Below are 57671 nucleotides of genomic sequence, written 5' to 3'. Positions count from 1 at the left end.
ACTCATGATGGTATGATAGTGATCAACTTCGACACAAATATTGTTTTGTTTAACAGAAGTGCTGAACGAATTGTTGGCTTGAGTAAAGAAGATGTGATAGGGAAGCCGATTGAGGAAATCATACCTGCAAGTCAACTGACTAGAGTGATGAAAACAAGACAAACTGAAATTAATCAAGAGCTTATATTAAATAATGGTAAGAAAATTATTACGACAAGAATACCTATTGTTAATGAAGCAGGTGTCCTATATGGGGCGGTTGCTGTATTTAAGGATATAACTGATGCAGTAAAACTAGCTGAAGAAATAACTAATCTGAAAGAAATACAAACAATGCTAGGAGCAATTATTCAATCATCTGAAGAAGCAATATCAGTAGTGAATGAGAATGGTATTGGCTTACTAATTAATCGTGCGTATACAAAGATTACGGGGTTAACAGAAGATGAGGTGATCGGAAAACCTGCTACAGCAGATATTTCAGAAGGAGATAGTGTTCACATGAAAGTGCTGAATACGCGAAGACCTGTTAGAGGGGTCAGGATGAAGGTTGGCCCTAATAAGAGAGATGTCTTAGTAAATGTTGCACCTATTATTGTCGATGGAAAATTAAAAGGGAGCGTTGGTGTCATCCACGATGTTTCTGAAATTCAGCAATTAACAACTGAATTAAATAGAGCGAGGCAAATTATTCGTACGTTAGAAGCAAAGTATTCATTTGATGATATCATTGGGCATTCTGAAGAGATGGAATTTGCTATTCAACAAGCGAAACTTGGAGCAATCACCCCTGCTACAGTACTATTACGCGGTGAGTCAGGAACAGGAAAAGAACTATTTGCACATGCGATTCATAACGCAAGCAATCGAAAATTTAATAAATTTATACGTGTCAATTGTGCTGCTTTATCTGAAACACTTCTTGAGAGTGAATTGTTTGGTTATGTAGAAGGAGCTTTTTCAGGAGCAAAACGTGGTGGAAAAAGAGGTCTGTTTGAAGAAGCTAATAATGGTAGTATTTTCTTAGATGAGATTGGTGAGCTATCGCCTAATACACAGGCAAAGTTATTAAGAGTGCTACAGGAAAATGAAATTATTAGAGTTGGAGGAACGCAGCCCATTCCAATTAACGTACGAATAATAGCTGCAACAAATGTGAATCTTGAAATGGCTATAGCTGATGGGTCTTTTCGGGAAGATTTATTTTATCGCTTAAATAAGTTGCCTATACAAATTCCGCCTTTACGAAATAGGAAACAAGACTTACCAGCATTATGCGAACACCTTCTTCGTAAAATAAACCAAGAATATGGAAGAAATGTAGAAGGTTTAGACTTGGAAGTGCTTGATTACTTTCATACATATAATTGGCCTGGGAATGTTAGAGAGTTGGAGAATATTATTGGACGAGCAATGATCTTTATGAAATTTAATGAAGTTCATATAGGTCTTAAACATGTCCCTACGCTTGAATCTGGAATAGCCAACAAAGCTGACACGTCTCTCATCACTATACCTACGCAAAATGATCAAACATTATCAGAAATGTTAGAGAATTATGAAGGGGCTATTATTGAACAAGTTTTAACGAGCAACAACGGGAATAAAACTGCCACGGCAAAATCTCTCGGTATTTCATTACGGAATTTATATTATAAAATTGAAAAATATAATATTGCAATAAATAGCATGCAATAAATTTCAAGTTTTGAATTTTTTTGCGCAGTGTATGTTGTGAAACATAACTTAATTACACAAATACTTATCATTCTTTTTTGTGGCATGCTTCTTGCAAATATAAAAATCTGAGAACGATATACTCAGAAAGTAGGATTAGCTCAAGTAATTCTTACGAAAGGGTTGAAGTAGATTACATGAAATTGGACCTATTAATTGAGCAAGCAACAACGTCTCCCAAAAAAACTGTAGCAGTTGCAGTTGCTGAGGACAAAGAAATCATTGAAGCAGTAGTAGGAGCACTTCGAAGAAACTTAGCCAATTTTCGACTATTTGGTGATGAAGTGAAGGTGAACAAATTGCTTCAGGAGTTAGCTCCTGACTGTGTTAACAGTGAAGCAATCTCGCTGATTGCTGCAGATTCACCTGAAGACGCAGCTGAACTAGCCGTTAAATCCGTTTCTTCAGGTGAAGCGGATGTATTAATGAAAGGAAATCTTTCAACTTCGTTGATTTTATCTGCAGTTCTTCATAAAGAGTGGGGACTTAGAACAGGTAATGTATTATCTCATAATGCCGTGTTTGAGGTTGAGGGTTTTGATCGACTTATTTTCGTAACTGACGCAGCAATGAATATTGCACCAAACCTTGACCAAAAGGCACAAATAATAGGAAATGCAGTTCAGCTTGCCCGGTCGATTGGCATTAATCAGCCTAAGGTAGCTCCAATATGTGCTGTAGAGGTAGTTAATCCAGTGATGCAAGCTACGCTTGACGCTGCAGCCTTAACGCAAATGAATAGAAGAGGTCAAATTAAAGATTGTATTGTTGATGGTCCATTGGCACTTGATAATGCTATTTCAGTTCATGCTACTAAACAAAAAGGTATAGTAAGTGAAGTAGCAGGAATGTCAGATATATTACTTGTTCCTAATATTGAAACGGGAAATGCCCTTTATAAATCTCTTATTTACTTTGCTAAAGCAAAAGTGGGGGCTGTTATATCCGGTGCCAAAGCTCCAATTGTTTTAACTTCAAGAGCAGATTCATCAGAAAGCAAGCTTTACTCACTAGCTTTAGCTATTCGTTCCGTTCATAAAATAATATAGAATTATAGGAGGATTTTAATATGCAGATTTTTTCTTATATGGAAGAGTATGATTATGAGCAATTAGTGTTTTGTCAAGATAAACAATCAGGACTAAAAGCTATAATTGCGATTCATGATACAACTTTAGGACCAGCTCTCGGTGGGACTCGAATGTGGACATATGCTTCTGAGGAATTAGCAATTGAAGATGCATTACGTTTAGCCAAAGGAATGACATATAAAAACGCTGCTGCAGGCTTAAATTTAGGCGGTGGTAAGACAGTTATCATTGGTGATCCACGTACTGACAAAAATGAAGAAATGTTTAGAGCATTTGGTCGCTATATACAAGGACTAAATGGTCGCTACATTACTGCAGAGGATGTCGGTACTACAGTAGCTGACATGGATTTGATTCATGAAGAAACAGATTTTGTTACAGGTATTTCACCAGCATTTGGTTCATCAGGTAATCCATCACCTGTGACTGCATACGGTGTGTATCGTGGAATGAAAGCAGCTGCAAAGGAAGCATTTGGAACAGATTCGTTAGAAGGAAAAGTCATCGCTGTTCAAGGTGTTGGTAATGTTGCTTTTAACTTGTGCAAACACCTTCATGAAGAAGGAGCACAATTAATCGTTACTGACATTAATAAAGAGGCAGTACAAGCAGCAGTTGAACAATTCGGTGCACAGGCTGTAGACCCTGATGATATCTACAGTGTAGACTGCGATATTTATGCACCGTGTGCTCTTGGTGCTACTATTAACGATGATACTATTCCTAAGCTGAAAGCAAAAGTAATTGCAGGTGCAGCGAATAATCAATTAAGAGAGTCACGTCATGGAGATACTATTCATGACTTAGGAATTGTATATGCACCTGATTACGTTATTAATGCTGGTGGAGTAATGAATGTGGCAGATGAATTAAATGGTTATAACCGTGACCGTGCTATGAAAAAAGTAGAAACGATCTATAATAACATAGAAAAAGTCATTGAAATAGCAAATCGTGATCGTATTCCAACTTATGTAGCTGCTGATCGTTTAGCTGAAGAGCGCATTGAACGTATGAGAAATTCACGTAGCCAGTTCTTACGAAATGAACATCATATTCTAAGTAGACGAAATCGCTAAAATAGGAAGATTGTGATGAGGGTAAATGTGGATTATTTTTAGCAATTATCAATAGAGTAATCATTGCTAAAGATTAATTGGAAAATGAGGTGGCAAAATGACGCCACCTCATTCCTCCATACATATGCTGTGGAGTTATCACGAAGCCCAAATGACATCACAAAATGGAGGTATTGATTTTGCAAGAGAGAGAATATCGTATTCTTGTTATCAACCCAGGGTCAACATCGACGAAAATAGGAGTCTTTGATAATGAACTCTCGATATTTGAGAAAACGATTCGGCATGATAGTAAGATCATTAACTCGTATGAAGCGATTATTGACCAATACGAATTTCGAAAAAACACAATCCTTGAAACATTGCATCATGAGGGCATTAATATTTCTAAATTAGATGCTGTTTGTGGACGTGGTGGGTTATTACGTCCTATTGAAGGTGGTACCTATCGCGTAAATGAAGCAATGCTTGCTGATTTACGTATTGGTTACGCTGGCCAACATGCTTCAAACCTTGGTGGCATCATAGCACATGAAATTGCTGGAGGATTAAATATACCTGCCTTTATCGTTGACCCAGTTGTAGTTGATGAAATGGATTCAATTGCAAAGATTTCTGGATTCCCACTTATCGAACGAAAAAGTATCTTTCATGCGCTGAACCAAAAGGCCGTTGCAAGGAGAGTTGCAAAAGATTTAGGTAAGAGATATGAGGAATGTAATTTAATTGTCACCCATATGGGTGGTGGTATAACGGTTGGTGCCCACAAACAAGGTCGTGTTGTAGATGTAAACAATGGGTTACATGGAGACGGACCATTTAGCCCAGAACGCGCTGGGACTGTACCTGCTGGTGACTTAGTTACGCTTTGCTATTCTGGTGATTATTACCGTGATGAAGTGATGAAAAAGCTAGTAGGTAACGGAGGACTAGTAGGTTATCTAGGAACAAATGATGCAGTAGCGGTTGAAAAAATGATAACCAAGGGAGATGAAAATGCCCAACTTGTGTATGAAGCGATGGCTTATCAAATTGCGAAAGAAATTGGTGCTGCAAGTGCAGTTCTGTCAGGTAAAATCGATGCAATAATTTTAACTGGGGGATTAGCTTACGGCAAAGAGTTTGTTAAGCACATATCTACACGCGTTAACTGGATTGCTGATGTAATCGTTCTTCCTGGGGAAAATGAATTACAAGCGTTAACTGAAGGTGCGTTACGTGTTTTGCGTAATGATGAAGATGAAAAAATATATCCTGCTAACTAACATATAAGATCGTGTAATGAGGAAGGGGATAGTAACAATGTCAAAAGAATATGATCTCGTGATACTCGGCGGTGGTACAGGTGGTTATGTAACAGCGATCCGTGCATCACAATTAGGTTTGAAAACAGCTGTGGTTGAAAAGGGTAAATTAGGTGGTACATGCTTGCACTCAGGGTGTATCCCTAGTAAAGCACTGCTTAGAAGCGCTGAAGTCTATTCAACAACGAAAAAAAGTGAAGAATTTGGGGTTCTAACAACAGATGTTTCCTTAGATTTTTCAAAGGTTCAAGGTCGAAAAGATCAGATCATTTCCCAATTGTATAAGAGTGTTCAATATTTAATGAAAAAAGGTAAGATTGATGTTTTTGAGGGAGTTGGAAGGATTTTAGGTCCATCAATTTTTTCTCCGATGCCTGGAACAATTTCAGTTGAAATGAATAACGGTGACGAAAATGAAATGCTCATTCCGAAAAATGTCATTATCGCAACAGGGTCACGTCCAAGGTCATTACCTGGCTTAGAAATTGACGGTGAATTTGTGATGACTTCTGATGAAGCTCTTGAAATGAAGGAACTACCATCATCTATGATCATTGTCGGTGGAGGAGTTATTGGAATTGAGTGGGCTTCTATGTTAGCAGATTTTGGTGTTGAAATTACTGTTCTTGAATATGCAGATCACATTCTACCAACTGAGGATATTGAAATTTCCAAAGAGATGCGGCGTCTTATGAAGAAAAAAGGAATTAACATTGTTACTGGCGCAAAAGTACTTCCCGAAACGTTATCAACAAGTCAAGAAGTGACGATTAAGGCGGAACATAAAGGGGAAGAAAAAACTTTCCAAGCAGAAAAAATACTCGTGTCTGTAGGTCGTCAAGCAAACGTTGAAGGAATTGGTATTGAAAATACTGATATTGTAATTGATAAAGGGTTCATACAAACAAATGAATTTTATCAGACGAAAGAATCTCATATTTATGCGATTGGAGATTGCATAGGAGGCCTTCAACTTGCACATGTCGCGTCACACGAAGGAATTGTTGCTGTAGAGCATATTAAGGGAGAAAACCCTTCTCCAATTGATTATTCACTTATATCAAAATGCGTATACAGTAATCCAGAGGTTGCAAGTGTTGGTTATACTGAACATGAGGCAAAAGAGCAAGGGTTTACTGTAAAAACAGGCAAATTCTCATTCAAGGCGATAGGAAAAGCGCTTGTGTTTGGTGAATCAGATGGTTTCGTTAAAATTGTTGCTGACACAGAAACCGATGATATATTAGGCGTACATATGATTGGCCCACACGTAACTGATATGATATCAGAAGCTGGGTTAGCACGTGTATTAGATGCTACTCCATGGGAGGTAGCACATACTATTCACCCGCATCCTACTTTGTCAGAAGCTATTGGTGAAGCTGCGCTAGCTGTAGATGGTAAACCAATTCATGGCTAAAAGTTAATATAAATAATGGTTTTTATCGTAAACATTGTTGCTATTGCTACTAAAGTATGGACAGTACGATGAGTTTTATGAGGACTCAATAATTTTATAAGTAGAAAAGATGCTACGAATAAATGCTTAGATTTAAGAATGAAAAGCAACAATCAATGCGATAACAGCCTAAAAAATAAAGGAGGTATATGTATGACTGAAAATCGTCATCAAGAGCTCGGTTTAAATGATGAAAGAGTACTTGAAATGTATGAAACGATGCTACTTGCACGAAAAATTGATGAACGTATGTGGTTATTAAATAGAGCTGGTAAAATACCGTTCGTAATATCTTGTCAAGGGCAAGAAGCAGCACAGGTAGGTGCCGCATTTGCGTTAGATCGCAGTAAAGATTATGTCCTACCATATTATCGAGATATGGGTGTCGTATTAACGTTTGGTATGACTGCAAAAGATTTAATGTTATCAGGATTTGCAAAAGCAGAAGACCCAAATTCAGGTGGACGTCAAATGCCAGGACATTTCGGTCAGAAGAGCAACAATATTGTTACAGGATCATCACCAGTTACAACTCAAGTTCCACATGCTGTTGGAGTAGCTCTAGCTGGTAAAATGGAAGGAAAAGACCTTGTGACATTTGTTACTTTTGGTGAAGGATCTTCTAATCAAGGAGATTTCCATGAAGGTGCGAATTTTGCAGGTGTTCACAAGCTCCCTGTTATTTTTATGTGTGAGAACAATAAATATGCTATTTCGGTACCAATTGAAAAACAATTAGCATGTGAGAAAGTTTCTGACAGAGCCATTGGATATGGAATGCCTGGTTATACAGTAAATGGTAATGATCCGTTGGAAGTGTACAAGGCTGTAAAAGAGGCTACTGAGCGAGCACGTAACGGTGAAGGCCCTACATTAGTTGAAACAATCTCCTATCGCCTAACACCGCATTCTAGTGACGATGACGACCGTAGTTATCGGGAAAGTAATGAGGTAACTGAAGCGAAGAAAAATGATCCTATCATCACTTTTGCATCTTATTTAAGGAATATTGGATTATTAAGTGAAGAGTTGGAAAAAGAAATTGATAGTCGAGTGATGAGTCAGGTTAACGAAGCAACAGAATATGCGGAAAATGCTGCTTATGCTGAAGCAGAATCAGCAATGAAGTATGTTTATGCAGAGTGATAGAGGGGGGAAATTATATGCCTGTAATTTCATATATTGACGCTGTTACAATGGCAATACGCGAAGAGATGGAAAATGATTCAAAAGTATTTGTACTTGGAGAAGATGTAGGAAAAAAAGGTGGCGTGTTTAAAGCTACGGTTGGCTTACATGAACAATTTGGGGAAGAGCGAGTCATAGATACACCTCTTGCTGAATCAGCGATTGCTGGGGTAGGTATTGGTGCTGCCATGTATGGTATGAGACCGATCGCAGAAATGCAGTTCGCTGATTTTATCATGCCAGCTGTAAACCAAATTATATCAGAAGCAGCTAAGATTAGATATCGTTCCAACAATGACTGGTCGTGTCCACTAACGATTCGTGCTCCATACGGAGGAGGAGTACACGGCGCGTTATATCATTCCCAGTCTGTAGAAGCTGTTTTTGCAAATCAACCTGGTTTAAAAATTGTCATGCCTTCAACACCATATGATGTGAAGGGGTTATTAAAAGCAGCTATTCGTGATAATGATCCGGTCTTGTTTTTCGAGCATAAGCGCGCCTATCGGCTAATTAAAGGTGAAGTACCAGAAGATGACTATGTGTTGCCAATTGGCAAAGCTGACGTTAAGCGTGAAGGTGAAGATATTACTGTTATTACATACGGATTATGTGTTCATTTTGCACTCCAAGCGGCTGAAAAACTTGCTCAAGATGGAATCTCTGCACATATTCTTGATCTTCGTACCGTGTATCCATTAGATAAAGAAGCAATTATAGAAGCAGCTTCGAAAACTGGCAAAGTATTACTTGTAACAGAAGATAATAAAGAAGGAAGTATTATAAGCGAAGTTGCAGCTATTATATCTGAACATTGCTTATTTGATTTAGACGCTCCAATAAAACGTCTAGCTGGCCCCGATATACCTGCTATGCCATATGCACCAACTATGGAAAAATTCTTTATGGTGAATCCTGACAAAGTGGAGAAGGCCATGAGAGAGCTTGCAGAATTTTAGTATTGATGAAGGAGGGTTTATCCATTGGCACTTGAAAAAATTACAATGCCGCAGCTTGGTGAAAGTGTAACAGAGGGTACGATCAGTACCTGGCTCGTTTCTGTTGGTGATAAAGTAAATAAATATGATCCACTTGCTGAGGTAAATACAGATAAAGTAAACGCTGAAGTACCATCATCATTTACTGGTGTGATAAAAGAATTAGTTGCTGAAGAGGGTGAAACGATTCCTGTTGATGGCCTCATATGTACAATAGAGGTAGAAGGTGAACAACCTACTCAAGAGGCAAAGAAACAGGATACACCTACGGCTAATGAACAACCTAAAGTGGAAGAGGTACGTGAACATAAAGTACGCTATTCACCGGCTGTATTAAAATTAGCTCAAGAACACAATATAGACCTTGAACTTGTTTCAGGTACAGGCAAAGATGGCCGTATAACGAGAAAAGACTTGAAGAAGTTAATAAGTTCTGGTGATATTCCAGTGGCAGGCGCAAATAAGAAGAAGGAAACGGTTATTGTTGAAACAGTTGAAGGTTCAAAGGTGCAAAACACGGTCCCAGAAAGAGTCCAATATAAAGAAACTAGTCCAGCTCCTAACATTCCTGTCCAAACGGGAGACATTGAAATCCCTGTATCAGGTGTTCGAAAAGCGATTGCAACAAATATGTTACGTAGTAAGCATGAAGCTCCACATGCTTGGATGATGGTTGAAGTTGATGTAACAAATCTAGTTGAGTATCGAAATGGAATTAAGAGCGAATTTAAACAAAAAGAAGGATTTAGTCTAACTTTCTTTGCATTCTTCGTCAAAGCTGTTGCTCAAGCTTTGAAAGAGTTCCCACAAATTAATTCAATGTGGGCAGGTGACAAAATTATTCAAAAGAAAGATATAAATATTTCAATCGCCGTAGCTACAGATGATGCATTGTTTGTACCTGTGATTAAGCACGCTGATGAGAAAACGATCAAAGGAATTGCACGTGAAATAACGGAACTGGCTACAAAGGTTCGCTCAGGTAAGCTATCGGCTGATGAGATGCAAGGCGGAACTTTTACTGTAAATAATACAGGGTCATTCGGGTCAGTACAATCAATGGGAATTATTAATTATCCACAAGCAGGAATCGTCCAGGTCGAATCGATTGTGAAACGACCAGTTGTTATGAATAATGGGATGATCGCTGTTCGGGATATGGTGAATCTATGTATGTCTTTAGACCATCGTGTTCTTGATGGACTTGTATGTGGACGTTTCCTTGCACGTGTGAAGGATATTTTAGAAAAGACATCAAAAGATAATACATCTATATATTAGTAACGAAAAACACTGCTGCAAATTTGTAGCAGTGTTTTTTGAAGTATTGCTTTTTCAATTTTCTTTTAAAGGTCAAAATGTATTAAACGTATATGGAATTAAAGTCATTTTTTTAATATACTAATGTTAGAAGTACTTTTGAAAATATTTAGACAATTATATTGAAAGCGGTTTCTTTGTTGATGCATGTTTATATGAGAACAAGAATAAGTGAACGAATGATTTTTAGACGTCATATGACTCGATATTGGGTGAGGTGGTTTAAGAGTAATGCCAATGCTACCGTGACTGATGACATCACTTATTTGTAGACTGGCAACATGAACAGAATAGAGAGATACGAAGAACTTACAATGTATTTCTTGTAAGGGAATCTTCTAGAGTTAAAAAAATTCTATAATAATAAACTCACCTTAAGGAGAGAAGGAACGGTTATGAAGAACATAAATGAGGTTAAGAATTCACAATTTGCTGTTCCGTCATTCGATGACTGGAAAGGCAAAGCGACACAATCTCTAAAGGGAAAATCAATTGAACAGCTTTACACTAATACATATGAGGGCATTGAACTAAAACCATTGTATACAGAGGAGGATGTAGAGGGTTTACCTTTTTTGAATGAATTACCTGGGCAAGGATCACATCTTCGTGGGACAAAGCTTCTAAGAACGAGCGGGGAGGCTTGGGACGTTAGTCAAGAAATAGATGTGCCTTGTCCCCATCAGTGTAATCAAGTGTTGAAAGATGACATAGATCGTGGTTTAACAATGATTCATCTATTATTAAATGATAAAACTAAACGAGGGTATAGTTTGCCTAATAGTAATGGTAAAGGTCTTTTAGTAGAGACGATTCATGATATTGAGAAAGCTCTAAATGATATTTCTCTACAACATAAATCACTTATGATTGACACCCATTATTGTTCATTGCCAATGCTATCAATGTTGACAGCTTATTTTGAAAAGAACAATATTCCTTTGGAAACAATTAAGGGAACGATTGGCATGGATCCGTTGGCTGCTCTAGTGGAAGATGGAGAATTACCTATGAATACATCGCAGCTCTATGATGTAATGGCACAATTAACATTGTGGGGAAAGAAACATAGCCCAAATATAAATACCATCCTAGTGAAAGGACATCCATATCATAATGGAGGGGCAAGCGCTGTTCAAGAATTAGCCTTTTCATTAGCAACTGCTGTCGAGTATGTAGCGGAAGCGCTGAAAAGAGGCTTGACCATTGATGATGTTGCTCAAAAAATAACATTTTCATTCTCAATCGGAGCAAATATGTTTATGGAAATCGCGAAATTACGAGCTGCTAGAACACTTTGGACATCGATTGTTAAATCATTCGGTGGAAATGAAACATCACAAAGAATGAACAATCATGGTCGTACATCTGCATTTACGAAAACTGTCTATGACCCGTACGTAAACATGTTAAGGGTGACAACTGAAGCGTTTGCAGCAGGAGTGGGTGGAGTTGATAGCTTAGATGTTTCGTCTTTTAATGAAGCAATAGATCGATCGACTAACTTTTCAAGAAGAATTGCAAGAAATACTCAAATTATTCTTCAAGAAGAAGCTTTTATATCTAAGGTTATTGATCCAGCTGGTGGTTCTTGGTACATTGAAAAGCTCACGAATGATGTTGCAAAGAGTTCATGGGAATTATTCCAAAAGGTCGAACAATTAGGTGGTATGGAGCAAGCATTGAAAGTGAACTTTGTTCAACAAGAAATAAATGATGTTGCAACAAAACGGCAAGAGCATGTTCATAATAGAAAACACAAAATTGTTGGAACTAATTTTTATGCAGATTTGCATGAAGAACCTATGACGATGAGTAGTTTGAAAAAAGATGAACATGTTGACATTAATGATCAACTATCAATTGAGAAGTTAGCGCGATTAAAAGAAGTATTTGAAATGGATATTGATAATGTCATGGATGTAGCTGTTCATTTCATGCGTGAAGGACTCACTATATCACAATTTATTAATTTGATGAAAGATAAAGAAGCTACTGTAAAAATAAACAGTATAGAAAAAATTAGGCTTACGCAATCTTTTGAGGAACTAAGACAAACATCTGACCAATATTTTGAAAAGTATGGTTTTCGTCCTAAAGTTGGCTTAATTAATTTAGGTTCAATACCGGAGCATAAGCCTCGTGCAGATTTCATTATGGGATTTTTTGAAGCAGGTGGGTTTGAAATTGTATCATCTCATGGTTATTTGTCAGTAGAAGATGCTATTGAAGGAACAAAAGCTATGAAGCTAGCAACATATGTAATCTGTGGTAGTAATGAAAAATATAAAGAAATGGCTGTTGCTATTAGTAAAAAACTTCTTGATGGCAAAAAAAATATTAAGATATATCTAGCTGGTAAGCAAGAAGATACCCTTAGAACAGAGCTGGTTGAAGCTGGAGTAAGCCATATAATAGATGCAACAACAAATTGCTATGAGTTTTTAACTTCATTACATCAGGAACAGGAGATGTAAAAAATGAAACGACCGGATTTTACAAAAATAAATTATACTAGCTCACAAAATCATACGTCACAGCCTGATAATGGAGAAGCCATTCATCAGTACATAGACGCTACGATTGAAGATTTATTATTTGAAACGAATGAACACATTGCTTTAAAACATGTGTATACAAAAGATGATTTGAAAGATATAGATCACCAACATTATATGCCAGGCATAGAACCTTATTTACGAGGGCCATATCCGACAATGTATGTCAATCGACCTTGGACTGTTAGGCAATATGCAGGTTTTTCTACAGCTGAAGAAAGTAATGGTTTTTACCGTCGGAATTTAGCAATGGGTCAAAAGGGGTTATCTGTTGCATTTGATTTAGCCACACATCGCGGCTATGATTCAGATCATCCCCGTGTTATTGGTGATGTTGGAAAAGCAGGTGTAGCAATAGATTCTATTTTGGATATGAAAGTTTTATTTGATAGGATCCCACTTGATAAAATGTCCGTGTCAATGACGATGAATGGAGCAGTATTACCAATAATGGCATTTTACATCGTCACAGCTGAAGAACAAGGAGTAAGTCCTGAAAAGCTAGCAGGGACAATTCAAAATGATATTCTAAAAGAGTATATGGTTCGCAATACGTATATTTATCCCCCTGACACATCAATGCGGATTATCGCAGATATTTTTGAGTATACATCAACATTTATGCCGAAATTCAATAGCATTAGTATATCTGGATACCATATGCAAGAAGCAGGAGCGCCAGCAGATTTAGAGTTAGCATATACACTTGCAGATGGTCTAGAATATGTCCGAACAGGGATAAAAGCTGGAATTGATATTGATTCATTCGCTCCGAGGTTGTCGTTTTTTTGGGCGATAGGTATGAATTATTTTATGGAAGTTGCAAAAATGCGGGCAGCTAGGCTTATGTGGGCACAATTAATGAAACAGTTTAATCCTAAAAATCCTAAATCTTTAGCTCTGCGAACACATTCACAAACATCAGGATGGAGTTTAACTGAACAAGATCCATTTAACAATGTCACAAGGACATGTATTGAAGCATTGGCAGCCTCGCTCGGTCATACGCAATCACTGCATACGAATGCACTTGATGAAGCAATTGCCCTACCAACAGATTTTTCTGCGAGAATTGCAAGGAATACTCAGTTATACTTACAAGATGAAACGGGTATTTGTGATGTTATTGACCCATGGGCTGGGTCATACTATGTTGAATATTTAACGGACGAATTGATGAAACGTGCATGGGAACATATAGAGGAAATTGACAGCTTAGGGGGCATGGCTAAGGCGATAGAAACGGGATTGCCTAAAATGCGTATTGAGGAAGCAGCTGCTCGCAGACAGGCCAAAATAGATTCCGGTAAAGAAGCGATTATTGGTGTAAATAAATATAAATTGATTGAAGAAGAACCGATCGATATTTTGGATATTGATAATACTGCTGTGAGGAAAAAGCAAATTGAACGCTTAGAAAAGCTTAGAGCGACTAGAGATGAATCTACAGTACAGCAAACTTTACTAGACATAACAAAAGCGACAGAAAGTGGCGAAGGGAATTTACTTGACCTTGCAGTGAAAGCTGCAAGGGCTCGTGCAACATTAGGAGAAATCTCTGATGCGGTTGAAAAGGTAGCTAAACGTCACAAAGCGATTATCCGTTCTATTAGCGGCGTGTACAGTTCGGAGTTTTCAAGTGAGGAGGAAATTGAGCTGATCAAACGTAGTACAGATGAATTTCTTGAACTAGAAGGAAGAAGACCACGTATTTTGGTTGCAAAAATGGGGCAGGATGGACATGATAGAGGAGCTAAGGTGATTGCAACTGCATTTGCGGATTTAGGTTTTGACGTAGACGTTGGTCCTCTCTTTCAAACACCTGAAGAAACGGCGATACAAGCAGTAGAAAATGATGTTCATGTAGTTGGCATAAGTTCTCTCGCTGCTGGTCACAAAACGTTGCTCCCTCAATTAGTCTCAGAATTAAAGAATCTAGGTCGTGACGACATTGTTGTCGTAATTGGTGGAGTCATTCCAGCTCAAGACTATGATTATCTTAAAGAAAATGGAGCTTCCGCTATTTTTGGCCCTGGTACGATCATTCCGGTAGCTGCCCAGAAGGTCATTGAAGAAATTTATCATAGACTCGGCTATGAGGAAGTGGATGTTAGTGACGAATATAAATGAAAGACCTGATTGGGTACCTTCAAAAGAAAATGACAGCTTTACATCATATATTAAAAAAGGTGTAACTGGTAGTCATGATGGGATGAGTAGTCAGCATTGTGAAAACAAGAAGTTTATTAGAAAAACGGAGAAGCATGTAAAAGACTATGTTGATGGAGTATTAAATAAAGATCGAACAATGTTGGCTCAAGCGATTACGTTAATCGAGAGCAACGCACAGAGACATGTAGATAAAGCTCAGGCTGTTTTAAATGAATTACTTCCACATGTTGGTTCCTCTATTCGAATAGGCATTACTGGGGTTCCTGGTGCAGGCAAAAGTACATTCATTGAATCTTTTGGTACATATCTTTGTGACAAAGGGTATCATGTTGCTGTACTAGCTGTTGACCCTAGTAGTTCAATTACTGGAGGAAGTATTCTTGGAGATAAGACTAGAATGGAGAACCTTTCTCGACACCCCCGTGCATTTGTGCGACCATCACCTTCAGGAGGGACACTTGGGGGAGTACACCGGAAAACGAGGGAAACGATGCTGCTCTGTGAAGCGGCAGGCTTTGATGTTATCCTTGTTGAAACAGTTGGTGTTGGGCAAAGTGAAATTGTTGTTAGAACGATGGTTGATTTCTTTTTATTGCTTGTTCTTACTGGAGCAGGCGATGAGTTGCAAGGAATGAAAAAGGGTGTACTTGAACTAGCTGACGCGTTAATTATCAATAAAGCTGATGGCGATAATAAGCGTCATGCTGAGATTGCACAACGAGATTATAATCGATTTCTACATTATTTACGACCAGCTACTGAAGGGTGGGAAACGAAAGCGTATACGTGTTCAGCGCTCTTTGGAAAAGGAATTGATAATGTATGGAAAATTATTAATGAATTTGTAGATCAGACAAAGGCAGCTGGTACTTTTGAAAGCCGTAGAAAAGCACAAATGAAAGAATGGATATATGCGACAATTAAAGATCAGTTAGAAACAAGGTTTTTTACTCATCCACAAATAAAAGAAAGATTACCTCAAGTAGAGAGCAATGTAATATCAGGGAATGTACCAGTAACGTTAGCTGTTCAACAGTTACTTGCATTGTATTTTAATGAAAACTAGTTATGTTTTATACGTTTATATAGTGAAATCATTGCAAATAAGATTGATTACTTGCTATCATAGTAATAGGTTGATAATTAAGGGAGTGATATTGTAAATGAATATTGATTTTAACTTGTTTATGAATGATATTGTTCGCCAAGCTCGTCAAGAAATGGATGCAGCGGGTTACGAGCAATTGACTACGATAGATGATGTAGAAGGAGCTTTCCAGCGTTCTGGAACAACATTAGTTATGGTTAATTCTGTTTGTGGTTGTGCAGGGGGGATTGCTAGACCAGCTGCTACCCATGCAGTCCACTACGATAAACGCCCTGATCATTTAGTGACAGTTTTTGCTGGGCAGGATAAAGAAGCGACTGCTCAAGCTAGACAATATTTTGAAGGCTATCCACCATCTTCGCCTAGCTTTGCTTTATTAAAGGACGGCAAAATTTGCACGATGGTAGAACGTCATGAAATAGAAGGTCATGAACCAACGGCGGTTATTAATAAGCTCCAAGCATCATTTGAAAAGTATTGTGAAGAAATATAAACACGTTTATCCTCTAGAGAATAAAGCCTTAATGAATTGTGTCTAAACATTTCTATAAGGCTTTTCTTTGGAAAGTTATAATTGAAAACGCTTACTTTATTATTTACTTAAATAAAATGAGGTCAAGTGCATAAAATTATTATTGCTGATCTATATTAGTTTTATTAATGACAAGTTATTTGATAAGAGCTTGTATACAAGGATAATGAATCTCTATCAATGTGCCATATACATATAACTAAACCTTGAATACATAGTAGATTTCATTTTTAGAAGTTAAACATGTATCCAATAAGTGGTAGTGGGATATCTACCCTTCTGTAAAGATGAAAGACGCATAAAGCCTTATCTCTGTTCTAATTTAGTAACAAGGTTTACGAAAAGAGCCACCCAAAAAGAGGTGATACATTCTAGTAAACATAATAATTATTTTTGTTGCATAATTATAGATTTATGTTAAAATACAATTACTTGCATAAAAATACAATGTTTTAGGGGGATAAATGTGAAAAAGAATATTTTATTAGGTTTAATTAGTATATTAGTAATTGGTTTGTTGGCAGCATGTGGGACGAAGGATGAGAGTGCAGATAACGGACAAGCAGCTGAGGGAGGAACTGACAAAAAAGTATTAAAAGTTGGTACTTCAGCAGATTACCCGCCTTTTGAATATATTGATACAGCAAAAGGTGATGAGATTATTGGTTTGGATATAGACATAGCGACTACGATAGCTGACAAATTAGGCTATGAGCTCGAGTTCACTGATACAACTTTTGAAGGGATCATTGCAGCGTTACAAACAGGAAAATTTGACTTAGTTATTTCAGCAGTAACACCTGATGATGACCGTAGAGAAAATGCAGATTTTACTGATATATATTATGTAGCGAATAATATGATAATTTCAAAGAAGGATAGTGGAATTACTTCAGTAGAAGACTTAGAAGGAAAAGTTGTTGGTGCACAGCTAGGTTCAGTTCAAGAGGATGAGGCAAATAGTATTGCTGAAACAGTTGATATTACTGTTGAAAGCAGAAGTAGGGTTCCAGAGCTTATCCAAGAAATTTTAATTGGAAATTTTGATGCAGTAATTATCGAAGATTCTGTAGCACAAGGATACTTTAAAAGCAATGATAAGTTGTCGGGCTTTAAACTTGAAGGTGACGAAGAAGGCTATGCCATAGCATTTCAGAAAGGTAGCGATCTGACGGAAGAATTTAATAATGCTTTAAATGAAATAAAGGAAAATGGTGAGCTCGAAAAATTAATTATTAAATGGTTTGGTGGAGAAGAATAATACAGTGAATGAATAAGGTGAGGAATGATTCTCACCTTTTTAAATGTCTTTTGGAAAGGAATGAAAAGAATTTGGATCTAGATTTTGGACAAATCGTCCCATCAATGCCATTTATATTAAAAGGTATTATTGTTACGTTACAAATTGTAATTAGTTCTGCTGTAATTGGCTTTATATTAGGTATAATCATATCACTCATGAAGATTGGTCGGTTGAAGGTTCTTGTTTTTATCGCAGATTTTTATACATCAATATTTCGAGGAACACCTCTTATATTACAAATAATTATCATCTATTATGGACTACCGCAGTTTATTGGAGGAGAGATTGAACCCATGCCTGCTGCCATAATTGCATTTAGCTTAAACTCATCAGCATATATTTCTGAAATCATAAGAGCAGGAATTTTAGCAGTAGATAAGGGGCAAAAAGAGGCAGCACAAGCACTAGGAGTGCCCTATAATAAAATGATGCTTGACATCGTATTACCACAAGCACTTAAAAATATTTTTCCAGCCTTAATGAATGAGTTTATTACGTTAACAAAAGAATCAGCTTTAGTAATGACCATCGGTATTATGGACATTATGCGATCAGCATATGTAGTTGGAGGAAATTTATTTAGATTCTTTGAACCGTTGTTATTTGCGGCCTTAATTTATTATGTCATGGTTATGATCTTAACACTCCTTGGCAAAGTGATTGAAAGGAGAATGAGAACAAGTGATTAAAGTAGAAAATTTGTATAAATCATTTGGTAAACTTGAAGTGTTAAAGGATGTCTCGACAACGATTGATTATGGCGAGGTAGTAGCAGTTATCGGACCTTCAGGGTCTGGTAAGTCAACATTTCTAAGATGTCTTAACTTATTAGAAGAGCCTTCGGAAGGTAAAGTGTGGATAGGTCAAGATGAAGTGACAAACCCTAAAACTGATATTATGAGAGTACGTCATCATGTCGGTATGGTATTTCAGCATTTTCATTTGTTTCCTCATAAAACTGTCTTAGAAAACATTATGTATGCACCTGTTAAAGTAAAGGGTGTTAGTAAACTTGACGCAGAAGAAAAGGCTAGAGATTTGTTAGAGAAGGTCGGTCTTTCAGAAAAAGCGAATGAGTATCCTAAACGACTGTCAGGTGGACAAAAACAACGTGTTGCAATTGCACGTGCACTAGCCATGTCACCTGACGTAATGCTGTTTGACGAGCCTACGTCTGCCTTAGATCCAGAGATGGTGAAGGAAGTGTTAGAGGTTATGAAATCACTAGCGCATACAGGTATGACAATGGTAATTGTAACGCATGAAATGGGCTTTGCAAAAGAAGTAGCTGATAGAATTTTGTTCTTAGATGACGGTCAATTGATTGAGGATGCGGTACCAGAACAATTTTTCTCCTCACCAAAAAGTCAACGGGCACAAGATTTTTTAGCCAAGGTGTTATAAATTAAACTAAATTAACAACCCTAAGTGAAGTTATAATTTACACTTAGGGTTTTTCGATTGGGTGTTTTCTCAAGGGTTGTTTGTAATTCGTACCATTTAGTTTTTGAATCATTCACACTTAAACCTTCTATTTATTTACAGTTTCCTCCTGCCATTCAACAGAAAAACGTGCACATATTTCTATAAACGCGTCTAAAGCAGGCGAGAGCCATTTGTTCTTATGAAAGGCTAATAATGTTGAGACATTTTCACCATCAATTTTCCAATCAAGTGATGTGATCTTTCCTTCCTTTAGCTCAGTTTGTACTGCTATCGAAGGAAGATAAGAGATTCCTAATCCACACATGACACACTGTTTAATTGCTTCGATACTCCAAAATTCAAGCGACGTATCAGGGACATAGCCGTGCTTAATTAAGTGATTTTCAAATGTCGCTCGGTAATCACACCCTTTCTCTGTATAAATAAATGTTTCATCGAGTGGGATTGAAATTGGTTCATCTTGTTTTTTAGCTAAAGGGTGTTCAATTGGTGCTATAACATTCATTGGTTCATCGATTAGTTTTGTGATTTGTAAATCTGAGTCTTCGTGTTCTGGTTGTAGTAGCAAGGCAATGTCTATTTCACCTCTACGTAGCAACTCTTTTAATCTCCAACACTCAAATGTTTTAATAATAATTTGTACATTTGGATATAGCTTTTTATATGCTGAGATAATTGCGGGTAGTCGATAAACTGTTAACGATTCAGGTGCACCAATTTTAATTGTTCCAGCAGGGTTTTCTTCCTCTTTTGCAATATGTCTTGCACGATCATATAAATCTAACATTTGAATAGCATATGGTAATAGTTTTTTACCAGCATCTGTAATAACAACTTTCTTACCGATCCTATCAAATATAGGCGAGCCTATTTCATCTTCAAGGGTTTGAATATGTGCAGTAACAGAAGATTGAGCATAGCCAAGCATATCTGCGGCTTTAGTAAATCCTCCAACATCTGTAATAACCTTAAATGTCTTTAAATGTTTAAGTTCCAATTACATATCTCCCTTCATGAGGAATCAATCGGTTTATTCGATTGTTTTGTTCGAAACTATCTATTTTACTGAAGTGAAAAACGAAGATATAATCAAACCAAACAAACATAATACGATTTATCATTATTTTACATTGGGGTGAAGCAAAATGAAATCAAAACTTATTGGCCCACTACTTTTAAGTGGTTTAATTATCGGCCCGATACTAGGGTCAGGAATCATTCTATTGCCTCCAATCATTAAGGAGCAAGCTGGAAGTTCCGCTATTATTGCTTGGCTGATCATTACGTTCTTAAGCTTTCCATTTGCTTATGTGTTCGGCAAGCTTAGTATTTTATTTCCTGGTGATTCAGGTGTGACGAATGCAGTGAAACATACTTTTGGTGACTCTATTAAGCAATTAACAGCTATTTTTATGATACTGGCAGTTTGTGTAGGACCGGTAGCGGTGTTAATGACAGCGAGTGAATATATTTCATTGTTATTTCAATTGTCTAGCATAAAAGTTGAAATATATGGAATTGTACTGTTAATCATATGTCAGATGATATTGATGAGAAACATTTCATCTTTAGGAAAAATTTCATTAGTATTAACATCTATTTCAGCACTCGTGTTATTTATTGGAGGTCTTTCAACACTACTATTTTTTAGGTCAGGAGTATCAATAGTAGGGACACTTAACATTCAATCGTTAGGAAATAGTGTGTTACTTCTTTTTTGGGCAATGATGGGATGGGAGATTATTGGAAACTACTCAATGGAAGTGAGAGATCGTGAAAAAACGATTAAAAAGAGTGTTTTCTATAGTGCAATTATCATTGCGATCATTTATATAACCGTTGCTGCAGCTTATCAGTGGATTGACACAGCCGCCTTAAACAGTGGGCACGCCTCTTCTCAGCTCAAATTGGCGTTAATCATAGCACCTCTTTTTGGCTCGTATGCAATACCTGTACTGACATTAATCACTTCAGCTCTATGTGTTACTACATATATTATGATCGTAGGGGGGATAGCAAGGTTAATTTCTGCTCAAGCTGAAGATAGCAAGTTACCTAAGATTTTGGGATATAAGTCAAAATCAAATATCCCGATTGTAAGTTTATTATTACTAGCAAGTATCCATTTAGTCGTTTTAGTTATTCTGTATACTGATTTAGTTAACCTTGAACGACTCGTCGAAATAGCAAATGCATTTTTTATTAGTAATGCAATTATTGGATTATTAGCAGCAATGCGCATTATCAATCATTGGGTAGTTACCTTTAGTTGTATGGTTTTAATTGGATCCTTATTATGGATGCTGACATTTTCACCAATCTGGGTATTGTTGTTAATAGGTATACTAACTTTTTACGCGATTATAGCTGAAATGAAAAAACGATCTACACGAATAAAGCTAATACAAATGAAAGAAGAAGTGTAACATAACTTTTCATGTCACACTTCTTTTTTAGTAGTATAATATAATGTAATGAAGCGGAAAGAAAGGAAAAGATATTATGGCCACTACGCATACATTTACGAAAAAAGAAGAGATTGCCAACGCCATAACACATGGAATTGGGGCTCTACTTAGTGTAGCCGCACTCGTTATACTCATTGTTACGGCTGCAACAGAGGGAACAGTATGGCATGTCGTTAGCTTTACGATATATGGTGTGACGATGCTTTTACTATTTTTATCTTCAACTTTAGTTCATAGTTTCCCTGATGGAAGGGTTAAGGATTTATTTCAGATTTTTGATCATTCAGCCATTTACTTGTTTATTGCCGGAACGTATACACCCATTTTATTTACAGTTATTAAAGGTGCGTTAGGCTGGACGTTATTTGGAATAGTGTGGGGTCTTGCCATCGCGGGAGTTATTTTTAAAGTATTTTTTGTTAAGAAATTTCTTTATACTTCGACTTTCATGTATGTATTAATGGGTTGGATCATCGTGTTTGCTTGGAAGCCACTTACTGTAAGCATACCTGTTATAGGAATGTACCTACTCGTTCTTGGGGGAGTTCTTTATACAGTAGGAACGATTTTTTATATGTGGCGCAGCTTTCCATACCACCATGCAGTTTGGCATTTATTCGTTCTTGCTGGCTCAGCTGCACACTTTTTTGCAGTCCTAAATTTTTAGGTTCTTTTCATACATTTCATTATTATGCTACGAAAAGAATAAACGTAAATTTACTGATTGTCATTGTTATTGAGAAGACAATATGGTAAAAACTAATTATTTCTGATCCTAAGAACAACAAACAATACGAATACGGATACCGATTTATATTTAAGCTGTAGGGGATATAACGATCTCTTACTGCTTTTTTATTTTACCCTTTGTTCTTTTCGTTTGAATCTAATATGAAAAAGAACTAATTTGTTAATTTGCAATTTAGCTTGGCTGTTCTGGTATACAATCACGCTATAACGAATAGAATAAGGGTGGTAAATCTATTTCTAGGGGTGGAGAGCAAATGTTAGATTATGAGTTAATGAGTATTGACATGATTAGGAATAAAATACTAGCAAGTGTTGAAGAATTAACAGATTCTCAAATAAATAAACGCAGTTCAGAGGATAAATGGAGTATTGCACAGCTATTGCGCCATTTGTACGATAGTGAAACTGGACTTACACAAATGATAAAATTTTCATTAGAACAATCTAATACTGGAAATCTAGAAAGAAAACCGCTGTTCATGATTCTCGATAGAACTCAAAAAGGTAAAGTTCCAGAAGGGAGGGCACCTTCTGAAAATTTTACTACGAAGGATGAATTACTTTCACTGTTAGCTCAATCAAGACAAACATTGTTACGATTAATTGATGAGATTAAAGGTGAAGATGAAGTAGAAAAGTTAGCGATCAGTTTTCCTAAGTTTGGTTTATTAAGTTTAGCACAGTGTCTAGAGTTTATCGGCCTTCATGAGTTAAGGCACTTTGAACAACTTAATGAGATTAAACTAGAAACTCTTTACGTACCTGTTTCACCATAATTTTCGTAAGATATTATAGTCAAAGCCTTTTTCATAGATCGTTGTTTTTCTACAAAGGGATTACAAAGTCATCAATGTGGTGCGAGCTGTTTTAATTAATTCGGCTAAAAAATAGAAAAACTACATTCCAAGGTGGATCATATTTTTTGAAACAACGCAGAGTTTTTTTTTTACAACTCTGCGTTGTTGGTTTATTCAACATGACTACCGCTTTAACTAATGAGGTATAATGAAGGGCTTTACTTAATTCACCGCTAGGCAAATTATTTGTACGAGTCACTTTTACTCTTCCACTTTTACAACAATACTTCCATAAAGTTTATCGCCTATATAAGCATTTAATCGCCATAAGCCAGCCGTTGGAAGTGAAAACACAGTATGTTGAGAAGATTGAGCTCCTAGTACTCCTTTCATTCCTGTTTCTTTATAATTTTGACTTACTACTTCCCATCCCTTTGAATCAATCAATGTTTTTTCTTCGCCCGTGTTTTTATGAATCCCAATCAATTTAAAATGTTCCTCATTAACTTCTTCTAATTCTTCACCCCAAAAAAACCATCTTGTTTTACCAGCTTTATCGACTAAAAAAACCATTGTATCCAACAAAGCCACTTCACCTTTATATCCTCTTAGCTCTCTCTCTCGGTCTCCACTTTTAATAGTAAATGTAGAGGAAACTTCCCAATTTTCCTCATTAACTATTTGTTCTGAACAACCTACTAGTATTCCAATTAAAAATATACATATAATATTCTTTTTCATCGTAACCTCCTCTCCTATATTAGATGAATAATTTAGCACATCTTTTCAGAAAATTCTAATTATCTTTTGTGACAGCACGTTAAACAGATAACGGTTTATATAAATGATAAGAAATTCTACCAAGTATTTTTAATTATATAACAAACATAGAATGCCCTTTTATCCAAACTGTTTGAGCAGGTATTTAAGACAAAATTTCTTCATTTGCTATAAAGATAAAGGTGTAGACATAACAAACGTTAATAAGTTTTGTAATTGCTGTTTCCATAGCCAAATAAGTGCAAGTAATTTCATAGAAAACAGTTTGCAGTACTTTTTACCTGTACATGAAAATTTATTTGCTGATTCAAATGATATATTTACTGAATTTTCTGCATATTAAATAACTCGTTAGATTAAGAATATATTAGAAATTAATATTTTCACGTTCTAAAACTATTAAAGGGGGAAATTTAGAATTGTACAGTACATTAAAAAAAATGATGGCCGTCATTATTGTCGCAGTCTTTTTACTCTCATACTTACCAGTAGTAAAAACTGAAAGCGCTACCAATACTGGTAATTTTGATTATTATGTAGGTGCTGGTATGTATGATATAACAGGCCCAGCTGCCGAAGTAGTGATGATGGGGTATGCTGATTCTGCTCATAAAACAGAAGGTTTGCATTTTCGTCTACGATCTAGAGCTTTTATAATGAAAGAAAAAGATGCAAATAATAATGTTGTATTTGTAAGTGCTGATGTAGGAACAATCTTTCATTCTGTAACACAAGGGGTAATAAATAAGTTAGAGCAAAATGGCTACGGTCATCTTTATAATTACAGCAACGTAATACTTAGTGCAACACACAGTCACAGTGGACCAGGTGGATACTCTCATGAAGGACTATATAATGTTTCTACATTTGGGTTTCATGAAGAAAATTATCAAGCAATCGTAGATGGGATTTATGAATCAATTATTAGAGCACATCATAATCTTGAGCCAGGATACATTGAAATAACAGAAGGGTATTTAGATGGAACAAGTGCAAACAGGTCTATTGAAGCATATAACAATAACCCTGAAAGTGAGCGAAGTAAATTTCAAGACAGTGTTGATAAAACGGTAACACATCTTAATTTTCGCAATCAACAAGGTGAGTTGCTAGGAATTATAAATTGGTTTGCTGTACACCCTGTCTCAATGAGTCAAGAAAATCATTTGATTTCCGGAGATAATAAAGGGTACGCATCTTATTTATATGAAAAAGAGATGGGGACTGATTATACTGATAATAAAACATTTGTTGCTGCTTTTGCACAAGCAAATGAGGGAGACGTAACCCCTAACATATTTGGAGATGGTAAAGGCTATGGTGATGATGACTTTGATAGTACTAAAAGATCTGGAGAAATTCAATTTGAGAAAGCAAAAGCATTAAGCAACTTAGCTGAAACACGGTTAACAGGACCGATAAGTTCTCGGCATGAATTTGTAGATTTTTCAAATTTAGTAGTTGATCCACAATATACGGATGGTGAAGAAAGAAGAACGTATCCATCGACGATGGGATATTCTTTTGCAGCTGGTACAGAGGATGGTCGAACCAATTTGCCGGTTTTTGTTGAAGGAATGACACAACCTGAATATTCAATTGACAGTTATGATAACCTAGTAACTTATGCACAAGGACTATTGACTCTCGTTCCACAAATAGGTGAAATGAGTGGGGTGTTATATCCGGAGCTATGGGAGCAACACTATCCTAAGCCAATATTATTTGCACCGTCAGAAGTATCACCTGACCCATGGACTCCACAAATTATCCCATTACAAATGGTACAAATTGGTCAGCTTTCAATTCTTGCCGTTCCTGCAGAATTTACGTCAATGGCAGGTAGAAGGTTGAAAGAGAGTGTAAATGAGAAGATGGCTCCACAATTTAATGGTGAAAATTACGTAGTTGTTGCAGGGTTATCAAATTCGTACAGCAGTTATGTTACGACGCCTGAAGAATATGATGTCCAGCATTATGAAGGAGCATCAACTCAATTCGGGAAATGGACGTTAAGCGGGTACTTGCAAGAATTTGATAAATTATCAAATGCGATTATTAATAATGAAGGAATAGCTTCTGGTCCACTTCCAAAAGATTTAAGTAATGAACAAGTGTATTTTGATATTGGTATCGTTTTTGATGCACCACCAATTTTTAAGGACTTTGGTGATGTAAAAGATGATGTGCAATTGTCTTATCAAAAAGGGGATATAGTTAGTGTTAGTTTTTGGTCAGGACATCCAAATAATAATTTTAGGACACAGTCCACATACTTAGAAGTTCAAAAGTTTGAGAATGGTGAGTGGATAACTGTTGCTAATGATGGGGATTGGGAAACGAAGTATAGATGGATTAGAGAATCAACAATACTGGGGACATCCTCCTCTTTAATTGAATGGGAAATTCCTTTTGACGCAGATGCTGGGAATTACAGAATTGTTCATTATGGAGCATATCAGACTATAACTGGAAAGGTATATGAGTATGATGGAATCTCTTCAGAGTTTACAGTAGAATAAGTGATAAATAGAAGCTCTCCTTTAAGAGGAGCGCTTCTATTATTTGTAGAGCAATTTCTTATGTAAACGTAACAAATTCTCTTACTGGTTTTCTGTATCCTCTAGGAGAGCGACTAGAGAGTTTTTCTTTGCCAATAGTAATTAATAATACAGGTTCATAACGATCCTCTAACTGTAATACCTTTTTTACTTGATTAGGATTAAAACCAATCATTGGGCAAGTATCCCAGCCCTGTTCTTTTGCCGCAATCATAAACAACATTGCTGATAAGCTAGCGTTTCTAATTGCTTCTTCTGTTAAGAATTGAGAACCGCGAGATTCATATAGTTGATTAATACTTTGAATCGTATGATCAAATTCTTGCTTACTGAGTATATTTAAGTTTACAAGTCCCTCGTATATATTAGCAGCTTGTTGATAAGCTAATCGATCACCTAAAACAACGATTGTTGCAGAAGCTGTACCAACTTTGTGTTGGCCAAAAGCTGCTTCTTTGAGCTCAAGCTTCGTTGAAGCATTTTGTACGACAACATAGTGTGTATGCTGCAAATTAAATGCTGATGGAGCATACTTAACTAGCTCAAATATTTGTTCAAAATCATGTTCGGTCATTTTAATGTCTTCTTCAAAATTACTTGCGGACCGTCTTTCTTTAATTAATTGCGCTGCGTTCATTTGTTAATACCTCACTTCCATAATCTATTGATTAGCTAAAACTGAATAATTATCTCATATTAAAATATCTTCAATTAAAGATAATTAAACCATCTTTTTTTTTACTTGTCAATTAAAAAGCTGCGCATATCTCCTTATAATAGTGGAACTTTCAATTCTTTAGCTTGCGGTTTATAATAATGATTGCAATGAAAGTGTAACTACATATATGGGAATTCACAACCTAGGAGAAGATTATGTTTAAAATTGGTTATCGAACGTTGAAAACTGCACTTGGAATAACGACTTCAATGGCTCTTGCGAATTTCTTGCAATTGGAGAATTACATTTCAGCAGGAATTATTACTGTATTATGTATTCAATCGACAAAGAAAGAATCGGTGTTAAGCTCTATTGACAGGTTTCTAGCTTGTGTTGTAGGCATTGTTTTTGCATTTGTATTTTTCGAGGGTATTGGATATACACCAGTTTCAGTTGGTCTATTAGTTTTATTTTTTATTCCTACAACTGTTATGTTACGGATTCAGGAAGGAATAATAACAAGTATTGTAATTATTCTTCATTTTTATGCTGCGCAGCAATTTACTGTTCAATTTGTTATAAATGAATTAATTATTATTTTAATCGGTATATTAATTGCATTACTCGTAAATATATACATGCCAAGTGTTGAAAAAAGACTACGAAGTTATCAGCAAGAAGTTGAAGGTAATTTTAAAAAAATATTCGAACATATTGTTGTTTATTTACGAACAAATGATATGAGCTGGAAAGGGGAAGAGATAACAGTAACAGATACGCTAATACAAGAGGCTAAAGATGTGGCACTTAAGGACATTGAAAATCGCTTTCTTCAGAAAAAAGACGGTTACTACCATTACTTTGCTATGCGAGAAAAGCAGTTTGAAATTATTGAGAGAGTGTTACCGACAGTAACATCAATTACTATAACTGTGGAACAGGGTGAAATTATAGCTGATTTCGTAGAGGAATTAATTACAGGTATTCATCCTGGTAATACAGCTAAAACATACTTAATAAAGTTAGCAAATATGAAAAAACAGTTTGAGGACATGCCTTTACCAATTAGTCGTGAAGAATTTGAGGAAAGAGCTTCTTTACTTCATTTTATAAAAGAGATGGAGCTCTACCTAATTATTAAAGACTCATTTATACCAATGAACTAGTTTAAATCTTGAATAAAACCCCTCGTTCTAATAACACTAAAGATGAAGTGGATTAAATGGGGGTGGTTAAGTTTTGAATTGGTCTTTGTTGCTGTTGTTTACGATTTCTTTATCTCCAATATGGCCATTAGGGCAAAATCCAATAATTGGTGACCCTTTTGTTATTATTAATAAACATGACAATAAATTAGCATATATTAATGATGGGGAAATACAGGGGGTTTTTCCTATCGCCACAGGTGTTACTAACAACGATACACCACAAGGAGAATTCACGATTATCGTTAAAGCAATTAATCCATACTATCGAAAAAAAGATATTCAAGGTGGCTCTCCAAAAAATCCATTAGGGAGCAGATGGCTTGGGCTTGATGTAAAAGGTACGCAAGGTAGAATATACGGCATCCATGGTACGAATAACCCTTCATCTATTGGAACATATGTAACACAAGGGTGTGTTAGGATGCAAAATAAAGATGTTGAACAGCTTTTTGACCAACTGCCTATCGGGACAAGAGTTTTAATTGTTCGTAGTGAGGACAGCTTTGAAGCGTTAGCGGTACATTATGGCGCAATGGAACGTTGAAAGATATTCAGCAAGCTCAGTTCAAATAACAAGATGAAGTATAAAAAAGCATCGGAATTTATTTATTCCGATGCTTTAATAATTATATTTTATAGCCACGTACTAGCACCAGCTAATAACGTAGTAAGTAACATTGTACCGAGCATGACATAAATGATAACCTTTTGTGTCTTTTTACGGGACATTCTTTTTCCCCTCCTAAACAAAACTTTCTTTATATCATTTTAACCGCAAATGATAACTTGGACAAGAAGTTATTCTATGAAGTTGTAGTTGATTTTGGAAATTAGAATAATTGAAGGAAAATGTCGTTTTTTGCAGAATAAGTTAATAAGGAAAGCGAAGCCAACTCAATTCCATTCCATTAAATTAGCCCACCTCCTGTAGGCAATAGTAGGGTATCGTCATCCATGACTTCCTCGACAAGCGTTGAAGACTATACACTAGAAGTCGTTTTTTGCCTTCAGTTGTATAGATGCAGCAACTCGATAGGCAAGGAGGCGTAACTGGATAATTGGAAAGTGCAACATATGTAATTCCACCTAGAATAAGTAAGCTTACGCTCAGTGGACATCAATGTAATGTCATCACCAGTGACTCTCTAGACTAGAATAGAAACCTATGGTCTAGTATGAGGTAATATGTTATGGAAACTACAGTTTTATTTCTGATAAGAGTAGCTATCTAATCACTATTGTGTGAAGATATTTTACTAGAAAGGGTGTTATTGCGATATGGTAAAGAAAATTGATCATATTGGTATTGCAGTACGTTCAATAAAGGAAGCGCTACCATTTTATCAAGATGTACTTCAGCTACATTTAGAAGGAATCGAAGAGGTAGAGTCTGAAAAAGTTCGCGTAGCCTTTTTAAAAATAGGTGAATCTAAGCTAGAACTATTAGAACCAATACACACAGATAGTCCTATAGCAATTTTTATTGAAAAACGCGGAGAAGGTATCCATCATATAGCATTAGCTGTAGACTCTATAGAACAACGACTAGAAGATATGAAGGTGAACGGGATTCGGATGATTAACGAGAAAGCAAAAACGGGTGCAGGAGGTTCGCAAATAGCTTTTATTCATCCTAAATCGACAAAAGGTGTATTATTTGAGCTTTGTGAAAAAAGAATGCAGGAGGATTAGCATGGAAGACATCTATGAAAAAATTAATGACTTATACGATCGACGTAGAAAAGTTGAGATGGGTGGTGGGGATAATAAAATAGCTAAACAGCATGAAAAAGGTAAATTAACAGCTCGAGAGCGTATTGAGCTGTTAGTAGATGAAGGAACATTTGTTGAATTAAACCCATTTATTGAACATCGTTGCAACGACTTTGGTCTAGGTAATAAGGAAGGTCCTGGAGATGGAGTTGTAACAGGATATGGAAAAGTCAACGGGAAACCGATATATTTATTTTCGCAAGATTTCACTGTTTTTGGTGGCGCACTAGGCGAAATGCATGCTAAAAAAATAGCAAATGTAATGGATTTAGCAGTTCAAAATGGAGCTCCATTTGTCGGACTAAATGACTCTGGTGGTGCCAGAATCCAAGAAGGGGTTTTGTCTTTAGATGGCTATGGTCATGTCTTTTATAGAAACTCAATCTATTCAGGTGTGATTCCACAAATTTCGGTAATTATGGGACCTTGTGCGGGAGGAGCTGTTTATTCTCCTGCAATTACTGATTTTGTTTTCATGGTAGAAAAGACGAGTCAAATGTTCATCACTGGTCCAAAAGTAATTGAGACTGTAACTGGTGAACAAATTAGTTCAGAGGATTTAGGTGGAGCAAATGTACATAATTCTATAAGTGGTAACGCCCATTTTTCTGGTCAGACGGAAGAGGAAGTACTTGCTCAAGTTCGAAAATTATTAAGTTATTTACCTCAAAACAATGAGGAGAAGGCTGCTATTTATGAGGTTTCATCAGATGATGATTATCGAGCAGATTTAACAGATGTGATCCCTTTTGATCCTGTTCGTCCATATGATGTCCGTAAAGTCATTGAACAAGTTGTAGATGAAGGCTCTTTTTTAGAAATCCATGAGCACTTCGCTCGCAATATAGTTGTAGGCTTTGCGCGAATAAGAGGCGAAGTAGTTGGACTCGTATGTAACCAACCAAAGTTTATGGCGGGAGGATTAGATATCGATTCTTCAGATAAGGCTGCACGATTTATTCGTTTTTGCGATTCGTTTAACATTCCACTTATCACGTTTGAAGATGTGACGGGTTTTTTCCCAGGTGTTAAACAAGAACATGGTGGAATTATTCGTCACGGTGCAAAAATTTTATATGCCTATTCTGAAGCTACTGTTCCAAAATTAACAGTAATACTTCGTAAGGCATATGGTGGAGCATATGTTGCGCTAAATAGTAAATCAATCGGAGCAGATATTGTATTTGCATGGCCAAATGCTGAAATAGCTGTAATGGGGCCTCAAGGTGCGGCAAATATTATTTTTGCAAACGAAATTAACGCAAGTGAAAATCCTGAAGAGATACGAGCACAAAAAATAGAAGAATACCGGAAGAAGTTTGCAAACCCATATGTAGCAGCTAGTCAAGGTATGGTTGATGACGTCATCGACCCACGAGAAACGAGAATTAAAATAGTTCAAGCACTTGAAATGCTGAGGAATAAGAAAGAACAGCGTCCAAAAAAGAAACACGGTAACATCCCGTTGTAGGAACGAAATAGGAGCTGACTGTTCTATTCTTCTCTTAATAGTGGAAGACACATAATGTCTCTTGGCGAAGTGACCTCGAGGGGATAGGCGCTGAAGTTAGCCAGTAACAAAAACGCAAGCGCCTTGTTCATCCCCGACAAGCACTGGAGCCAATTCGCATGAAGGTGCTTTTTACCTTCAATTGAATTAGCGAAGTGACCTCGAGGGGATAGGCGCTGAAGTTAGCCAGTAATAAAAGCACAAGCGTATGCAAATACCTATAATCAGCCCAAGTCCTGTGTGAACGGTGGGTTGCCACCCTAACTCCTCTGACAAGCGTTAGTGTAAACTTGACATGATAGACACATTCACCAGTTTACGTTTGTATAGGGTTTCTCCTTATAACTAAACATTGAAGTTTAACTGAGCTTTTATTCAAATAAACAATAACAGTATTTTAGAGAAGCATTATGTATTTGGAGTAATGCTTCTTTCTTTTTTAGTTGTGTAGTTTAAGATGAAGCTAGTAATGAATTTAGGATAAACATAACATTGGTGGCCTGCATTAGAAGGATGGATAACCGACAAAAGGTGAAAAATAAACTGTTTTATATTACACTAGAAATGTGCAAAAGCTGATAAAAATGATGGAGGAATGACAATGATTCAACAAGATCGTCTAGTTAACGAATTTATTGAACTAGTGAAGGTAGATTCTGAAACAAAATATGAAACAGAAATAGCAAAAGTATTAAAGGGGAAATTTTCATCCTTAGGTGTAAAAGTAGTAGAAGATGATACAACTTCACAAACAGGGCATGGTGCTGGCAATTTAATTTGCACATTAGAAGGTACAAAAAATGGTGTTGACCCTATCTATTTTACTTCACATATGGACACAGTAGTACCAGGAAATGGCATCAAACCTTCGATTAAAGATGGCTACATTGTAACTGATGGCACAACGATTTTAGGCGCAGATGACAAAGCTGGATTAGCTGCAATGCTAGAAGCAATTCGTGTGTTAAAAGAAAATAATATTGCACATGGAACGATTCAATTTATTATTACTGTTGGTGAAGAGTCTGGTCTAGTCGGCGCAAAAGTATTAGACCCATCTCAAATCATTGCAAAGTATGGTTATGCAATTGATAGCGATGGTAAAGTAGGTAATATTGTGGTAGCTGCACCTACGCAAGCGAAAATAATAGCGACCATCCATGGAAAAACAGCTCATGCTGGGGTTGCTCCGGAAAAAGGAGTTTCTGCAATAACAATTGCGTCAAAAGCAATTGCACAAATGCCGTTAGGCCGTATTGATGAAGAAACAACTGCAAATATTGGACGCTTTGAGGGTGGCTCCCAAACAAATATTGTTTGTGATCGTGTTGATATTTTAGCTGAGGCACGCTCATTAGTTCAAGAAAAAATGGAAGCACAAGTTGCAAAAATGAAGGATGCTTTTGAATCTGTTGCAGAACAAATGGGTGGAAAAGCTGATGTAGAAGTCAACATTATGTATCCAGGATTTAAGTTTGGTGATGGCGATCATGTTGTTGAGATCGCAAAAAAAGCTGCAAAAAAAATCAATCGTCCATGCGAACTACAAAGAAGTGGTGGGGGCAGTGACGCTAATGTAATTGCTGGGTTTGGAATTCCAACAGTTAACTTAGCAGTTGGTTATGAAGAAATACATACAACAAATGAAAAAATACCAATTGAAGAATTAGTAAAATGTGCTGAAATGGTCGTTGCAATTATTGAGGAAGTAGCGAATTAAGGTAATGATCAGGCTCCATTTCCTAAGTGGGGCCGATTTTTTAGTTAAGCAATTTCGTGAAATTGTTGCCATTGTTACCTTGTTACCAACATTAATATACGTTAGAAGAAAAGATGCTACGGACGCTAAATGGCTATATGTAATTTATAAAACAACAACGAATACGAAAACAGCCTTTGGTATTGCTAGAAATTGTTTGCATTTCTAAAGAATGTACTTAGTAAATAGTTTTTGTAGCCGTTGCCGTTTGAAGGGGGAATTTAGATGGAAAGCAATAAAGTGGTCGTTTTTAATATAAATAAGGAAGAATACGGATTTCCAATTAATCAAGTCGTTTCGATAGAAAAAATGGCGTCTGTTACGATCATTCCTCAAATGCCTCCATATGTGATAGGTGTCTTAAAAATTCGCGATGAGCTTGTACCGATTATTGATACGAGAACTATTTTATTTAACAACTCTTTTGAAACTATGGATAACATTAAATTAATAGTTACAAAAGCTAAAGATATTACCGTCGGGTTTGTAGTTGATGAAGCAAAGGAAATTATTGATATTTCAAGTGATTATATAAAAGAAGTTCAACTTGTACAGTTTAAAAAGACGTCTTATTTCACAGGTGTAGCAAATTTACAAAATCGCTTAGTAACTTTAATTGATCCTGCTATGCTATTTGATAGTTTGGAAGGGAAAGAAGATATTAAAGGACATTTGCTCAGTCACCAATAATAGGTGACTGTCTTATCACATTAATTTTGGAAGTGTTTTTTATGAAACATTTATATCCGAAAAATGGTCAAGTAATTTTACATGTAGACATGAATAGTTTTTATGCATCTGTTGAAGTATCATATGAACCATCGCTTAAAGGAAAGCCAATTGCGATCGCTGGAAATGTAGAAGAACGAAGAGGAATTATTATAACATGTAGCTACGAAGCACGTGCTCTAGGAGTTAAGACTACAATGCCCGTATGGGAAGCGAAAAAGCTATGTCCAACACTAGCGATAATTAAGCCAAATTTCGAAAGATATAGGAAAGCTTCATTGCAAATGTTTGACGTGCTTAGAACAATTACTCCACTCGTCGAGCCAGTGTCCATTGATGAAGGATACGTAGATATTACTAATTGCTATGAGCTCGGTTCACCTCTTCAAATCGCCACAGAGATACAAAAAAAACTTCTTCACAATCTGCAATTACCTTGTAGTATTGGTATAGCACCTAATAAATTTTTAGCTAAAATGGCATCAAATATGAAAAAACCGCTTGGTGTCACGATTTTGAGAAAAAGAGATGTAGCAACAAAGCTTTGGCCGTTACAGGTTGATGCTATGCACGGGGTTGGTAAAAGAACAGCAGAAAAGTTAAAGACTATCAATATTCAAACGATCGAGGATTTAGCGAAAGGAAACGAAGTTCAGTTAAAAAACCTTCTTGGGATTAACGGTATAAAGTTGAAGGAAAGAGCAAATGGGCAAGATGGGAGGCAGGTTGACCCAGAGGCGATTTATGATCGTAAAAGTATAGGTAATTCAACAACTTTACCACACGATACAATTGATGAACGTAAAATAGAGAAAGTACTGCAGAAATTAGCCCAATCGGTAGGACAACGTTTGAGGCGTAAACATTTAGTTTGTCAAACAGTTCAACTAACGATCCGCTACGCTAATCGCAAAACGATTACTCGTAGTCAAAAGCTTTCAAACCCGATGTCTGATGAGGAGATTCTTTTTTCGACAGGGCTACAACTATTAAAAAGCCATTGGGATGAGCAACCGATTCGTTTGCTCGGTATTACAGCTCAAAACTTACTTGAAAAAGAAACTGCATCAAAACAACTTGATATTTTTTCATTCGAAGATGATGCTAGAGAAGAACCATTAGCGAATACAATAACACAAATAAATGAAAAGTTCGGTAAAGATACGATAAAAAGAGGTGTGAAAGTTAACAAATCAAATGATTATGGAGATAATGAATCAGGCACAAGCTTTGAAAAAGACTTTTTCCTGTAGTACCTTAGTGTGTGGAACTTGATTATAGTAGTATATTTGTGGTATTTTCAAGGTTGAATATAGAATTTGTTGATAGAAAGGAAGTACTTATCATGACAAAACAGCAAATTGGTGTGATCGGCTTAGCGGTCATGGGGAAAAATTTAGCATTTAATATTGAAAGTAGAGGGTACTCTATATCTGTATATAATCGTTCACGTGAAAAAACGGATGAAATGCTTAGTGAAGCACAAGGAAAAAATGTAAAACCTACTTATAGCATTGAAGAATTTGTGGAATCACTTGAAGTACCACGGAAAATCATGTTGATGGTTAAGGCAGGGAAACCGACGGATGCAACGATTGAACAATTACTTCCTCACTTATCAAAAGGGGATATTTTAATAGACGGTGGAAATACTTATTTTGGCGATACACAAAGAAGAAACCAACTGTTAGCTGAGAAAGGCATTCACTTTATTGGTACAGGGGTTTCAGGTGGAGAAGAAGGTGCTTTAAAAGGCCCAGCTATTATGCCAGGTGGCCAAAAGGAAGCATACGAGCTTGTACGACCAATTTTTGAAGCTATTTCCGCAAAAGTTGATGGTGAGCCTTGTTGTACATATATTGGCCCAGATGGAGCTGGACATTATGTGAAAATGGTGCATAATGGAATTGAATATGGCGATATGCAACTTATTAGTGAAGCTTATTTTCTATTGAAAAACGTCTTAGGATTAAACGCTTTAGAACTTCATGAAATATTTAAAGAGTGGAATACAGGTGAACTTGATAGTTATCTCATTGAAATCACAGCAGATATATTCAAAAAAGTTGATGAGGAAACGGGGAAACCTCTAGTTGATGTTATCTTAGATACAGCTGGTCAAAAAGGTACAGGGAAGTGGACAAGCCAAAGTGCTCTTGACCTTGGTGTACCATTACCTATTATTACAGAATCTGTTTTTGCGCGCTTCATATCTGCTATGAAGGAAGAACGGGTTAAAGCAAGCTCCATGTTAAGTGGTCCACAATCACCTGCTTTTGACGGAGATAGACAAGAGTTTATTGAAGCCGTAAGAAAAGCATTGTATATGAGTAAAATATGTTCCTACGCTCAAGGCTGGGCTCAATATAAAGCTGCTTCTGAAGAATATGATTGGAATCTACAATACGGAGATATTGCGATGATTTTTAGAGGCGGATGTATTATTCGAGCAAGATTCCTACAAAAAATTAAGGATGCATATGATAGAGATACTCATTTACCAAACCTTTTGCTTGATCCATATTTTAAAGAGATCGTTGAAAGCTATCAATCATCACTACGTGAGATTATTGCTAGTGCGGTGAAGTTAGGTATTCCTGTACCTGCACTTTCTAGTGCTCTCGCTTATTACGATAGTTATCGTACTGAAACTTTACCTGCAAACCTACTTCAAGCACAGCGTGACTATTTTGGTGCGCATACGTATAAAAGAATTGATAAAGAAGGCATTTTCCATACAGAATGGTTAGAAAAATAAAAGTAATGAAGAAAGCTCCTTAAGGTGGGGCTTTCTTTTGTATATTTGAAGGTTAAATTATTTATTAGTCAATAGGAGGGGGAAATTTTGCTAAAGAAGCGGTTCATATCGGGAAATTTAACACTATCATATGAAGATGTTGGACAAGGTGAACCAATTGTCTTACTGCATGGGTTTTGTGGGAGTCTTGCATATTGGGAAAGGATTATGCCAAAATTAGCGAAACAATATCGAGTAATTGCTCCTGATTTACGCGGGCACGGAGGTTCAACTTATCAAACCGACGATTATACCATTGAAGATATGGCTGAAGATATTAAACTTTTGTTAGAAGCGCTGAATATTAATAAAGTTTCAATGTTTGGACATTCCTTAGGTGGGTACATTACACTCGCTTTTGTAGAACGTTATAGTAGCATGCTAAATAGTTTTTCACTCATTCATTCGACTGCTTTTGCTGATTCAGATGAGGCGATAGCCGGTAGGGAAGCGAATATAAAAAAAGTTGAGAAAGACGGGGTAGACCCCTTAATTAATGGTTTAGTCCCTAAGCTTTTTTCGGAAAATAACGTAATGAAAATGAAGGAAGAGGTGGCTTACATAAAGGAAATTGGGTATAAAACATCAAAAGAGGGAACTATTGGTGCGTTAAATGCAATGAAAAATCGCCCAAATCGAAGCGATATACTAGAGCATACTTCTTTACCTGTGTTATTAGTCGCAGGAGAACAGGATCGAATCATATCAACAGCAAAGGTGTTTTCCACTTCAAAAGACAATATAACTCAATCTCTTATTAAACACGTTGGTCATATGAGCATGTTTGAGGATAGTGAACAGTTATTATCAGATATAAAAAGTTTTTTATCATGAGAACCGATAAAAAATAATTTCGCTGTTACTGAAAATCATTGATAAATATAAGAGTGGGGAGGATGATTTTTTGAATTACGTAATTATAGGCGGTGATGCAGCTGGTATGAGTGCTGCTATGCAAATTATTAGAAATGACAGCGATGCTATGGTCACAACATTAGAAAAAGGTGGAATTTATTCTTATGGCCAATGCGGTTTACCATATACGATAAGTGGAGTAATTCCATCCACAGAGAAACTTATAGCTAGGTCTGTGGAGACTTTTCGAGACAAATATGGAATTAATGCACAAATATACCACGAAGTTCAAAATGTTATTCCTGAAGAAAAAGTAGTTCAAGGTATTAACAGCCATACTGGAGAAACGTTCGCTTATGAGTATGATAAATTATTAATTGCTAGCGGTGCATCACCTGTCGTTCCAAAATGGAAGGGTGTGGACCTTAAGCGTGTGTTTACACTGAAAACAATCCCAGATGCTAATAGCATACTTGAAGAACTGGATGATAATATAAACAATGTAACTGTAATTGGTGGTGGTTACATTGGCTTAGAGATGGCAGAAAACTTCAAAATGCTTGGAAAAAATGTTCGCATGATTCAACGTGGTAGTCAATTGGGAAGTATTTTTGATGAAGATATGGCTGAACTCATTCATGAAGAAGCAACAAAGCATGGAATAGAGTTAAATACAAATGAGAATGTCCTTTCCTTGAATGGGGATAAATTTGTTGAATCAGTGCAAACAGATCGTGGTGAATATGACACAGATCTCGTTTTAATAGCTATCGGTGCAAGACCTAATACGACATTTGTGAAAGACGCGGGGCTTGCTTTTGGCGTAAAGGGTGCAATTCAAATAAATCGTTATATGCAAACAAATATAGAGGATGTGTATGCGGCAGGAGATTGTGCAGTACAATATCATATGGTAAAAGGACAAGATGACTATATTCCTCTTGGCACGACAGCAAACAAGCAGGGAAGGCTTGCTGGTTTAAATATGGTAGGAAAGTCAAGAGCTTTTGCAGGAGTTACGGGGTCATCCATTATAAAATTTATGGATCTATCGTTAGGGAGAACAGGACTCTCTGAGAAAGAAGCTCATGCTTTAAAAATTCCCTATGAAACAGTAAAAATAACTACGAAGCATATTGCAGGGTATTATCCAGGAGCTGATCCAATACATATTAAGCTAGTTTATAGAAGTGATAACCATCTTTTACTTGGTGGACAATTGATCGGTAAAGCAGGGGTCGATAAGCGTGTGGACGTATTAGCAACAGGGCTGTATAATCGCATGTCAGTAAACGAACTAGAAGATCTTGATCTATGTTATGCTCCGCCATTTAACGGTGCGTGGGATCCGATTCAACAGGCTGCTAGAAGGGTACGGTAAACACTAGAATCATAGTTGTAGCATTAATTGATATTTTTTGTATTGACAAATCATTATGTATATAACTCAAGTTCGAGCACCTATTTCTTCGTTAACAACTATGAAATTGTATAAAAGTTGCTTAGCAGTTCAAATATATTAACCATAACAACAAAGTTTCTAAAAAATTATTATAAAATAAGGAGGCTTATGTGGATACAAAAAGAATTGCAGGAGAAAAAGCAGTAGAATATATTACAGATGGAATGACAGTAGGACTTGGAACGGGCTCAACAGTATATTGGACAATTAAAAAGCTCGGTGAGTTAGTGAATGCAGGACTTTCGGTAAAGACTATACCTACCTCAATTCAGACAGAGATATTAGCAAGAAAGTTAAATATACCATTGAGTAATTTTGATGAAATAAAAGAACTTGATATAACAATAGATGGTGCTGATGAAATTGATGCTGGGTATAATCTTATTAAAGGAGGAGGCGGTGCATTGTTGAGAGAGAAGCTAGTTGCTCTTTCATCAAAACAGCTAGTCATAGTTGCTGATGAAACCAAAATTGTGGAAACCTTGGGAAAGTTTCCACTACCTATTGAAGTTGTACCATTTGCTTGGCAAAGGACTGCTAAGCAAATTACTCAGCAATTGAATGTATTGCCTCAACTACGTACTGTTCAGAATGAGCCATATATTACTGACAATGGAAATTACATACTTGATTGTAATGTAAGTGACATTCATGCTCCAGCAGTGTTACATCAAAGCTTGAAACAAGTTTCAGGGGTCATTGACACAGGTTTGTTTCCGAATATGGCCAACGTAGTTATCATTGGGTCAAGTGATGGTGTGCAAGTTATTGAAAAGGTATAGGTTGTTCCTTTGTATATATTTGTCTACACTAAATTGCTTGCTAAGGTTAATACGGAAAAATGCTACAAACAATAGCGATATTAGCTTTTTATCTCATAAACAACGATCAATGTTTTAACAGTTGGACTAAAAAAATAAAATGTGTACATCTTTTAACATAAATAAAAGGATGTACACATTTTAATATTGAAAAACTATTTATGAGTGCTCTTTGTTTTACATACCTTCAAACAATAAAACACGCGCCGGAGCAGCATCACAGCCCTGCAGCTTTATTGGGGCAGCAACCATAAAGTATTCACCAGCAGCTACTTCTTTTAAGCGAAGACCTTCGATAATAATAACATCATTCGTAAATAATGTTTTATGTGTTGGATGTCCTGGTTGGCTTCTTTCGATGCCTAATGCATCAACACCAACACCCTTTATTCCTTTTTCAGCAAGATAATTTGCAGCTTCTTCATTTACAAAAATAAATTCAAAATTAAACTCTTCATCATACGAATTTTTCGTTTTGAATATAACAAAATCATTTTCCTGAATGTCGAATTTTTCAATGTCTTTTTTTGTAATCTGGTCTTCAACCTCTGTTAGGTCAAATACTTTACATTGGCCTACTAAGTCTTCAATTGATATTGTTTCAATCGTTTCACCATCATTAATCATATGTAGAGGTGCATCAACATGCGTTCCACTGTGCACATCCATATCAATTCGAGATTCGGTTATATAATCATTAGTTACAGTCGTTAAACTCGGTTGTTTTGCAGGTGTATTTTTGTACACAGGCATTCCTGTATAAACTTGTGCAGTCACATCATACATCTTCATTATTATTCAATTCCTTTCATGGGGTATGGCCCCCGCTAAATTAATATGTATATCTGGTGGAGGGTTAAACCCCCCACCAAGCAAAGCCATCTTTCGCAAGGAGTTGATCTGCTAATTTTGGTCCTGTTGTGCCAGCTTCATAATTAGGAAAATCTTGTGCTTTCTCTTTTTCCCAAACAGATGATATTGTATCAACAAATTTCCAAGAAAGAGCGACTTCATCCCAATGCGTAAAGTTTGTAGCATCACCCCTCATACAATCAAAGATAAGTTTTTCATATGCTTCAGGCGTATTTATGCCGTCCACACAATTATTGCAATAATCTAGCTGTATAGGTGTTGTTTTCATCGTCTGTCCACTTCTTTTTGCATTCAAATGCAATGTAATTCCTTCATCTGGTTGAATGTGTATGACGAGTAGATTAGGGTGCATCGTTTCGCCTTTTTTATAATAGAGATTCATCGGTACATCATTAAATTGAACTACGACTTTCGTTGATTTAGTAGGCATTCTTTTACCTGTTCTTATGTAAAAAGGCACCCCTGCCCAGCGAAAATTATCGATAAGTAGTTTTCCAGCTACATACGTTTCAGTATTAGATTCTGCATCAACTAAATTTTCATCACGATATGCGCTCACGTTCTTATCGTTAACGATACCTTTTCCGTATTGACCACGAACAAAATAATCATTAACTTCTTGTTCTTCTATTGGACGAAGTGCACCTAATACTTTTACTTTCTCATTTCGAATTTCTTTTGTTGCAAGTTTACTTGGTGGCTCCATTGCTAGAAGAGATACGATTTGTAGCATATGGTTTTGCAGCATATCCCGTAATGCTCCGGATTTTTCATAGTATCGTCCACGATCTTCGACACCAAGTGATTCACTAGACGTGATTTGGATATTTGATATATATCTATTATTCCAGAGCGGTTCAAATAAAGCATTCGCAAAGCGAATAACTTCGATATTTTGAACCATTTCTTTACCCAAGTAATGATCGATACGATATATTTGATCTTCAGAGAAGGATTCTCTAATTTGTTCATTTAATTTTTGTGCCGATGGTAGGTCATGGCCGAAAGGTTTTTCAATGACTAGCCTTGACCACCCTTGAGTGTTTGTTAATCCTTCTGATTTTAAGAAAGAGGCAATTGTACCGAAAAACTCCGGAGCCATTGCTAAATAAAACATTCGGTTGCCCACGGTGTTATATTTTGTATCAAGTGTGTCTACTAACTCCTTTAATTCCTCGTATGAAGAACTATTCGTTACGTCAAAAGGGTGATAGTAAAAATGCGACGTAAAATCATCATTATCAAGCTCTTGGATATTGGAATCTTCAATCGAAGTTTTTACATCGTTACGGAACTCTTCGTTTGATAAAGGTCGCCTTGCAACCCCCACAACTGCAAAGTCATTAGACATCTTTTTTTCCTTAAATAGGTTATAAATGGAGGGATATAATTTTCGCTTTGCTAAGTCACCTGTTGCTCCAAAAATAATAATAATTGCTTTTGGTTTTTCTACATTGCTCACGCTCAAAACCTCTCTCTTCTCGTAGCGTTAAAAGTATTTATGCAATACTTAATTGTGGTTTGTAAGTAAAAGGAAAATATATGATATTAGCTCATCCTTTATATTTAGTTTTATCATAAATGACTACAAAAATAAAATTTATAGCAACCAATTTTATGTTTTAAAAGAAAAAGTACGATAAAATAGGTTAATATTCTACATATTTATCGGTAAAAAGTCGACACCTGCATAATAAACTTATGTATGAAAGGTTTACTTAGTTAACAGAGGTCTTTTAACACCAACAGCTACTGGTATGATGAAGTTTGGGATTTATTATTTGAAGAAATCATACATGAGTTTAACTATCATTTTTCTTTTTGCCTAATTCAACTGCAGTTGTTATGCTTAGTATAGTGCAACGGTAGGGGAGGTATTATTATGGAAGTTATTTTTTTAGGAACTGGAGCTGGTGTGCCTGCAAAGGAGCGGAACGTAACATCAATCGCTTTACAATTGTTAGAAGAGCGTGCATCCGTATGGCTTTTTGATTGTGGTGAAGCAACTCAACACCAAATTTTACATACATCTATTCGCCCAAGGAGAATAGACAAAATTTTTATCACCCATCTTCACGGCGATCATATTTTTGGACTTCCAGGGTTATTAGGAAGCCGATCGTTTCAAGGTGGAGAAACACCAGTGACAGTTTATGGACCGACCGGCATTAAAGATTATTTATCGATCTCCTTAAAAACTAGTAGCACCCGTTTAAAATATGATTTACATATTCATGAAGTTGATGAAGGATTGATCTATGAGGATGAGCAATTTCATGTTACTGCAGGTAAACTTGAACATGGTATTACTTCCTATGGATATCGAATTGTTGAAAAAGATTTACCAGGAGCGTTACTTGTAGACGAGTTAAAAGCACGTGGTATCCCCCCTGGTCCAATATACCAACAAATAAAAAAGGGTTTAACTATTGAGCTAGAGAACGGTGACATCATTGATGGAAAACAATTTATTGGTCCAAGCCAAAAAGGGAGAATTATTACGGTTTTAGGAGATACGAGAAGCAACGAAAAAAGTGTTGAACTCGGTAAAAATGCAGACTTATTGATTCATGAAGCAACTTTTGGAGGAGCTGAAGAAGAGTTAGCTTATAATTATTTTCATTCAACTAGTTATGAAGCTGCAGAGATTGCAAAAAAGGCTAATGTTAAAGCTTTGATGCTAACACATATTAGCTCGCGCTATCAGGGGAGTAGCTCTGAAGTGCTTGTAAATGAGGCTCGTGAGATATTCGATAATACATATATGGCTCATGACTTTTTATCATATCCTATTCCAAGATTATCAAGAGGTACGAAAGGTTAATGTCAATTTTATTGATATGAAGTTAGTTTCTACTTCATCAAAAGGGGTTTGCCATCAGGTGGGGCAAACTTCCACCTGATGAATAGACTACTTTAAGGTAGAATTGGGTATGCTGAGCTTTGCTATTTAACAAGTTGTGTTAAAGCTGCCCCCAATTCAGTTGATCGATCAGTTGCCCGTTTTATACATGCAATTACAGCTTGTTGATATTGGTGCTGCTCTAGGACCTTTATGCCAGCTTCTGTTGTACCACCTGGACTTGTCACCTCGCGTCTAAGTGTAGCAGGTTGTTTTTCTGATGTCTTTAACATTTCTGCTGCTCCGATAATTGTTTGTAAAATGAGCTCTTTGGCAACAGCTTTATCTAAACCAATTTCAACTGATGCATTTTCCATCGCTTCCACTAAATAATATACATATGCTGGCCCACTTCCAGAAAGGCCTGTTACAGCATGTAACTTGTCTTCAGCAACGATAGTAACGATCCCTACAGTTTCAAACAATGTTCTAGCAATTTCTAAATGGCTTTTTGAACTATATGTTCCTTGTGCCAAAGCAGTTGCGGACTTGCCAATGGTTGCAGACGTATTTGGCATGGCTCGTATAACAGGATTTTTTTTCTGTAAAAGTTCTTTTATAGATGTCGTAGAAACACCTGCCAACAAAGAAATTATGAGCTGATCTGCTCGAATATAGTTTGATATTGAGGACAACCCTTCAGCCACATCTTTCGGTTTCATTGCTAGGACGATAACATCTGCATTCTTTATGAGGCTTTCGTTAGAGGTAGTCGTTGTCACCCCGTATTTATTCGATAATTCTACTAAGCGAGAATAGTTGGAGCGATTTGTTACTGAAATTTGCTTTGGCTTATACAGTGATTCCTTCACCATACCAGCTATTAGCGCCTCAGCCATCGAACCTGCTCCGATGAAAGCAATATTTAACTCAGTGCTCATTGTAATCCCTCCAAAATCAAATTGATATTCCAAAAAGCATAAGAAATATAATAAGACCTATTCCGTCCATAAAAAGGACGGAATAGGTCTATTTCCGCGGTACCACCTTCATTGACAATAACACTCGAAACTCACACGAATGAAAATCGTCCAGCTCTCTCCCGTAACGTGGGCATACGGTTAGTTTTGCTAACTGCTCCTGGGTAGGTTCATTGATTAAGTGGGTTATGAAATCTTTCAGCCGGTGGATTTCATTCTCTTATTACCATTAATCATTTACTAGTCCCATTCAGCGCATTTGCTTATTTGGTTAGAAGGCATATTTCCCTAGGTTATTTGTGTATAGATATCGAGCTCGATTGGGCTCAAATCGCTTCAGACAAACATTTGAAGAGAAAAGGTGTATGCTTGTGTTTGTCATTCAGTTCATTTACCCAACAAGTTTTGATTTTCAGTTTTCTTATTTGTTTGTCATTATGAATTGTCCACATCTATTTGTCAATAGCTATCAGTTGATTTTTTTTACCGCATTAACGCGTTATCATATCTAATTATTTGAATATAATGACAAGTGAGAGGAAAACATGTAAACTATGATACATAGTATATGATTATTAAACTCCTCATGTTAAGGGAGCTATCAAATTGTAGGTTAACAGCTGGAAAATGATTATATAAATATAATTGAATATGAAAGGGTGAAAATTATGGAGCAAATTTTAAAATTAACTGTACCAACACCATTTCCAGTTGGTGATGTTAATATGTATCTCATAAAAGGTGACAGCTTAACGTTAATAGACGCTGGAATTAAAACAGAGGAAGCATGGAATGTTTTTAGAACTCAATTAAATGAATACGGCTATCGCCCAGAGGATATTGAGCAAGTTGTTATTACACATCATCATCCAGATCATGTTGGTTTACTAGATTATTTACCTGCTGATTTACCGGTTATTGGTCATCCGAAAAATGAGCCATGGATTAGTCAAGATAAGGAATACTTAACGCAAAGGGAATCTTTTTTTACATCACTTTTTTTTCAAGCGGGTATAGATCCAGCCTATATGCCTCTCATCGCGAAAATGAAGCTGTCTCTCCGCTTTTCTTGCACTCGGTCATTAACAGGTGAAATTATTCAAGGTGAAACGATTGATGGTTTGCATGAATGGAAGGTTATAGAAACACCAGGGCATGCCCAAAGCCATATCGTGCTTTATCGTGAATCAGATGGACTGTTAATTGCAGGTGATCATTTATTAGCAGCTATTTCACCTAACCCGCTGCTTGAAGCACCTATGTTTGGTGAGATAAGCCGTCCAAAACCTCAATTACAATATAATGAGTCAATTAAAAAGCTACTTGATATTGATATCTCTTATGCTTTTACTGGTCACGGAGAAGATATAGAAGATGCACATTCGTTAATTCTTAAACGCCTTGAAAAACAAAAAGAAAAGGCATATTATGTGCTAGACATGTTAAAGAAAAAACCTATGACTGCTTTTGAGGTGTGTAAGCAGATGTATCCTTCTGTTTATCAAAAGGAGTTAGCTCTCACAATGTCTGAAGCGTTTGGGCAATTGGACTATTTAGTGGATATCAACGAAATTGTAGTCGATACATCAAGCGAGCAATGGCTATATTCCGTTCAAGTTTCTAAAGTGTTGTAACGTGAACAAGTTGTAAGTGTTTAATGGCTAACGGTTCTAGGACCAGTTAGCCTTATTTAAATAGATGGCTCTTATGCTAAACCTCTATATATTGTTTTAAATTTTTTATCTTCAATTTGTACTGCTAATTCGTGTGTTGTTTCTTTCTCAGACCTCAGTGGGTGTGAATAGTGAATAGGTAGCTTAAACATTAAAACGTATATATTTTAACAATTTAGTGTATTTTAGAAGTAAATATTTACAAAAAATGCTTGCACTGATACTATAAAAAAAACTAAAAATTGTAATCGCGACGAAGAGAAGAGTAGATAATATTAATTCTTTACAGAGAGCTCCAACTGCTGAAAAGGAGTAAGAATTATTTGTTGAACCAAGCCTCAGAGTATCGCATTGGAACTTATTTTAAGGGATAGTGTGACAGGTGCTCCTGTTATAGAGCTAGGGTATAAGTATTAAATTTTAATACCGTACCTGAAGAGGTTAATATGGTGACATATTAACAAACTGGGGTGGTACCACGATATATAATCTCGTCCCCAAGACATAACTAGTCTTGGGGGTGAGATTTTTTTTGTTGAACCATTCAAATTTAAATTTAGGAGGATAGAAAATGAGTGAGAATAAGATAATTACCAACGGTTTTATAGATAGATTAATCGAAGACGACTTAATGGATGGTACTTTTAATAGACCTATTTGTACAAGGTTCCCACCTGAGCCAAATGGATATCTTCATATTGGTAGTGTTTATGCTATTCATACAAACTTTATGGTCTCTCAAAAGTTTAATGGGAATTTTAATCTACGCTTTGATGATACAAACCCTTTAAAAGAGGATATTGAGTTTGTTAATGCAATTATTGAGGATATTAATTGGTTAGGCTATCGCCCAGGTAATCGAGTATTTTATGGGTCAGACTATTCTAATGAAATTTTTAATGCTGCTGTTACATTGATAAAAAAAGGTAAAGCTTATGTTTGTGACCTTTCTCCTGAAGAAATTACAAATTATCGTGGTACTTTAATTGAACCTGGAAAAAATAGTCCATATAGAGAAAGAACTATTGATAAAAATTTATCTTTATTCTTAAAGATGAAAAAGGGTGAATTTCCAACAGCTTCTAAAGTATTACGAGCAAAAATAGATATGGAGTCGCCAAATATCAATTTAAGAGACCCTATCTTATATAGGATCATTCACAAAAACCATTATAGAACGGGTAGTGATTGGTGTATGTATCCGATGTATGATTTTGCACATCCAATTCAAGATTCAATAGAAGGGGTTACACATTCTCTATGTTCCATAGAATTTAGAGACCATCGTCCGTTATACGAATGGGTATTAAGTGAACTCGATGTAAAAGAACCACCGAAACAAAGAGAGTTTGGCAGAGTAAATCTAACAGGAGTTGTAACTAGTAAAAGATATTTAAGAGAGCTGGTAACAGAAGGGTATGTAGATGGATGGGATGACCCGAGATTACCAACAATAAGGGGATTAAGAAGAAGAGGAGTTACTCCAGAAAGTATCAGAAAGTTTATAAATGAAATTGGTTTTGTAAAACATCAAAGCACTGTTAATTATGCAATGCTTGAAAGTATCGTTCGTAACGAACTGAAACCGAAAGTGAAAAGTGTTATGGCTGTCTTAAATCCTTTAAAGGTTACTATTACGAACTTTGATGAAAATAAGAAGGAAATGCTATCAATTGACAACAATGTAGAAAATCCTAATTTAGGAAAGAGAGCTGTACCTTTTTCAAGCGTAATTTATATTGAAAAAGATGATTTTATGGAAGTGCCCGTAAAAGGTTTTAAAAGGTTAACATTGAATTCAGAGGTTCGATTAAAGGGAGCCTATTTTATTAAGTGTAATGAAGTTATAAAGGATGAGACTGGTGAAATTATTGAACTTCGTTGTACGTATGACCAAAAAACAAAAAGTGGAACAGGTTTTACAGGCAGAAAAGTAAAGGGTACGATTCATTGGGTTTCAGCTCTACATGGTGTAAAAGCAGACGTTATATTATATGAGAAATTATTCGAGAATGAAGATATCGTAAAGGACAAAGAGAAAACATGGATGGAAAAAATCAATCCGAATTCGAAAGTGATTAAAAAAGACTGTGTCATAGAACCTGCTATTAACAACTCAAAGATTGAAAGTAAGTTTCAATTTTTCCGTCATGGTTATTTCAACGTAGATAAAAATTCATCAGCCGAAAAGTTAATTTTCAACAGAATTGTTGCATTAAAAGATTCTTGGAAAAGAAAATAGCAAGAAAATAATCCAAGTGATAAAATTACAATATCAGTAAACGTCTAATAAACTAGAAACTACCTCAATTATTAAGGCAATCAATATTTATTTTTGAAAAGAAAAGAATTGAAAATGGTTTAGTAAATGTTCGATCCTATCAGGTGTATTAATGCATGTGAAAATACAATGCTTGTCTATAGATAAAAAAACTTTTAAAGGCTACAATTGATAAAACCGTCATATAAAAATAAAATGAACAAATATGTCTCTTATGGAACTTAATTTTTGCGGGGGAGAAGTATGAATACACTATTAAATAAAAACATCGTTATTACAGGAGCTTCCTCAGGGATTGGTGAAAAAATTGCTTTGAAGGTGGCTGAGATGGGTGCTCGCCCTATAATGCTAGCTCGATCTGAAGACAAATTAAGAGAAATTTCATCATATATAAATGAAAAAGCTTCAGTCGATAGTCTGTATCTTCCACTTGATGTAAGTAACTTAGCTCAAGTAAAGGTAGTTTTTCAACAAATTTATCAACAAGTTGGACATATAGACATTCTCGTAAATAACGCTGGATTCGGTATTTTTGATTCATTTATTGAAGCAAATATGGATGATATTGAACGAATGTTTGCGGTAAATGTACTTGGGTTAACGGCTTGTACGAAGGAAGTGCTACCTTCTATGGTAAGCAATAACTCGGGGCATATAATAAACATTGCATCTCAAGCGGGCAAATTGGCCACACCTAAATCTAGTGGTTATTCAGCTAGCAAGCATGCAGTCATCGGATTTACAAATAGTTTAAGAATGGAGCTTGTTAAAACAAATATTCATGTTTCAGCAGTTAATCCCGGACCAATTGAAACAAGTTTTTTCAATACTGCTGATAAATCAGGTAATTATGTGAAAAATGTAAAAAAAATAATCTTGAAATCAGAGTATGTGTCTGAGCAAATCATAAAATTAATGATTAATCCTAAGCGAGAGTTAAATTTACCTAGATGGATGAATGCTGGTAGTGTTTTGTACCATTTATTTCCTAGAGTTTTTGAGAAATTTGCAGGAGTATTTGATAAGAAATAACATTAGTTAATGAAGGGTAATTGAAAAATTACACATCAAAACAAACCACCGATATGAACGGTGGTAATTTGTCTAAGTGTGCTTAGTTAAGGTTTGTGAAGTTTTGGAATTGAAAGTAATTCTCGTATCAGTGTTACAGTAACAGAATATTGACGCTATAATGTTCCAGTATTATTCGTCTGGAAAGGTGTAGTAGTTATGCATCTTTCTGAACAAGTAAAATTCCAAGATATACTACACCTATCGTCAATGGAGGCTCCTCCACTACACGAAGCGGTTACTTCAGTAACATTTCTACGACAAAAAGAAAAACTTTGATTTTGAGATATAATTAAATCTTGTGTGAGTATTTCTGTGTTGTTTGAAAAGATACGTATAGTTGCGGTTTGGCAAGCCCCGTTATCAGCAGGTCCAGCGGGGTTATTACCCGTGGCAGAAATTGTTCCACTTAAAGAACCTTGTGTGTCTCCAGAAAAAATCCGGAATTCAGGGTCCGTACAAGTTAACGTAGTATCACCTTGCATGTCACTAATAAAGGTAGGACAGTCACAACAAGATGCCTTCTCTGTAGTAGTTACTTTAGTGCTACCACAGCATGAGGATGTAGTATATTTACCCATGTCTTAGCCTCTTTTCTTAGTTTGTCTAGTGTATTTTATTCTTGATAATTAGTAATGATTGGGCGTAAGAGTAAAAAAACATTTTGAAGGAAACTGAATCTGAATTTCAGTTCAAATACGATAAACGAGCACCTTTATTTTAGCCGTTCATCCTTATGAGGGTTATTGGACAGGGATTGCTCTAGCCTGTAGCATTACTTCCAATAGAATTTAACCTTATTGGATAGTCAATAACTCTTTGAAACTGATTTTATACTCCATAAGTAAATTACTTCAAGATTATTGTCACTAGTTCACACAAAGTGACTAGGGAGTGAATATTTAATCATTTGAGTAGTTATTTTATATATCTAAGGAAGCTTTGCTCATGTAGAGAAGGGTTTTTTTTTGAATGGAAAGATCATAAGTAAGTAACTTGACATCGTGGTGATCTAGCTCAATAGAAATTAGTATACATAGTACAACTTTAATCGGAATACATTGAGCATAAATAGAGTTGGAAGAAAAAATCGAGGTATTACTTTTTAGGAGGAGTCCGTCATTGAAAATGCTTGTTACAGGGGGAGCTGGTTTTATTGGAAGATGGGTTGTTAATCAGTTATTATCAGATCACCACAAAGTGTGGATAGTGGACGACCTATCAAACGGTAGAATAGAAAATATTCAAGAGTTTATCGGAAATGAAAATTTTATAGAATTTGTTCATGGGGATATTAAAGACACTACTTTATTAAACGAACTCTTTCAACAAAAGTTTGATCTTTGTTATCATCTTGCAGCAAGTATTAATGTACATGATAGCATTGAGTACCCAGCTATAACATTTAATAATGATACTATTGGAACATTTTACATCCTTGAACAATGCAAAAAGCATAGTGTGAAGCTTGTTTTTATGAGTACATGTATGGTTTATGAACGGTCTTCAAGTGACGAAGGTATTAATGAGGCACATCCAATTAAACCAACTTCGCCATATGCAGGAGCAAAAATAGCAGCTGAAAATATGGTGCTATCGTATTATTATGCATTTGGTCTTCCCACAGTAGTTGTTCGCCCGTTTAATACGTACGGTCCTTATCAAAAAACAAATGGCGAAGGTGGGGTAGTCACAAAATTTCTGCAAAATAAATTGAATGGTCAAAGCTTACATATTTATGGTGAGGGGAACCAAACGAGAGATTTCCTTTACGCAGATGACTGTGCTCAATTTGTTGTTGAAGCGGGATACTCTACTCAAGTAAATGGAGAAATTGTAAATGCGGGATTCGGGCATGATATTTCAATAAATGAGTTAGCAAAGATGATTGTTGATAGTGATTATTCTATGATTCAACACGTACCTCATATACATCCTCAAAGTGAAATTGAGAAACTATTATGTAATTATGATAAGGCAACACAACTATTAGGGTGGGAACCGAAAGTAAGCTTAGAAAAAGGAATAAGAAGAACTGAGGAGTGGGTTAAAAGTAGGTTAAGTTAAAGATATAATAAATTTTGGCAAGAAGGTGGATTAGTGGTTATTTTCTGCTAACTTCAAATGTCGCTCTCAATTTTTGTGATACAGTGTTACTTCTACAAATAAGAGATCACTTCTTTATATTCCACATTTTTAAAAATTGCTTAATTTCTACATCACTATAGAAGTGCTTTACAAATCTGGAATCATATATCTTATCAAGTTTTTTGTCACAGAAAACAATGCACTCTCGAAATTTAAGATATGCATTATAATATTCCTTTTGTGAAGCTAGATTTTCAAGTTGAAGGTCGAAATATTTTAATCCTAAAAATTGCTGAAACGCCTCTGGAGCATTTTGGTTTAAATTCTCTAACCTTAATAGCAAAAGCTCTACGTTATTGTGCTTATATATTTTGTAACCTTTTTCTACAGAAAACTCATTTGCAAAAACATCTATCCCAAACACTTTTTTCATTTCTAAGTCGAACCAAGAATCAAAACTCTCAAAAGGAGACTTAGTTGCTTCAACATCGAAATATTTGCATAGCAAATCTTCAATTGTTATCTTTCCATCTTTATATCTACTATTGAAATCCTTATAATGTGTATTAATATTCTGAAAGAACCAAGCTATACTTTGGGAAACTGGCTCTCTTATTAAAGTTATTATTTTCCAATTTTTTTTTTGATCATCTATATATTGGTTTAGAAACTGCGCTTCTCCATTTGGTTTAAAACCTTTGAAATGATAATTTCTAGTGGTTTCACTTTCTAATCCTAGCTCAGTCATATAATGGACATCATACAGATCAAAAAAATTTCTCAAAGATTTTTTTATTGTTTTTGAACCAACCTTCCCCATAGTGTATAAGACGATGGTGTAACCATTTAGTAAGTTTACTTCTTGGAAATATAAGTCATGTAAGTTTAAAATCTTTATATTTTTATAACTCCTATTTGATAATAATTTTACTATTTCTTTGGCTACTATATAGTGTTCAACAGAGACAATGATATAAGCAGGGTCTAATTCTTTAATTTTATCTAAACTGTGTATTTTTATTCCACTAATCTTACTATTTTGCTTTTCTACTGCACGGTCTATAAGACCTACTATATTTTTTTTCATTTCATTGTTTATACGACAAACAATATGTTCTGTAGTTCTCCCAGCTCCGTATATGGCAATTGTATTTTTTTCTAAAACTTTAGAAATAGCTTTTGACATCAAATCATATTTAATTATCATTTCCACCACCAATCAAGTCATGATGAATAACAATCGTTTTTTATATTTATTTCACAAACCAGACTCTTATAAATATATTTCACCTTTTCTTTTTTTAACTCATTTTATTCAACATTAATTTGAACTATGTTTAATAGCTCTAATTTTTGAACTATATTGTTAGATAACATAGGCCAACTTTAACTTGAATATATTGAATGTAGAACTAAGTAAAATTATTTAATGGGGTAAAAACAAAGGGAGAAAAAATTGTGAATCAGAAGGGCAATGATACAGGAATGGTTTCTATGATAAAAATATGAACAGGTGGGACTTTATTGGAAGAAAAAGAGGCATTAAAACAAGTGTATTCACATATAGCTGAAACCGCATATTCACAAATAATGAGAGAAGATTTTCATAAATTCAAGGGCGTAAGAAAGATTTTTATAATTAGGTCTAGTAGCTTGGAGGTATTTAGAAATTTTATTTCATTGTTATTTAGCATAAATGAAAATACATTTGTTTATGTACTTTCACACGCTAGAGATAAAGAGGAAATTACTGATATATGCAAAGGCAGATGTGAGGTAATTGAGTACTCTGGTAATAACACTTACAATGTTGATGTCCTTAAAAATCAAATAAATTATATAAAGAGCCTGAATATTAATGAATTTTGTATGCTTTTTAGTAACCGTCAAGGTATTGGTTATGAAAATATATGTGAAATTATGCTCAGTTTAACTGATAAAAATTTTTATGCCTACAATAGTTATGGAGAATTATTAAATATAAAAGGGCCTTCTAAATATTTTACATCATTAAATGCCATTAAAGCGTTAAGTGAATGGTATTGGGAGAAAATTGATAAATGAATATATATTATTTGCGAAAATATTTGTTGATTTACTTCAACAAGTTTTTTTATAAATGCCGATAAGTAAATACAATATAACAGTATTCTTATAATGACAATAAGTTGTTGTGCTAGAGATAAGCATCATAGATTACTGCTGTTGAATCAGATATTTGATTTCTAATAAATGGTTGTTTTTACCAAGATATAAATATAAGAGTGGAAAAAAGGAGTGATTATCTATTGTAAAAATAGGTATAGATACAAGGGTGTTAGATTATCAACAAAGGACTGGTCTAGGTAGATATACTATAAATTTAATCAAAAAATTAGTAAGAGGATACGAAGATCAGTTTGATTTTGTCGGTAGTTTTGAACACCTCAATAAAGTTCATACTGAGTTGCCCCATTATGACTTTGAATATGCAAATAAACTTATGGCCTTAATTGGGAATGTATATGATTTAGACCTAATATTCTCGCCTTTTTTTCCAATACCAGAACATAGAAATTTTAAAGGGGTATTAACTATTCATGATTTAATTCCATTAAAGCTAGTAGAATGCTATAAAGATACGCAAGTTTATGAATTGATGGACCAATATATTCGAAATACAGTAAAACATATAGAACATATCATTGCAGTATCAAATCATACTAAAAATGATATTATTGAGTTATTTTCGGTAGAAGAAGAACGAATTACTGTTATACATCCAGGGCTAGATAATATATTTTTGTCAAAACAAGAAATAAACAACCACGATAAAGTAAATCTATTCAATAAATATAATATAGATAAACCATATATATTATCTGTATGTTCATTTGAACCTCGAAAAAATCTCGATCGTATTTTAAGTGCATATGAAAAACTAAGAGATTCACATCATGAACAAATAGGTTGGGTTTTAGTAGGAGGAGGTTTGTCGTTATATGCAAAGCTTCTCTCTAATATACAAAATAGCAAATATAATAGTGATATCGTGATTACAGGGTACATTCCTGATCAGGATCTTCTAACATTATATACAAATGCAGAATGTCTTATCTATCCCTCTTTATATGAAGGGTTTGGTTTACCTGTTATAGAAGCAATGGCATGTGGTACACCGGTTGTGATATCAAATAGTTCTTCATTAAGGGAAGTTGGTGGTAATTTAGCTGTCTACTGTAACCCTTATAATGTGGATTCTATATTTAAAGGACTAGAGGAAATTTTGCTTTGTGAAAAACGAAAACAAGCAAATGAATTTAAAAAATGGGCATCTCAATTTTCTTGGGAGAAAGCTGGTGAACAAACTAGAAATATTCTATTTACCATTGCAAATGGGAGGTAACAAAAAATTATGAGGGTATTGGAAATCATCCCATTTTTAATAAGTGGTTCTGGAAAAGTTGTAACTACATTATCTTTAGAACTAAGAAAATATTGTAAAGTAACTGTGGCAACTTCAAGACCAGTTGAACAAATAAAGGATTGGGATGAATATGAAGAAATATTAAAGAAAAACGATGTGCCTATTATAAAAGTTGACTCCTTTAAGCGTGATTACAAAAGTATGTGGATGGAAATTATATCGTTGACAACTATTTTAGATCAATTTGACCTTGTTCATGTGCATGCTGGATATCCAGCGTTCTTAGTAAATATGGCTAAGGAACTTTGCGGTAAAAACATTCCAATTGTAGCAACATTCCACAGTTGGAATGTTAATAGGCCAGCATGGATGAACATAGCTGATGGATATGCATTTAATATGTGTGATGAAATATATACAATGTCATACTATTGGAAAGAATTTCTAGAATTTAACATGAATATTGATAAGAACAAATTAGAGGTTATCCCTTGGGGAATTGATGTGAAATATTGTGAGAATATTCAGTTGAATAAAAAACTAAAAATATTATATTGTCAGAGCGATGAATTTTGTTTTGTTACTTTAGGACGTATAGAAGAAAGGAAGGGGATATTACATTTAGTTAAATCTTTTAAAAAAGCGTTAAATCAAATTAAAAGAGCGAAATTAATCATTATAGGTGAAATTGCTGAACAGGACTATTATGAGAAAGTATTAAATGAAATTCAACGAAGTGGTATACAAGAACATGTTGTGTTTACTGGTATGCTAAAAAATCCTCTAGAATTAGTTAAGTGTTGCAATGTTTTTGTGTTTCCTACACTAAGTGAAGGTCTAGGTATTGTTGGGCTAGAGGCGATGGCTCTTCAAGTCCCTGTAATAGCCTCTTATACAGAAGGTGTTCAAGATTATTTACGCCCAAATATTAATGGAATAGGGGTGAAACCAGGGAATATAGATGAACTTGCTGATGCATTAATCTATTCATATGAGAATTACTATAAATTATCGGAATTAACAAAAAGCGCAAAAATGACTGTAAAGAAGAAGTATGATATTAACGAATGTGTCAGTAAATATGTAAACACAATTAGAAGACATAACCAATAACTATTCTCAACACTCTTTAATATGAATAAGAACTATTGCTACAATTTAATTCTATGAAAACGCTAGTTGCTTTCACCATTAGTTCATATTTTCAATCGGATTTATCGAAAGCATATAATTTATTTAAAATAACGGAATAAAGTTTAATCAAGACAGTCTATTAAGAAGGAAAACATTCGTAACAAAAACATTCTAATATCTGTGACTGAAATTGCCGTTAATTTACGAGATAAATTGTACTTAGTATTCTAAATTCAAAGAATGTTGACTTGAATGATTTTGTTAGTATTCTCTCTTCAATATTGAAAATCATAATGAGAGTAGGGGAATAAATGCATCACGTATTACTATCAGGAGGATCGGGGAAACGGCTGTGGCCAATATCTAATGATTCAAGATCAAAGCAGTTTTTGAAGATATTAAAAGATGACAATGGAAATGTAGAATCAATGGTTCAGAGAGTTTTACGTCAGCTGCAATTAGCTGGTGTAAAGGATTCAATATACATTACTGCACCTAGATCTCAAGTAGAAATGGTACAAAATCAAATTTCTTCTTCTATATCACTAATTGTTGAGCCTAACAGGAGAGATACGTTTCCAGCTATTTCGTTAGCTGCAACTTACTTACTATCATTAGGAAATGACCTTGATGAGGTGATTTGTGTCATTCCTGTAGATTCTTATGTTGAAAATGATTTTTTTACTAAGATACTAGAATTAGAGAAGGTTGTAAATGAAACAGACTGTGATATTGCCTTAATTGGAGTACGTCCTGTATATCCGTCTGAAAAATATGGATATATTATGCCGAAGCAATCTTATGTTCAAGGTTCTTACTATGATGTGAGTCACTTTATTGAAAAACCGAATGAAAAAAAGGCGCAACAATTAATAAAAAAAGGTGCGCTTTGGAATTGTGGGATTTTTGCATTTAAACTAAGATATTTAATAAATTTATTAGTACAAAAAGGTATAGCGGTTACATATGAAAAGTTGTTAAGACAATACGAGCAATTAAAGAGAATTAGTTTTGATTTCGAAGTTGTCGAATTTGCAAAAAATATAGTCGTTTTGCCATATGAGGGTGAATGGAAGGATCTTGGTTCTTGGAACACTTTA

49 protein-coding genes and 2 other annotated features (2 of these 51 cut by a window edge) are annotated in these 57671 nt (G+C 35.5%); of the genes, 40 read left to right on the top strand and 9 right to left on the bottom strand.

Features of this window, described 5'->3' with window-relative positions; translation table 11 throughout:
- From ACSVDA_RS05015 to ACSVDA_RS04945, 15 genes are all read left to right on the top strand, one after another.
- Positions 1-1698: the 3' portion of a sigma 54-interacting transcriptional regulator gene (locus ACSVDA_RS05015; protein ID WP_485881366.1), read on the top strand. Its footprint begins 375 nt before the window's first position; 1698 of the gene's 2073 nt are visible here — the last part of the coding sequence; its start codon lies beyond the left edge, outside the window; its stop codon occupies positions 1696-1698.
- A gap of 176 nt (positions 1699-1874) precedes the next feature.
- Positions 1875-2786: a phosphate butyryltransferase gene (gene yqiS, locus ACSVDA_RS05010; protein WP_485881364.1), complete on the top strand. Its 912-nt coding sequence runs from the start codon at positions 1875-1877 to the stop codon at positions 2784-2786.
- A 20-nt stretch (positions 2787-2806) separates the two neighbouring features.
- Positions 2807-3907 carry a branched-chain amino acid dehydrogenase gene (bcd, locus tag ACSVDA_RS05005; protein ID WP_485881363.1) on the top strand — a complete coding sequence of 367 codons (1101 nt, stop codon included), beginning with the start codon at positions 2807-2809 and terminating at the stop codon, positions 3905-3907.
- 179 nt (positions 3908-4086) lie between these two features.
- Complete coding sequence (gene buk, locus ACSVDA_RS05000; RefSeq protein ID WP_214480197.1) at positions 4087-5172, top strand: butyrate kinase; 1086 nt, start codon at positions 4087-4089, stop codon at positions 5170-5172.
- 37 nt (positions 5173-5209) lie between these two features.
- Complete coding sequence (gene lpdA, locus ACSVDA_RS04995; protein ID WP_485881361.1) at positions 5210-6631, top strand: dihydrolipoyl dehydrogenase; 1422 nt, start codon at positions 5210-5212, stop codon at positions 6629-6631.
- Positions 6632-6823: 192 nt separating this feature from the next.
- Positions 6824-7816 carry a thiamine pyrophosphate-dependent dehydrogenase E1 component subunit alpha gene (locus ACSVDA_RS04990; RefSeq protein WP_485881360.1) on the top strand — a complete coding sequence of 331 codons (993 nt, stop codon included), beginning with the start codon at positions 6824-6826 and terminating at the stop codon, positions 7814-7816.
- Between the two features lie 17 nt (positions 7817-7833).
- Positions 7834-8817 (top strand): alpha-ketoacid dehydrogenase subunit beta, encoded by a 984-nt coding sequence (locus ACSVDA_RS04985; protein ID WP_320207975.1) that lies wholly within the window; start codon positions 7834-7836, stop codon positions 8815-8817.
- A 24-nt stretch (positions 8818-8841) separates the two neighbouring features.
- Complete coding sequence (locus ACSVDA_RS04980) at positions 8842-10137, top strand: dihydrolipoamide acetyltransferase family protein (protein WP_485881357.1); 1296 nt, start codon at positions 8842-8844, stop codon at positions 10135-10137.
- Positions 10138-10571: 434 nt separating this feature from the next.
- Complete coding sequence (locus ACSVDA_RS04975; RefSeq protein ID WP_485881356.1) at positions 10572-12653, top strand: methylmalonyl-CoA mutase family protein; 2082 nt, start codon at positions 10572-10574, stop codon at positions 12651-12653.
- Positions 12654-12656: 3 nt separating this feature from the next.
- Positions 12657-14864 (top strand): methylmalonyl-CoA mutase, encoded by a 2208-nt coding sequence (scpA, locus tag ACSVDA_RS04970; RefSeq protein WP_485881354.1) that lies wholly within the window; start codon positions 12657-12659, stop codon positions 14862-14864.
- Positions 14842-15972: a methylmalonyl Co-A mutase-associated GTPase MeaB gene (meaB, locus tag ACSVDA_RS04965; RefSeq protein ID WP_485881352.1), complete on the top strand. Its 1131-nt coding sequence runs from the start codon at positions 14842-14844 to the stop codon at positions 15970-15972. Before scpA ends, meaB begins: the two co-directional genes overlap by 23 nt.
- Positions 15973-16069: 97 nt before the next feature.
- Positions 16070-16507, top strand: a complete 438-nt coding sequence (locus ACSVDA_RS04960) for a BrxA/BrxB family bacilliredoxin (RefSeq protein ID WP_485881351.1) — start codon at positions 16070-16072, stop codon at positions 16505-16507.
- Between the two features lie 505 nt (positions 16508-17012).
- Positions 17013-17807, top strand: a complete 795-nt coding sequence (locus ACSVDA_RS04955; RefSeq protein WP_485881349.1) for a transporter substrate-binding domain-containing protein — start codon at positions 17013-17015, stop codon at positions 17805-17807.
- Between the two features lie 71 nt (positions 17808-17878).
- Positions 17879-18538, top strand: coding sequence for an amino acid ABC transporter permease (locus ACSVDA_RS04950; RefSeq protein ID WP_485881409.1), 660 nt, complete (start codon positions 17879-17881; stop codon positions 18536-18538).
- Positions 18531-19253: an amino acid ABC transporter ATP-binding protein gene (locus tag ACSVDA_RS04945; RefSeq protein WP_485881348.1), complete on the top strand. Its 723-nt coding sequence runs from the start codon at positions 18531-18533 to the stop codon at positions 19251-19253. Before ACSVDA_RS04950 ends, ACSVDA_RS04945 begins: the two co-directional genes overlap by 8 nt.
- 127 nt (positions 19254-19380) lie before the next feature.
- Here ACSVDA_RS04945 and ACSVDA_RS04940 read toward each other — a convergent pair whose 3' ends face one another.
- Complete coding sequence (locus tag ACSVDA_RS04940; protein ID WP_485881346.1) at positions 19381-20292, bottom strand: LysR family transcriptional regulator; 912 nt, start codon at positions 20290-20292, stop codon at positions 19381-19383.
- A 148-nt stretch (positions 20293-20440) separates the two neighbouring features.
- Between ACSVDA_RS04940 and ACSVDA_RS04935 the strand changes: the two genes are divergently transcribed.
- The 3 genes from ACSVDA_RS04935 (at position 20441) to ACSVDA_RS04925 (ending at position 23289) form a co-directional block, all read left to right on the top strand.
- Positions 20441-21721 (top strand): APC family permease, encoded by a 1281-nt coding sequence (locus tag ACSVDA_RS04935; RefSeq protein WP_485881344.1) that lies wholly within the window; start codon positions 20441-20443, stop codon positions 21719-21721.
- 76 nt (positions 21722-21797) lie between these two features.
- Positions 21798-22430 (top strand): PAQR family membrane homeostasis protein TrhA, encoded by a 633-nt coding sequence (gene trhA / locus ACSVDA_RS04930; protein ID WP_320207986.1) that lies wholly within the window; start codon positions 21798-21800, stop codon positions 22428-22430.
- Between the two features lie 337 nt (positions 22431-22767).
- Complete coding sequence (locus ACSVDA_RS04925; RefSeq protein ID WP_485881342.1) at positions 22768-23289, top strand: DinB family protein; 522 nt, start codon at positions 22768-22770, stop codon at positions 23287-23289.
- 282 nt (positions 23290-23571) lie between these two features.
- On the opposite strand, the gene ACSVDA_RS04920 is transcribed toward ACSVDA_RS04925, so the two are convergent.
- Complete coding sequence (locus ACSVDA_RS04920) at positions 23572-24051, bottom strand: hypothetical protein (RefSeq protein WP_485881340.1); 480 nt, start codon at positions 24049-24051, stop codon at positions 23572-23574.
- A 458-nt stretch (positions 24052-24509) separates the two neighbouring features.
- Between ACSVDA_RS04920 and ACSVDA_RS04915 the strand changes: the two genes are divergently transcribed.
- Positions 24510-26612, top strand: a complete 2103-nt coding sequence (locus tag ACSVDA_RS04915) for a neutral/alkaline ceramidase (RefSeq protein ID WP_485881338.1) — start codon at positions 24510-24512, stop codon at positions 26610-26612.
- Positions 26613-26670: 58 nt separating this feature from the next.
- Here ACSVDA_RS04915 and ACSVDA_RS04910 read toward each other — a convergent pair whose 3' ends face one another.
- Positions 26671-27288 carry a nitroreductase family protein gene (locus ACSVDA_RS04910; RefSeq protein WP_485881336.1) on the bottom strand — a complete coding sequence of 206 codons (618 nt, stop codon included), beginning with the start codon at positions 27286-27288 and terminating at the stop codon, positions 26671-26673.
- Between the two features lie 236 nt (positions 27289-27524).
- On the opposite strand from ACSVDA_RS04910, the gene ACSVDA_RS04905 reads away from it, so the two are divergent.
- Positions 27525-28475 carry an aromatic acid exporter family protein gene (locus tag ACSVDA_RS04905; RefSeq protein ID WP_485881334.1) on the top strand — a complete coding sequence of 317 codons (951 nt, stop codon included), beginning with the start codon at positions 27525-27527 and terminating at the stop codon, positions 28473-28475.
- 73 nt (positions 28476-28548) lie between these two features.
- Complete coding sequence (locus ACSVDA_RS04900; RefSeq protein WP_485881332.1) at positions 28549-29061, top strand: L,D-transpeptidase; 513 nt, start codon at positions 28549-28551, stop codon at positions 29059-29061.
- Between the two features lie 89 nt (positions 29062-29150).
- Here the strand turns inward: ACSVDA_RS04900 and prli42 are convergent, their stop codons facing one another.
- A complete protein-coding gene (gene prli42 / locus ACSVDA_RS04895) occupies positions 29151-29246 on the bottom strand; it encodes a stressosome-associated protein Prli42 (RefSeq protein WP_214480176.1) in 96 nt (31 codons plus the stop codon).
- A 549-nt stretch (positions 29247-29795) separates the two neighbouring features.
- Here prli42 and mce point away from each other — a divergent pair.
- From mce to rpiA, 10 genes are all read left to right on the top strand, one after another.
- On the top strand, positions 29796-30209 hold the full coding sequence (gene mce / locus ACSVDA_RS04890) for a methylmalonyl-CoA epimerase (protein WP_485881330.1): 414 nt from the start codon (positions 29796-29798) through the stop codon (positions 30207-30209).
- A gap of 1 nt (position 30210) precedes the next feature.
- Positions 30211-31761, top strand: coding sequence for an acyl-CoA carboxylase subunit beta (locus ACSVDA_RS04885; RefSeq protein WP_485881328.1), 1551 nt, complete (start codon positions 30211-30213; stop codon positions 31759-31761).
- 640 nt (positions 31762-32401) lie between these two features.
- Positions 32402-33520: a tripeptidase T gene (locus ACSVDA_RS04880; protein ID WP_485881327.1), complete on the top strand. Its 1119-nt coding sequence runs from the start codon at positions 32402-32404 to the stop codon at positions 33518-33520.
- Between the two features lie 4 nt (positions 33521-33524).
- On the top strand, positions 33525-33728 hold the full coding sequence (locus tag ACSVDA_RS04875; protein WP_485881325.1) for a hypothetical protein: 204 nt from the start codon (positions 33525-33527) through the stop codon (positions 33726-33728).
- A gap of 56 nt (positions 33729-33784) precedes the next feature.
- On the top strand, positions 33785-34249 hold the full coding sequence (locus ACSVDA_RS04870; RefSeq protein WP_485881323.1) for a chemotaxis protein CheW: 465 nt from the start codon (positions 33785-33787) through the stop codon (positions 34247-34249).
- A 41-nt stretch (positions 34250-34290) separates the two neighbouring features.
- Complete coding sequence (locus ACSVDA_RS04865; RefSeq protein ID WP_485881321.1) at positions 34291-35541, top strand: DNA polymerase IV; 1251 nt, start codon at positions 34291-34293, stop codon at positions 35539-35541.
- Between the two features lie 92 nt (positions 35542-35633).
- Positions 35634-37046, top strand: coding sequence for an NADP-dependent phosphogluconate dehydrogenase (gene gndA, locus ACSVDA_RS04860; RefSeq protein WP_485881320.1), 1413 nt, complete (start codon positions 35634-35636; stop codon positions 37044-37046).
- Positions 37047-37133: 87 nt separating this feature from the next.
- Positions 37134-37919: an alpha/beta fold hydrolase gene (locus tag ACSVDA_RS04855; RefSeq protein WP_485881318.1), complete on the top strand. Its 786-nt coding sequence runs from the start codon at positions 37134-37136 to the stop codon at positions 37917-37919.
- Between the two features lie 70 nt (positions 37920-37989).
- On the top strand, positions 37990-39321 hold the full coding sequence (locus tag ACSVDA_RS04850; protein ID WP_485881316.1) for a CoA-disulfide reductase: 1332 nt from the start codon (positions 37990-37992) through the stop codon (positions 39319-39321).
- A 191-nt stretch (positions 39322-39512) separates the two neighbouring features.
- On the top strand, positions 39513-40184 hold the full coding sequence (gene rpiA, locus ACSVDA_RS04845; RefSeq protein ID WP_485881314.1) for a ribose-5-phosphate isomerase RpiA: 672 nt from the start codon (positions 39513-39515) through the stop codon (positions 40182-40184).
- A 216-nt stretch (positions 40185-40400) separates the two neighbouring features.
- Here the strand turns inward: rpiA and ACSVDA_RS04840 are convergent, their stop codons facing one another.
- Together ACSVDA_RS04840 and zwf are read right to left on the bottom strand one after the other, a co-directional pair.
- Positions 40401-41015 (bottom strand): cyclase family protein, encoded by a 615-nt coding sequence (locus ACSVDA_RS04840; protein WP_485881312.1) that lies wholly within the window; start codon positions 41013-41015, stop codon positions 40401-40403.
- A 64-nt stretch (positions 41016-41079) separates the two neighbouring features.
- Positions 41080-42558, bottom strand: coding sequence for a glucose-6-phosphate dehydrogenase (zwf, locus tag ACSVDA_RS04835; RefSeq protein WP_485881310.1), 1479 nt, complete (start codon positions 42556-42558; stop codon positions 41080-41082).
- 420 nt (positions 42559-42978) lie between these two features.
- On the opposite strand from zwf, the gene rnz reads away from it, so the two are divergent.
- Entirely contained in the window at positions 42979-43920 is a 942-nt protein-coding gene (gene rnz, locus ACSVDA_RS04830) for a ribonuclease Z (protein WP_485881308.1), read from the top strand.
- Positions 43921-44042: 122 nt separating this feature from the next.
- On the opposite strand, the gene proI is transcribed toward rnz, so the two are convergent.
- Entirely contained in the window at positions 44043-44879 is an 837-nt protein-coding gene (proI, locus tag ACSVDA_RS04825) for a pyrroline-5-carboxylate reductase ProI (protein ID WP_485881306.1), read from the bottom strand.
- A gap of 70 nt (positions 44880-44949) precedes the next feature.
- Positions 44950-45181, bottom strand: a binding site (T-box leader).
- A gap of 405 nt (positions 45182-45586) precedes the next feature.
- Here proI and ACSVDA_RS04820 point away from each other — a divergent pair.
- The 3 genes from ACSVDA_RS04820 to ACSVDA_RS04810 all read left to right on the top strand — a co-directional run bounded on the left by ACSVDA_RS04820 (position 45587) and on the right by ACSVDA_RS04810 (position 49904).
- Entirely contained in the window at positions 45587-46552 is a 966-nt protein-coding gene (locus ACSVDA_RS04820) for an MBL fold metallo-hydrolase (RefSeq protein WP_485881304.1), read from the top strand.
- A 283-nt stretch (positions 46553-46835) separates the two neighbouring features.
- Positions 46836-47093 (top strand) — a binding site (T-box leader).
- 69 nt (positions 47094-47162) lie between these two features.
- A complete protein-coding gene (locus ACSVDA_RS04815) occupies positions 47163-48833 on the top strand; it encodes a glutamine--tRNA ligase/YqeY domain fusion protein (RefSeq protein ID WP_485881302.1) in 1671 nt (556 codons plus the stop codon).
- 282 nt (positions 48834-49115) lie between these two features.
- Positions 49116-49904: an SDR family NAD(P)-dependent oxidoreductase gene (locus ACSVDA_RS04810; protein ID WP_485881300.1), complete on the top strand. Its 789-nt coding sequence runs from the start codon at positions 49116-49118 to the stop codon at positions 49902-49904.
- A 155-nt stretch (positions 49905-50059) separates the two neighbouring features.
- Here the strand turns inward: ACSVDA_RS04810 and ACSVDA_RS04805 are convergent, their stop codons facing one another.
- Entirely contained in the window at positions 50060-50524 is a 465-nt protein-coding gene (locus ACSVDA_RS04805) for a hypothetical protein (RefSeq protein WP_485881298.1), read from the bottom strand.
- 541 nt (positions 50525-51065) lie between these two features.
- Between ACSVDA_RS04805 and ACSVDA_RS04800 the strand changes: the two genes are divergently transcribed.
- On the top strand, positions 51066-52010 hold the full coding sequence (locus ACSVDA_RS04800; RefSeq protein WP_485881296.1) for a dTDP-glucose 4,6-dehydratase: 945 nt from the start codon (positions 51066-51068) through the stop codon (positions 52008-52010).
- A gap of 106 nt (positions 52011-52116) precedes the next feature.
- Here ACSVDA_RS04800 and ACSVDA_RS04795 read toward each other — a convergent pair whose 3' ends face one another.
- Positions 52117-53238 (bottom strand): putative capsular polysaccharide synthesis family protein, encoded by a 1122-nt coding sequence (locus ACSVDA_RS04795; protein WP_485881295.1) that lies wholly within the window; start codon positions 53236-53238, stop codon positions 52117-52119.
- Between the two features lie 317 nt (positions 53239-53555).
- Between ACSVDA_RS04795 and ACSVDA_RS04790 the strand changes: the two genes are divergently transcribed.
- From ACSVDA_RS04790 to ACSVDA_RS04775, 4 genes are all read left to right on the top strand, one after another.
- Complete coding sequence (locus ACSVDA_RS04790) at positions 53556-54095, top strand: hypothetical protein (RefSeq protein ID WP_485881293.1); 540 nt, start codon at positions 53556-53558, stop codon at positions 54093-54095.
- Between the two features lie 250 nt (positions 54096-54345).
- Positions 54346-55416, top strand: coding sequence for a glycosyltransferase family 4 protein (locus ACSVDA_RS04785; protein ID WP_485881291.1), 1071 nt, complete (start codon positions 54346-54348; stop codon positions 55414-55416).
- 9 nt (positions 55417-55425) lie between these two features.
- Positions 55426-56550, top strand: coding sequence for a glycosyltransferase family 4 protein (locus ACSVDA_RS04780; RefSeq protein WP_485881290.1), 1125 nt, complete (start codon positions 55426-55428; stop codon positions 56548-56550).
- A 332-nt stretch (positions 56551-56882) separates the two neighbouring features.
- A protein-coding gene (locus ACSVDA_RS04775; protein WP_485881289.1) for a sugar phosphate nucleotidyltransferase crosses the window boundary here: on the top strand, positions 56883-57671 show its 5' portion. Its footprint extends 573 nt past the window's final position; 789 of the gene's 1362 nt are visible here — the first part of the coding sequence; its start codon is at positions 56883-56885; the stop codon falls past the right edge of the window.

Origin of the sequence: Cytobacillus sp. Hm23, from assembly GCF_051842895.1 — a bacterium.
GTDB lineage: Bacteria > Bacillota > Bacilli > Bacillales > SM2101 > Nanhaiella.
This window is presented reverse-complemented; position numbering and strand designations above follow the sequence as displayed.

Bases quoted from the DNA above. Each gene is read 5' to 3' on its own strand.
- yqiS (WP_485881364.1), top strand. From the start codon at position 1,875: ATGAAATTGGACCTATTAATTGAGCAAGCAACAACGTCTCCCAAAAAA.
- bcd (WP_485881363.1), top strand. From the start codon at position 2,807: ATGCAGATTTTTTCTTATATGGAAGAGTATGATTATGAGCAATTAGTG.
- lpdA (WP_485881361.1), top strand. From the start codon at position 5,210: ATGTCAAAAGAATATGATCTCGTGATACTCGGCGGTGGTACAGGTGGT.
- ACSVDA_RS04990 (WP_485881360.1), top strand. From the start codon at position 6,824: ATGACTGAAAATCGTCATCAAGAGCTCGGTTTAAATGATGAAAGAGTA.
- ACSVDA_RS04985 (WP_320207975.1), top strand. From the start codon at position 7,834: ATGCCTGTAATTTCATATATTGACGCTGTTACAATGGCAATACGCGAA.
- ACSVDA_RS04975 (WP_485881356.1), top strand. From the start codon at position 10,572: ATGAAGAACATAAATGAGGTTAAGAATTCACAATTTGCTGTTCCGTCA.
- scpA (WP_485881354.1), top strand. From the start codon at position 12,657: ATGAAACGACCGGATTTTACAAAAATAAATTATACTAGCTCACAAAAT.
- meaB (WP_485881352.1), top strand. From the start codon at position 14,842: ATGTTAGTGACGAATATAAATGAAAGACCTGATTGGGTACCTTCAAAA.
- ACSVDA_RS04960 (WP_485881351.1), top strand. From the start codon at position 16,070: ATGAATATTGATTTTAACTTGTTTATGAATGATATTGTTCGCCAAGCT.
- ACSVDA_RS04935 (WP_485881344.1), top strand. From the start codon at position 20,441: ATGAAATCAAAACTTATTGGCCCACTACTTTTAAGTGGTTTAATTATC.
- trhA (WP_320207986.1), top strand. From the start codon at position 21,798: ATGGCCACTACGCATACATTTACGAAAAAAGAAGAGATTGCCAACGCC.
- ACSVDA_RS04925 (WP_485881342.1), top strand. From the start codon at position 22,768: ATGTTAGATTATGAGTTAATGAGTATTGACATGATTAGGAATAAAATA.
- ACSVDA_RS04920 (WP_485881340.1), bottom strand. From the start codon at position 24,051: ATGAAAAAGAATATTATATGTATATTTTTAATTGGAATACTAGTAGGT.
- ACSVDA_RS04910 (WP_485881336.1), bottom strand. From the start codon at position 27,288: ATGAACGCAGCGCAATTAATTAAAGAAAGACGGTCCGCAAGTAATTTT.
- ACSVDA_RS04905 (WP_485881334.1), top strand. From the start codon at position 27,525: ATGTTTAAAATTGGTTATCGAACGTTGAAAACTGCACTTGGAATAACG.
- prli42 (WP_214480176.1), bottom strand. From the start codon at position 29,246: ATGTCCCGTAAAAAGACACAAAAGGTTATCATTTATGTCATGCTCGGT.
- mce (WP_485881330.1), top strand. From the start codon at position 29,796: ATGGTAAAGAAAATTGATCATATTGGTATTGCAGTACGTTCAATAAAG.
- ACSVDA_RS04885 (WP_485881328.1), top strand. From the start codon at position 30,211: ATGGAAGACATCTATGAAAAAATTAATGACTTATACGATCGACGTAGA.
- ACSVDA_RS04880 (WP_485881327.1), top strand. From the start codon at position 32,402: ATGATTCAACAAGATCGTCTAGTTAACGAATTTATTGAACTAGTGAAG.
- ACSVDA_RS04875 (WP_485881325.1), top strand. From the start codon at position 33,525: ATGATCAGGCTCCATTTCCTAAGTGGGGCCGATTTTTTAGTTAAGCAA.
- ACSVDA_RS04870 (WP_485881323.1), top strand. From the start codon at position 33,785: ATGGAAAGCAATAAAGTGGTCGTTTTTAATATAAATAAGGAAGAATAC.
- ACSVDA_RS04865 (WP_485881321.1), top strand. From the start codon at position 34,291: ATGAAACATTTATATCCGAAAAATGGTCAAGTAATTTTACATGTAGAC.
- gndA (WP_485881320.1), top strand. From the start codon at position 35,634: ATGACAAAACAGCAAATTGGTGTGATCGGCTTAGCGGTCATGGGGAAA.
- ACSVDA_RS04840 (WP_485881312.1), bottom strand. From the start codon at position 41,015: ATGAAGATGTATGATGTGACTGCACAAGTTTATACAGGAATGCCTGTG.
- rnz (WP_485881308.1), top strand. From the start codon at position 42,979: ATGGAAGTTATTTTTTTAGGAACTGGAGCTGGTGTGCCTGCAAAGGAG.
- proI (WP_485881306.1), bottom strand. From the start codon at position 44,879: ATGAGCACTGAGTTAAATATTGCTTTCATCGGAGCAGGTTCGATGGCT.
- ACSVDA_RS04820 (WP_485881304.1), top strand. From the start codon at position 45,587: ATGGAGCAAATTTTAAAATTAACTGTACCAACACCATTTCCAGTTGGT.
- ACSVDA_RS04815 (WP_485881302.1), top strand. From the start codon at position 47,163: ATGAGTGAGAATAAGATAATTACCAACGGTTTTATAGATAGATTAATC.
- ACSVDA_RS04810 (WP_485881300.1), top strand. From the start codon at position 49,116: ATGAATACACTATTAAATAAAAACATCGTTATTACAGGAGCTTCCTCA.
- ACSVDA_RS04805 (WP_485881298.1), bottom strand. From the start codon at position 50,524: ATGGGTAAATATACTACATCCTCATGCTGTGGTAGCACTAAAGTAACT.
- ACSVDA_RS04795 (WP_485881295.1), bottom strand. From the start codon at position 53,238: ATGATAATTAAATATGATTTGATGTCAAAAGCTATTTCTAAAGTTTTA.
- ACSVDA_RS04780 (WP_485881290.1), top strand. From the start codon at position 55,426: ATGAGGGTATTGGAAATCATCCCATTTTTAATAAGTGGTTCTGGAAAA.